General features: G+C 67.6%; 50 protein-coding genes, 1 tRNA gene and 4 pseudogenes (1 of these 55 cut by a window edge). 27 read left to right on the top strand and 28 right to left on the bottom strand.

Features of this window, described 5'->3' with window-relative positions; genetic code table 11:
* The 5 genes from sigM to Ssi02_RS36115 all read right to left on the bottom strand — a co-directional run.
* A protein-coding gene (sigM, locus tag Ssi02_RS36135; protein WP_204032597.1) for an RNA polymerase sigma factor SigM crosses the window boundary here: on the bottom strand, window positions 1-503 show its 5' portion. Its footprint begins 142 nt before the window's first position; the window shows 503 of its 645 coding nt (coding positions 1-503); the start codon lies at window positions 501-503; the stop codon falls past the left edge of the window.
* Window positions 504-517: 14 nt separating this feature from the next.
* Window positions 518-2,041 carry a protein kinase family protein gene (locus tag Ssi02_RS36130; RefSeq protein ID WP_204032595.1) on the bottom strand — a complete coding sequence of 508 codons (1,524 nt, stop codon included), beginning with the start codon at window positions 2,039-2,041 and terminating at the stop codon, window positions 518-520.
* A 211-nt stretch (window positions 2,042-2,252) separates the two neighbouring features.
* Window positions 2,253-3,872: a murein biosynthesis integral membrane protein MurJ gene (murJ, locus tag Ssi02_RS36125; RefSeq protein WP_204032593.1), complete on the bottom strand. Its 1,620-nt coding sequence runs from the start codon at window positions 3,870-3,872 to the stop codon at window positions 2,253-2,255.
* A gap of 127 nt (window positions 3,873-3,999) precedes the next feature.
* A complete protein-coding gene (locus Ssi02_RS36120; protein WP_204032590.1) occupies window positions 4,000-6,153 on the bottom strand; it encodes a DUF6049 family protein in 2,154 nt (717 codons plus the stop codon).
* A 66-nt stretch (window positions 6,154-6,219) separates the two neighbouring features.
* Window positions 6,220-6,747, bottom strand: coding sequence for an aminoacyl-tRNA deacylase (locus Ssi02_RS36115; RefSeq protein WP_204032588.1), 528 nt, complete (start codon window positions 6,745-6,747; stop codon window positions 6,220-6,222).
* Between the two features lie 250 nt (window positions 6,748-6,997).
* On the opposite strand from Ssi02_RS36115, the gene Ssi02_RS36110 reads away from it, so the two are divergent.
* Together Ssi02_RS36110 and Ssi02_RS36105 are read left to right on the top strand one after the other, a co-directional pair.
* Window positions 6,998-8,389, top strand: coding sequence for a CCA tRNA nucleotidyltransferase (locus Ssi02_RS36110; RefSeq protein WP_204032654.1), 1,392 nt, complete (start codon window positions 6,998-7,000; stop codon window positions 8,387-8,389).
* Window positions 8,390-8,659: 270 nt separating this feature from the next.
* The gene (locus Ssi02_RS36105; protein WP_204032586.1) at window positions 8,660-9,889 is read left to right on the top strand and encodes an adenosylmethionine--8-amino-7-oxononanoate transaminase; all 1,230 of its coding nucleotides are present in this window, start codon (window positions 8,660-8,662) and stop codon (window positions 9,887-9,889) included.
* Window positions 9,890-9,986: 97 nt separating this feature from the next.
* Here Ssi02_RS36105 and Ssi02_RS36100 read toward each other — a convergent pair whose 3' ends face one another.
* The 4 genes and pseudogenes from Ssi02_RS36100 to Ssi02_RS40070 all read right to left on the bottom strand — a co-directional run bounded on the left by Ssi02_RS36100 (window position 9,987) and on the right by Ssi02_RS40070 (window position 13,401).
* On the bottom strand, window positions 9,987-11,279 hold the full coding sequence (locus Ssi02_RS36100) for an MFS transporter (protein WP_204032584.1): 1,293 nt from the start codon (window positions 11,277-11,279) through the stop codon (window positions 9,987-9,989).
* 40 nt (window positions 11,280-11,319) lie between these two features.
* A pseudogene (locus Ssi02_RS36095) lies at window positions 11,320-11,991 on the bottom strand (transposase); the annotation flags it as partial.
* A gap of 140 nt (window positions 11,992-12,131) precedes the next feature.
* Complete coding sequence (locus Ssi02_RS36090) at window positions 12,132-13,112, bottom strand: hypothetical protein (RefSeq protein ID WP_204032581.1); 981 nt, start codon at window positions 13,110-13,112, stop codon at window positions 12,132-12,134.
* Between the two features lie 19 nt (window positions 13,113-13,131).
* The gene (locus Ssi02_RS40070; RefSeq protein WP_373870256.1) at window positions 13,132-13,401 is read right to left on the bottom strand and encodes a hypothetical protein; all 270 of its coding nucleotides are present in this window, start codon (window positions 13,399-13,401) and stop codon (window positions 13,132-13,134) included.
* Here Ssi02_RS40070 and Ssi02_RS39145 point away from each other — a divergent pair.
* Complete coding sequence (locus Ssi02_RS39145) at window positions 13,400-13,564, top strand: hypothetical protein (RefSeq protein WP_239130318.1); 165 nt, start codon at window positions 13,400-13,402, stop codon at window positions 13,562-13,564. The genes Ssi02_RS40070 and Ssi02_RS39145 overlap by 2 nt on opposite strands.
* A gap of 310 nt (window positions 13,565-13,874) precedes the next feature.
* On the opposite strand, the gene Ssi02_RS39140 is transcribed toward Ssi02_RS39145, so the two are convergent.
* The 3 genes and pseudogenes from Ssi02_RS39140 to Ssi02_RS36070 form a co-directional block, all read right to left on the bottom strand.
* Window positions 13,875-14,789, bottom strand: coding sequence for a transposase (locus tag Ssi02_RS39140; protein WP_275410795.1), 915 nt, complete (start codon window positions 14,787-14,789; stop codon window positions 13,875-13,877).
* Window positions 14,695-15,156 (bottom strand): annotated as a pseudogene (locus Ssi02_RS39530) (transposase); the annotation flags it as partial. The pseudogene Ssi02_RS39530 and the gene Ssi02_RS39140, both read right to left, overlap by 95 nt.
* A 419-nt stretch (window positions 15,157-15,575) precedes the next feature.
* Window positions 15,576-15,812, bottom strand: a pseudogene (locus Ssi02_RS36070) (IS110 family transposase); the annotation flags it as partial.
* 62 nt (window positions 15,813-15,874) lie between these two features.
* Between Ssi02_RS36070 and Ssi02_RS40065 the strand changes: the two are divergent.
* On the top strand, window positions 15,875-16,360 hold the full coding sequence (locus Ssi02_RS40065) for a helix-turn-helix domain-containing protein (RefSeq protein WP_373870255.1): 486 nt from the start codon (window positions 15,875-15,877) through the stop codon (window positions 16,358-16,360).
* A 67-nt stretch (window positions 16,361-16,427) separates the two neighbouring features.
* Here Ssi02_RS40065 and Ssi02_RS36060 read toward each other — a convergent pair whose 3' ends face one another.
* On the bottom strand, window positions 16,428-16,607 hold the full coding sequence (locus tag Ssi02_RS36060) for an IS110 family transposase (RefSeq protein ID WP_275410794.1): 180 nt from the start codon (window positions 16,605-16,607) through the stop codon (window positions 16,428-16,430).
* Window positions 16,608-16,851: 244 nt separating this feature from the next.
* On the opposite strand from Ssi02_RS36060, the gene idi reads away from it, so the two are divergent.
* The gene (gene idi / locus Ssi02_RS36055) at window positions 16,852-17,439 is read left to right on the top strand and encodes an isopentenyl-diphosphate Delta-isomerase (RefSeq protein WP_239130317.1); all 588 of its coding nucleotides are present in this window, start codon (window positions 16,852-16,854) and stop codon (window positions 17,437-17,439) included.
* Between the two features lie 161 nt (window positions 17,440-17,600).
* Here idi and Ssi02_RS36050 read toward each other — a convergent pair whose 3' ends face one another.
* From Ssi02_RS36050 to Ssi02_RS36040, 3 genes and pseudogenes are all read right to left on the bottom strand, one after another.
* Entirely contained in the window at window positions 17,601-18,680 is a 1,080-nt protein-coding gene (locus Ssi02_RS36050) for an inositol-3-phosphate synthase (RefSeq protein WP_204032571.1), read from the bottom strand.
* Window positions 18,681-19,031: 351 nt separating this feature from the next.
* Window positions 19,032-19,593, bottom strand: a pseudogene (locus Ssi02_RS36045) (PadR family transcriptional regulator); the annotation flags it as partial.
* Between the two features lie 512 nt (window positions 19,594-20,105).
* Window positions 20,106-20,360, bottom strand: coding sequence for a hypothetical protein (locus Ssi02_RS36040; protein WP_204032568.1), 255 nt, complete (start codon window positions 20,358-20,360; stop codon window positions 20,106-20,108).
* 99 nt (window positions 20,361-20,459) lie between these two features.
* Here Ssi02_RS36040 and Ssi02_RS36035 point away from each other — a divergent pair, with 99 nt between their 5' ends.
* The 4 genes from Ssi02_RS36035 to Ssi02_RS36020 are packed head-to-tail and all read left to right on the top strand — an operon-like array spanning window position 20,460 to window position 26,451.
* Entirely contained in the window at window positions 20,460-22,766 is a 2,307-nt protein-coding gene (locus Ssi02_RS36035; RefSeq protein ID WP_204032566.1) for a transglycosylase domain-containing protein, read from the top strand.
* Complete coding sequence (locus Ssi02_RS36030; RefSeq protein ID WP_204032564.1) at window positions 22,763-24,103, top strand: glycosyltransferase family 87 protein; 1,341 nt, start codon at window positions 22,763-22,765, stop codon at window positions 24,101-24,103. The genes Ssi02_RS36035 and Ssi02_RS36030 overlap by 4 nt, the downstream gene beginning before the upstream one ends.
* Before the next feature lie 13 nt (window positions 24,104-24,116).
* Complete coding sequence (locus Ssi02_RS36025) at window positions 24,117-25,301, top strand: glycosyltransferase family protein (RefSeq protein WP_204032561.1); 1,185 nt, start codon at window positions 24,117-24,119, stop codon at window positions 25,299-25,301.
* A gap of 19 nt (window positions 25,302-25,320) precedes the next feature.
* Window positions 25,321-26,451, top strand: a complete 1,131-nt coding sequence (locus Ssi02_RS36020; RefSeq protein WP_204032559.1) for a mannosyltransferase family protein — start codon at window positions 25,321-25,323, stop codon at window positions 26,449-26,451.
* Between the two features lie 294 nt (window positions 26,452-26,745).
* Here the strand turns inward: Ssi02_RS36020 and Ssi02_RS36015 are convergent, their stop codons facing one another.
* Window positions 26,746-27,501, bottom strand: a complete 756-nt coding sequence (locus Ssi02_RS36015; RefSeq protein WP_204032557.1) for a deoxyribonuclease IV — start codon at window positions 27,499-27,501, stop codon at window positions 26,746-26,748.
* Window positions 27,502-28,349: 848 nt separating this feature from the next.
* Entirely contained in the window at window positions 28,350-28,664 is a 315-nt protein-coding gene (locus Ssi02_RS36010; RefSeq protein ID WP_204032554.1) for a DUF7982 domain-containing protein, read from the bottom strand.
* Window positions 28,665-28,888: 224 nt separating this feature from the next.
* On the opposite strand from Ssi02_RS36010, the gene rpsF reads away from it, so the two are divergent.
* From rpsF to Ssi02_RS35975, 7 genes are all read left to right on the top strand, one after another.
* Window positions 28,889-29,179 carry a 30S ribosomal protein S6 gene (gene rpsF, locus Ssi02_RS36005; protein WP_204032552.1) on the top strand — a complete coding sequence of 97 codons (291 nt, stop codon included), beginning with the start codon at window positions 28,889-28,891 and terminating at the stop codon, window positions 29,177-29,179.
* 76 nt (window positions 29,180-29,255) lie between these two features.
* Complete coding sequence (locus tag Ssi02_RS36000; protein WP_204032550.1) at window positions 29,256-29,882, top strand: single-stranded DNA-binding protein; 627 nt, start codon at window positions 29,256-29,258, stop codon at window positions 29,880-29,882.
* A gap of 528 nt (window positions 29,883-30,410) precedes the next feature.
* Window positions 30,411-30,647, top strand: a complete 237-nt coding sequence (rpsR, locus tag Ssi02_RS35995; protein WP_061256131.1) for a 30S ribosomal protein S18 — start codon at window positions 30,411-30,413, stop codon at window positions 30,645-30,647.
* A 17-nt stretch (window positions 30,648-30,664) separates the two neighbouring features.
* Complete coding sequence (rplI, locus tag Ssi02_RS35990; RefSeq protein ID WP_204032547.1) at window positions 30,665-31,111, top strand: 50S ribosomal protein L9; 447 nt, start codon at window positions 30,665-30,667, stop codon at window positions 31,109-31,111.
* 740 nt (window positions 31,112-31,851) lie between these two features.
* Window positions 31,852-32,718, top strand: coding sequence for an ABC transporter substrate-binding protein (locus Ssi02_RS35985; RefSeq protein WP_204032545.1), 867 nt, complete (start codon window positions 31,852-31,854; stop codon window positions 32,716-32,718).
* Window positions 32,715-33,593, top strand: a complete 879-nt coding sequence (locus tag Ssi02_RS35980) for an amino acid ABC transporter permease (RefSeq protein WP_204032543.1) — start codon at window positions 32,715-32,717, stop codon at window positions 33,591-33,593. The genes Ssi02_RS35985 and Ssi02_RS35980 overlap by 4 nt, the downstream gene beginning before the upstream one ends.
* Entirely contained in the window at window positions 33,590-34,324 is a 735-nt protein-coding gene (locus tag Ssi02_RS35975) for an amino acid ABC transporter ATP-binding protein (RefSeq protein WP_275410793.1), read from the top strand. The genes Ssi02_RS35980 and Ssi02_RS35975 overlap by 4 nt, the downstream gene beginning before the upstream one ends.
* On the opposite strand, the gene Ssi02_RS35970 is transcribed toward Ssi02_RS35975, so the two are convergent.
* Together Ssi02_RS35970 and Ssi02_RS35965 are read right to left on the bottom strand one after the other, a co-directional pair.
* Entirely contained in the window at window positions 34,325-35,881 is a 1,557-nt protein-coding gene (locus Ssi02_RS35970) for an amino acid permease (protein ID WP_204032541.1), read from the bottom strand.
* A gap of 96 nt (window positions 35,882-35,977) precedes the next feature.
* Window positions 35,978-37,282, bottom strand: coding sequence for an MATE family efflux transporter (locus tag Ssi02_RS35965; RefSeq protein WP_204032539.1), 1,305 nt, complete (start codon window positions 37,280-37,282; stop codon window positions 35,978-35,980).
* Window positions 37,283-37,612: 330 nt separating this feature from the next.
* On the opposite strand from Ssi02_RS35965, the gene Ssi02_RS35960 reads away from it, so the two are divergent.
* The 4 genes from Ssi02_RS35960 to Ssi02_RS35945 all read left to right on the top strand — a co-directional run bounded on the left by Ssi02_RS35960 (window position 37,613) and on the right by Ssi02_RS35945 (window position 45,348).
* Window positions 37,613-41,272, top strand: coding sequence for a replicative DNA helicase (locus Ssi02_RS35960; RefSeq protein ID WP_445009414.1), 3,660 nt, complete (start codon window positions 37,613-37,615; stop codon window positions 41,270-41,272).
* 181 nt (window positions 41,273-41,453) lie between these two features.
* Window positions 41,454-42,191, top strand: coding sequence for a hypothetical protein (locus tag Ssi02_RS35955; RefSeq protein WP_204032536.1), 738 nt, complete (start codon window positions 41,454-41,456; stop codon window positions 42,189-42,191).
* A 1,073-nt stretch (window positions 42,192-43,264) separates the two neighbouring features.
* Window positions 43,265-44,224 carry an MvdC/MvdD family ATP grasp protein gene (locus Ssi02_RS35950; protein WP_204032533.1) on the top strand — a complete coding sequence of 320 codons (960 nt, stop codon included), beginning with the start codon at window positions 43,265-43,267 and terminating at the stop codon, window positions 44,222-44,224.
* Window positions 44,221-45,348 (top strand): methyltransferase domain-containing protein, encoded by a 1,128-nt coding sequence (locus tag Ssi02_RS35945; protein ID WP_204032530.1) that lies wholly within the window; start codon window positions 44,221-44,223, stop codon window positions 45,346-45,348. Before Ssi02_RS35950 ends, Ssi02_RS35945 begins: the two co-directional genes overlap by 4 nt.
* 47 nt (window positions 45,349-45,395) lie before the next feature.
* On the opposite strand, the gene Ssi02_RS35940 is transcribed toward Ssi02_RS35945, so the two are convergent.
* A complete protein-coding gene (locus Ssi02_RS35940) occupies window positions 45,396-46,130 on the bottom strand; it encodes an ABC transporter permease (protein WP_204032528.1) in 735 nt (244 codons plus the stop codon).
* On the bottom strand, window positions 46,127-47,047 hold the full coding sequence (locus Ssi02_RS35935; RefSeq protein ID WP_204032526.1) for an ABC transporter ATP-binding protein: 921 nt from the start codon (window positions 47,045-47,047) through the stop codon (window positions 46,127-46,129). The genes Ssi02_RS35940 and Ssi02_RS35935 overlap by 4 nt, the downstream gene beginning before the upstream one ends.
* Before the next feature lie 152 nt (window positions 47,048-47,199).
* On the opposite strand from Ssi02_RS35935, the gene Ssi02_RS35930 reads away from it, so the two are divergent.
* The 3 genes from Ssi02_RS35930 to dnaN all read left to right on the top strand — a co-directional run bounded on the left by Ssi02_RS35930 (window position 47,200) and on the right by dnaN (window position 50,723).
* Complete coding sequence (locus Ssi02_RS35930) at window positions 47,200-48,741, top strand: sensor histidine kinase (RefSeq protein ID WP_204032524.1); 1,542 nt, start codon at window positions 47,200-47,202, stop codon at window positions 48,739-48,741.
* A complete protein-coding gene (locus Ssi02_RS35925) occupies window positions 48,735-49,397 on the top strand; it encodes a LuxR C-terminal-related transcriptional regulator (protein WP_204032522.1) in 663 nt (220 codons plus the stop codon). Before Ssi02_RS35930 ends, Ssi02_RS35925 begins: the two co-directional genes overlap by 7 nt.
* 222 nt (window positions 49,398-49,619) lie before the next feature.
* The gene (gene dnaN, locus Ssi02_RS35920) at window positions 49,620-50,723 is read left to right on the top strand and encodes a DNA polymerase III subunit beta (RefSeq protein ID WP_204032519.1); all 1,104 of its coding nucleotides are present in this window, start codon (window positions 49,620-49,622) and stop codon (window positions 50,721-50,723) included.
* A gap of 274 nt (window positions 50,724-50,997) precedes the next feature.
* Here the strand turns inward: dnaN and Ssi02_RS35915 are convergent, their stop codons facing one another.
* From Ssi02_RS35915 to upp, 6 genes are all read right to left on the bottom strand, one after another.
* Entirely contained in the window at window positions 50,998-51,687 is a 690-nt protein-coding gene (locus Ssi02_RS35915; protein ID WP_204032517.1) for a FadR/GntR family transcriptional regulator, read from the bottom strand.
* A gap of 124 nt (window positions 51,688-51,811) precedes the next feature.
* Complete coding sequence (locus Ssi02_RS35910; RefSeq protein WP_204032515.1) at window positions 51,812-53,197, bottom strand: helix-turn-helix domain-containing protein; 1,386 nt, start codon at window positions 53,195-53,197, stop codon at window positions 51,812-51,814.
* A gap of 133 nt (window positions 53,198-53,330) precedes the next feature.
* Window positions 53,331-53,861 carry a PH domain-containing protein gene (locus tag Ssi02_RS35905; RefSeq protein ID WP_204032513.1) on the bottom strand — a complete coding sequence of 177 codons (531 nt, stop codon included), beginning with the start codon at window positions 53,859-53,861 and terminating at the stop codon, window positions 53,331-53,333.
* Window positions 53,858-54,016: a hypothetical protein gene (locus Ssi02_RS35900; protein ID WP_204032505.1), complete on the bottom strand. Its 159-nt coding sequence runs from the start codon at window positions 54,014-54,016 to the stop codon at window positions 53,858-53,860. Before Ssi02_RS35900 ends, Ssi02_RS35905 begins: the two co-directional genes overlap by 4 nt.
* A gap of 126 nt (window positions 54,017-54,142) precedes the next feature.
* Entirely contained in the window at window positions 54,143-54,367 is a 225-nt protein-coding gene (locus Ssi02_RS35895; protein ID WP_204032503.1) for a hypothetical protein, read from the bottom strand.
* Between the two features lie 219 nt (window positions 54,368-54,586).
* Window positions 54,587-55,225, bottom strand: a complete 639-nt coding sequence (gene upp / locus Ssi02_RS35890) for a uracil phosphoribosyltransferase (protein WP_204032501.1) — start codon at window positions 55,223-55,225, stop codon at window positions 54,587-54,589.
* Window positions 55,226-55,488: 263 nt separating this feature from the next.
* On the opposite strand from upp, the gene Ssi02_RS35885 reads away from it, so the two are divergent.
* The 4 genes from Ssi02_RS35885 (at window position 55,489) to Ssi02_RS35870 (ending at window position 57,096) form a co-directional block, all read left to right on the top strand.
* The gene (locus tag Ssi02_RS35885) at window positions 55,489-55,998 is read left to right on the top strand and encodes a tRNA adenosine deaminase-associated protein (protein WP_204032499.1); all 510 of its coding nucleotides are present in this window, start codon (window positions 55,489-55,491) and stop codon (window positions 55,996-55,998) included.
* Between the two features lie 17 nt (window positions 55,999-56,015).
* Complete coding sequence (locus tag Ssi02_RS35880) at window positions 56,016-56,504, top strand: tRNA adenosine deaminase-associated protein (RefSeq protein WP_204032497.1); 489 nt, start codon at window positions 56,016-56,018, stop codon at window positions 56,502-56,504.
* 13 nt (window positions 56,505-56,517) lie between these two features.
* Window positions 56,518-56,973 (top strand): tRNA adenosine(34) deaminase TadA, encoded by a 456-nt coding sequence (gene tadA / locus Ssi02_RS35875; protein WP_275410792.1) that lies wholly within the window; start codon window positions 56,518-56,520, stop codon window positions 56,971-56,973.
* Between the two features lie 33 nt (window positions 56,974-57,006).
* A tRNA-Ser gene (locus Ssi02_RS35870) sits at window positions 57,007-57,096 on the top strand.
* Window position 57,097 lies beyond the last annotated feature (1 nt).

Here is a 57,097-nt window from a genome sequence, read left to right as displayed (position 1 = left end):
ACGCCGGCGGCGTCCTCCACCGAGTAACCCATCATGTCGACCAGCACCAAGGCCGCCCGCTGGTCGGCGGGCAGCAGCTTGAGCGCTGCGGAGACTTCCAACGACACCTCGCGCTCACCCGTCTGGTCGGGTAGGTGCGAGTCCCGCTCGGCGGCCTCCATGAGCTCGTCGTCGGCCACGGGGCGTACGGACTTGCGGCGCATGCGGTCAAGGCACGCGTTGACGACGATGCGGTGCAGCCAGGTGGTGACGGCGGCCTCGCCGCGAAAGCTCTCGGCCTTGCGATAGGCGGAGACAAAAGCGTCTTGGACGGCGTCGGCCGCCTCGTCGGGGTCGCCGAGGGTTCGCAGGGCGACGGCCCACATGCGGTCGCGATGCCGCTTGACTATTTCACTGAACGCGTGCGGATCCCCGGTGATGTGCCGGGTCAGCAGATCGGCGTCGGTCAGCGTGGACCTCGCCGTCTGTTCCGCCGCAGGGGGGATCTCGGGTGGAGAGTTCACAAGGGGAATCCTGCTTACGCTGGTCCGGGAGAGTTGACCACTACCTCATAGATGGTGCCACGATAGCCTTGATCCATTGGAACGCGTGTGAACCACAACAAAACGTAGCGGCCGTTCACGGGCTTATCCGGTTTCAGAGTGACCTTGCCGCTGGCGTCCTTCTGCTTGGCCACGACCTTGAGCGACTTGAGCTCGGGTGAGTCGCCGACCTTGAGCTCAAGTGTCGCGCCCGGCGCCTTGGCCAGCGTGGCGTGCACGTCGTAGATCGACACAGACTTGCCCATGTCGAGGATGAGGCCCACGCCGTCCTTCAACCGGCCGAGTTCGTGGCTGTTGTAGTTCTGGGTGTGCCACTCCGTGCTCGGTTTCCCGTCGATCGCGAAGTGAGCCAGGTCCTGGTTCTCGTCGCCGTCGTCGCCGAGCGGGTCGAACTGGTTGGCCTTCTCCGGTTTGATCGCGACAGGCTTGACCTCTTTTTCAGGGGTCGGGGTGCCGCTGGCCTTGTTGTCGGTCGGGTCGGGGCCGGCGCTGAGGTTGCGCCCGAGGGTCCACGCGCCGACTCCGACGGCCACGATCACCAGCAGCACCACCACGGTCGCGAGCGCCCGGTTGACGACGTTCCCCTGGCGCTGCGGGGGCGCGCTCATCATCGTGGTCTTGTAACCGACCGGCTGATAGGTCTGCTGCTGCTGGTACGCCCGGTGCGGGGAGGTTGGCGGGCCGGAGGGATGGGCCACCACGGCCGGGGGGATGGCCGAGATCGGCACGGGGGCCGGACGCGGCACCGCGCTCAGCGCCTCGGCGACCTCCAGGGGAGTGGTCAGGGGAGGCTGGTTCCTGCGCAGGTCCGGCAGGACGATCCGGCAGGTGATCGTGTCGAGGTAGCCGGGCACCCCGGCGGTCACCTGCCTGGGCGAGCAGAAATGCCCGTCGGACAGGGGAGCGGGGGGCAGGTCGGTCTCGTCCTCGTAACCGGGCCAGTGGCCGGTCAGCCCGGCGTAGAGCAGGCGGCCGAGCCCTTCGGCGTCCTCCCGCGCCATGTCGTCGCTCGTCGCGTCCTCCAGCGCGGCGTCGACCGCGAGGCCGAGCACCTTGACGGTGCCGCCCTCGGTCCAGATGAGGCGGTCGGGCCGCAGCCGCAGGTGCGACAGCCCCGCCTCATGGGCGTGCGCGATCGCCTCGGCGGCCTCCGCGACCAGCGCGGCGGCACGCTCAGGGTCGAGCGGCCCTGCCGCCAGCATGTCGGTCAGCGACTCGCCGGTGACCCACTCGCTGACGACGTAGCAGTGGTCCTCCTCCTCGGCCGCGTCGAAGACCTGGGTCAGCCGGGGGTCGGACAACCTGCTCGCCGCACGGGCGGCGGTGACCACCTCGTGCATGCGGGGGAAGTCGGCGTCGAACGTCTGTACGGCTACGGGCCTCGCGAGCACCTCGTCGATGGCCTTCCACATGGTGGCGCCGCCGGACTCCGCCACCCGGTCCTCTAGTCGAAAACGGTCGGCCAGTTTGCTGCCGGGCTCTACCGCAGGGGCACTCATGGTTCCTCCACCCGGGACGCATGACTGCGCACGGAAGGCACAACTACATGCATCGCATGATGCCGGATGGATCCGCCCACGCCCCTCCTGCTTCCATTTGTCGCATGTAGGACACCATGCTAGTGCCGTGCCGTTACATCAATGTTCTCGGTAGTTGCGTCTGCAGGACACGAAATCATGTGCCTCCGCTGACGGGAAACGGTCCTTAGGCTTAACGGCCTACCCTTCCTGCGACCATTCCAACGATTGAATTGACCTCGGGGATGCGCATCCGATGCGCGATCACGAGGTATATCACCCCGCCGAGCCCACCACCGGCGGCCAGCACGACCGCGGAGCTCAGAGGCGTGATCCCGAAAAGCCGGTCCACCGCCCAGAGCACGGTCAGTGCGACCAGGGTGGCGGGCAGGGCCGCCACGAACATGCGCGACAGGCCCGCGGTCGCCTCACGCCCGCCGAGCCCGCCGATGCGGCGGCCCGCCACGACCCAGGCGACCCCGGCGGCCACGACATAGGTGATCGTGAACGCCAGGCCGAGGCCCATCACGATGAACCCCGGCGGCAGAGTGTAGAACGCCACCAGGCTCAGTCCCGCGTTGATCGCCACATTCATGGCCGCGAACATCGCCGGGGTGCGGGTGTCGCCGACGCTGTAGAAGACCCTCAGCAGCATTTGGAAGAGCGAGAACGGCACCATCGCCAGGGCGTAGACCTGCAGCACATTGCCGATGTAGATCGCGTCGGCCACGTCGTTGGCGCCGTGCCCGAACACCAGGACGGTCACCGACGGGCCGAGCACCATCAAAAGCAGCGACGCCGGCACGATCGCCGCACAAACCAGGCGCACACCCGACGAGAAGGCGTCCCGCGCCTCGGCGAACTGCCCATCGTGCACAAACCTGCTCATCTTCGGCAGCGTCGCGGTGATCACCGATACGGCGATAATTCCGTAAGGGAGCTGAAAAAGCTGATATGCGTAGTTATACGGTGTGTAGCCCGCTCCGTAGATCACACCCTCGTCGATCGCCCGTGACCCCGCACCGGTCGCGAGGTTGGTCGTCACGAGAAACCCGAGCTGGGTGATGGCCACATAGGCGAAACCCCAGCTACCGAGCCTGGCCATCTCGCCGAGCCCCGCGTCGCGCACCCCGAACCGCGGCCGGAACCTGAACCCCGACCTGCGCAGCGCCACCACGAGCACGATCGACTGGGCCACGATGCCGCCCGTCGTGCCGAGCCCGAGCAGCGCGAGCTCACCCGAGGTGACCTCCTCGATCTCGCTGTGCCCGGCCGTGAGCGTCAGATAGGCGATCCCGACCCCGATCACCACCACGTTGTTCAGCACCGGCGCCCACATCGGCGCGGCGAACCTGTCCCTGGTGTTGAGGATCGCCCCGGCGATCGCGCCGAGGCCGAAGAAGGCGATCTGCGGCAGGATCAGCTGCGCCAGCGTGGTGGTGACCTCAAGGCCGCGCGGGCTCATCTCGCTCGTGTAGAGCTCGATCAAGGGGCCCGCCAGCCACACGGCGGCGACCGTCACCACGAGCAGCGCGCTCGTGGCGAGCGTCAGCAGCCGCTGCTCGTAGGCCACGCCGCCGTCGGGGTCGTTCTTCTGGTGCCGCACGATCATCGGCACCACCACACTGCTCAACGCGCCGCCGATCAGCAGGTCGAACAGGATGAAGGGAATGGTGTAGGCGACGTTGTAGGCGTCGCCCAGCGTCGTGGTGCCGATGGCCGCCGCCAGCACAGCCGTGCGCAAGAAGCCGGTCAGGCGCGACACCATGGTCCCCGCGGCCATGATCGCGCCCGCCCGTAGCAACCGGCTCATCCCATCTCCTTCAACGGCAGCTCGCCCGTGCGCCGGGCGGGTGGTGAGAAGCATCCATGGTGCACGACAACGGCCCGTGCCGAGTCCACCGTCAGGACTGTCTTCATCAGGACTGTGCTCAGAGGTCTCAGGACCGTGCTCTGGCCTCGCTCCGCGCGTCTCCCCGCGTGCCGAGGCGGGCGAGCCGCTTCTGCGACCGCCGCCGCAGCACACGCAGCAGGACGGCGGCGAGCATGACGACGAGCCCGCCGCCCACGATCACCAGCGCGATGCCGGTGTATCCGGTCGTGCGGACAACGATCTCCACCGGCTCGCCGTAGGGCTCCCCGTCGATCGTGCGGAGCTGCACGATGACCGTGGCGTCGCCGTTGTCGCGTTTGGCCCGCATCGGCACCGAGACGATGCCGCTCTGGCCTTTGCCGATGGTCTGCCGGGCTTCGCCGTATGCCTCAATCGCGAGCAGGTCGGGGGTCTTGGACCTGACGTCGACGTCGAGCATCACCGTCTGCTCTGTCTCGTTGCGGATGCTTATGGGCACGACGCCGTTGTTGCCGGCGAGGGTGCGGCGCTGGTCCCTGCCGGTGACCTTGACCTTGCCGATGCGGCTGTCGACCGCCGCGTCGACCTGCTTGACCAGGGTGCCGGCGAGCGCCGTGCGACCGCGCCAGGCCGACGAGGTGAGGCGCAGCAGCGCCCGGTCGAACACCTGCTTGTCGTCGTCGGAGGTGACGACCGTGGTGAGGTTGGCCTGGTTGGTCACCTGGCGCACGGACTCGAGATATTTCTTACTGAGCTCGCCGCGCCGGTCCTGCTCGGAATAGGTCAGGTCGGCCCGGGGCACAGGCGAGGACTTGTCGACCTTGATGGAGTCGAGCTTGACCGGCGAGATCCAGGGCAGCGACGAGACCGTCTTCACGAGGTCGGTCACGAACGCCGGGTCGGGGTTGGCCCAGCGGCGCGCGGGCGCGGCGACCACCGCGCGGGACTTGTCGGCCTGCTCCTTGGTGATCATCGCGGTCTCGGCGATGAAACGCTGCCGGTTGAGCACCGTGGCGCCTGCCGCGCCCTCCTCGGGCTCCAGCAGCCCGCTCAGCGTCTTGTCCGTGACGATGCCCTTGACCGGCCCGAACACGCTGTTGAGACCGGTCGCGGCGTGCGGCGTCGCGGGCGTCGGCGACGGGGTGAACGTGGGTTGCGTATAGGGGACGTTGTCGGGGTTGAGCAGCACCGTGCTCACCTCGCCGCCCGCCAGCACGTCGAGCGTGTCGTGGTCGACCATGCCGCCGACCGGCCAGTTGACGCTCGTGCCGACCTCACGCCCGAGGATCTCGCTCGCCACCTCGCCGCCGAGCCGGAGCGCCGTGGCAGGGGCGCCGTCCAGGCCGTTGTGCGTGAGAGCGGCGATGTCGGGATCGGCGTACGGCGTCGCCATCACGGTGGCCTCGGCCAGCGCGGTGCGCATCCCGTCGAGCCAGGGTTTGGCCAGCGGCTCGGCCTGCCGGTCCTGCGTGCCCTTGGAGTTCTTCAACCGGTAGGGCTGGGACATCGCCCGCGCGTCGTCGAGCAGCGCCGGATCGACGAACCACGTCACACCCTTGGCGTCCCCGGTGTCCTGAGCGATCTTGAGCAGGTCGGCCAGCCGGCCCGAGCCGGTCATCGCCGGGCGCAGCCCCTCACTGGCGAAGTTGCCGTCGTCGGCGCGGCGCGGCTGGTCGATGACGGGAAGCACAAGCGCGAGCTTGGTGCGCTGCAGCGGGGTGTTCTCCGGCGCGTAAGGGAGATAGGTGCGCTGGATGGCGAGCTGCTGGCCGACCGCGTCGACCACCTCGACCGCCATCGGATAGACCCCGAACCCCCACAGGCGGAGGCCGGCGGGGGTCACCGTGAACTCGAAGCTGGACTTGCCCCCCGGCGAGATCTGCGGGAACTGCGTCATCGCGTTGACCGACGCACGGTCGAAGACGCCCTGCCCGATCTGGTAGTTCTCCATCTGGGTGCGGTCGGTGAATGCCTGCGGCGCATAACGCAGCCGCACCCGCACGTTGGAGAGCGCCGTCTGCGCGCCGTTGACGATCGTGCCCTTGATCTTGATCTCGTCCGTCTGGCGGCGCGGCACGTCGGGGGTGATGGACTCCACGATGAGCTGGGTGGTCTGCCGCGCCTGGGCGGAGGCGCCCAGGTGCGCCTGAGGACTCTTGGTGCCCACGGCTACCGCCGCCGCGGCCGGGGGGGCGAACATCGCGGCGGACAGCAGGGCGAGCGACGCGGTGAGTCGGATCACGCGTGAGCCCGGAGCGGAGTACGGCGCACGCCCGCAATCGTATGGCCTCTCGCGAGCCGGGCGCGGTCAGTGTGGCAGCGGGGCCGGATTCACAGCGTTCGCCGACGGGGCCGCGAGCGGCGTGAGATCCACCGGCTTGCCGGACACGAGCGCGAGGAGGTCGTCCGAGTGCAAGGCCAGTGCCGTACGCCTTTCGCCCGTGCACGTGTGCACGTCCCCGATCTCGCCCAGCCGGTCGTCCACGAGCACCGAGAGCTCCTCGGGCAGCAGTAGCGGGCACACCAGTCCCGCCGCGTAGTCCGTGGCCGCGTTGACTGTGAACGCCGAGGCGGGGCGCACCCGCCGCGCCCCGAGCAGCGAGCACACCGCCGCCGTCCGGGGCGGTGCCGCGACCGAGGCGACGACGGCGACCGAATCGTGGCGGGCGGCCCGCCAGGTAACGTCGAACACCGTGACTCCGACGCAGGAGTGTGGCGAAACCTGGAGCGTCTCGGGTAGTTCGTCCGCACACGTCAAGGGCCGGGGAAGGCGTACGATCTCATGGTGGACCTGGTGTGCGAGGAGCCAGCGGTGGATGGTGAGGGCGTCCTTCATGGGTGCTCTCCCCACCGCACGCGCAGCCCGATGGGTCCTCTCCCCGACCATAACCTGGTGATCGCGGGCGGTTCCGAGTAGACGTGCCATCTCTGGACCGCACTGAACCGCTGAGCTGGGGCTAGATCGACAGCCAAGTTCAGTCCATGCACTTCTTCCTCATAAATTGCCGCCGGGGAAAAGTGTTCCGTAACCGAAGGATCTACCCAGCTTGTCCGACTCGAATCTGACCGACAGCCAGCAGACCGCCATGCGTGACCTCTTCCGGAGGATCGCCCCCGTCGCCGATGAACTTGGCGAACTCTTTGCCGAAAAGGGTCACCAGCTCGCCCTCGTCGGGGGCTCGGTGCGCGACGTCTTCCTGCGGCGCATCGGCAACGACCTCGATCTGACCACCGACGCCAGACCCGAGCGGGTCCTTGACATCGTCCGCGACTGGGCCGACTCCGTCTGGACGATCGGCATCGACTTCGGCACCGTCGGCGTGCGCAAGGGCAACTGGCTCCTGGAGATCACGACCTACCGGAGCGAGTCCTACGACCCCAAGTCGCGCAAGCCCGAGGTCGACTACGGCGACACGCTCGAAGGCGACCTCGAACGCCGTGACTTCGCGGTCAACGCCATGGCGGTGACGTTGCCGAACCACGAGTTCGTCGACCCCTACGGCGGCCTCACGGACCTGTCCGCCAAGGTGCTCCGTACCCCCGGTCCGCCCGAGCGCTCCTTCGACGACGACCCGCTGCGCATGTTGCGCGCCGCCAGGTTCGCCAGCCAGCTCGGCTTCACCGTGGACCGCGAGGCGCGGCGCGCGATGAGCGAGATGGCCGACCGCATAGAGATCGTCTCCGCCGAGCGCATCCGCGACGAGCTGGACAAGCTGATCTGCGGCGCCTATCCGCGGGAGGGCCTCTCGCTGCTGGTCGACTGCGGGCTCGCCGCCCACGTGTTGCCCGAGCTGCCGAAGCTCCGGCTGGAGATCGACGAGCACCACCGCCACAAGGACGTCTACGAGCACACCCTGATCGTGCTGGAGCAGGCTATCGACCTGGAGGAGAGCGGCCCCGACCGCGTCCTGCGCTGGTCGGCCCTCCTGCACGACGTCGGCAAGCCCAAGACCCGCAGGCACGAGCCCGGCGGCCGGGTGTCGTTCCACCACCACGAGGTGGTCGGCGCGCAGATGGCCAAGAAGCGGCTCGCCGAACTGCGGTTCCCCAAGGACGTCGTGGCCGACGTGGCCCGCCTGGTCGAGCTGCACCTGCGGTTCCACGGATATGGCACAGGGGAGTGGACCGACAGCGCCGTGCGCCGCTATGTGCGCGACGGCGGCCACCTGCTCGACCGCCTGCACAAGCTGACCCGCGCCGACTGCACCACCCGCAACAAGCGCAAGGCGCAGGCGCTATCGCGCACCTACGACCAGCTTGAGGAGCGCATCGCGCGGCTCGCCGAGGAGGAGGAGCTCGCCAAGATCCGCCCCGAGCTGGACGGCAACGAGATCCAGCAGGTCCTAGGCATCGCCCCCGGACCCGCCGTCGGCCGGGCCTACAAGTTCCTCTACGACATGCGGCTCGACAAGGGCCTCATCGGCAAGGAGGCCGCCGCCGACGCCCTCCGCACCTGGGCGGCGGACCAAGAGCTCTGACCCGGCGCCCCGAGCCCGCCCGGAACCGGGCTCGGGGCCGCCTGGCGGTGTGTACGAAGCCGGGTTCGTCTGGCGGGGCCGCCGGGCGGTGTGTACGGCGGAGCCGGGCATCGTGGCCTCAGGCGTGGACGGGCCGCAGGGGGCCTGTGGCGCCGCACAGCGTGTGCTCCCGCGCTCGGGGGACCCGGTACGGCGAAGCCGGGCCAGGCGGCGTCAGACGCGGTACGGCCTGGCCCGGTCGTGCGCGGGGCGTGGAGCTAGGGTGGCCGCATGAGCCCGGAAGAGATCGCCGCCTTCGACCGTGAGCACATCTGGCACCCCTACACCGCCGTTCCCGCGACGGTGCCGCCGCATGTGGTCACCCGCACCGACGGGGTGCGGCTGACGCTCGCCGACGGGCGGGTGCTGGTCGACGGCATGTCCTCATGGTGGGCGGCCATCCACGGCTACAACCACCCCCGGCTCAACCAGGCGCTACGCGACCAGCTCGACTCCATGGCGCACGTGATGTTCGGCGGGTTCACCCACGAGCCCGCCGTGCGCCTCGCCCGCACACTCGCCGGCATGACCGGACTGCCCAAAGTGTTCTTCGCCGACTCGGGGTCGGTCGCCGTCGAGGTGGCCATCAAGATGGCGATGCAGTGCACCGGCAAGGGCCGCCTGATGACGGTGCGCGGCGGATATCACGGCGACACCTTCGGGGCCATGGCGGTGTGCGACCCGGTCAACGGCATGCACCACCTCTTCAAGGACGTGCTGCCGCAACATGTCTTCGCGAGCGAGCCCCCGGCGGAGCTGTCCGACGCCTACCTCGGCGAGTTGTCCGACACGGTCGCGCGCCACGCCCACGAACTGGCGGCCATCATCGTGGAGCCCGTGGTGCAGAACGCCGGCGGCATGCGCTTCTACCACCCGGCCTACCTGAAGCACCTGCGCGATCTGGCCGACGAGCACGGAGTGCTACTCATCGCCGACGAGATCGCGACCGGCTTCGGCCGCACAGGGGAGCTGTTCGGCTGCGACCACGCGGGGGTGCGGCCGGACATCATGTGCCTGGGCAAGGCCATGACCGGCGGATACATGACCATGGCGGCCACCTTGTGCACCGAGCGGGTGGCGTCGGCCATCGGCGTGCTCATGCACGGGCCGACCTATATGGCCAACCCCCTGGCCGCCGCAGTCGCGCAGGCGTCGCTGGAGCTCCTCATGGAACGCCCCTGGCGGGACGAGGTCGCCGCGATCGGGAAGGGCCTGGCGGACGGCCTGGCCGACGCCCGCGCACTCCCGGGGGTCGCGGACGTGCGGGTCAAGGGCGCCATCGGCGTCATCGAGACCCACGACCCGGTCGACGTCGGCCGCCTGTCGGCCGTCGCGATGGAGCACGGCGTCTGGCTCAGGCCCTTCGGGCGCCTGATTTACACGATGCCGCCTTATGTTGTCGACGCCGATGATCTCCACTTGATCACCCGCGCGATGGTCGCCGCTGCACGGGCTGTCTAACATGCGGTGGACTCCGATGATCTCCACCGGACTCACCCGCGCGATGGTCGCCGCCGCGCGGGCTGTCTGACCTGGCTGCGGCGTACGGCAGGGCGGGTCAGGCCTGTTGCGGGGTGGGTGTGCCGCTGCGCACGACCGCGCGGTAGCCGAGCCCGCCGACCACATATCCGAGGGCGATCAACGTGATCAGCAGGTAGGACCTGCCGTCGGCCGGCAGCAGAAAGGCCGCCACGGCCGCGGCGGCGACATAGACGCCGTTGAACAACATGTCGTAGATCGAGAACACCCGGCCGAGGTAGGCGTCCTCGATGTCGCGCTGCACCACCGTGTCCGCGCAGATCTTCACCGTCTGCCCGGCGAGTCCGAGCGCAAAGCCCGCGATCGGCATCAGCCACTGCTGGAACGGCATAGCCAGCCCGAACGCCAGCACACCCGCGCTGATCAGTGCGATGGGCACCCAGTTCGTCAAGCCGAACCGTTCGGTCGCGGGCGGGGTGATGAGGGCGGCCAGGAAATAGCCCACCCCGGACACCCCGAGCACCACCGTGACGCCGTCCACCGCGGCGTCGGCGTTCCCGGCCTCGAAGTAGTAGCGGTAGAGCATGATCATCATGGCCGTGCACATGCCGTACATGAACCGGTGTGTCGACATCGCCCCCAGAGCCGAGGCAGCGGCCCGATGCCTCATGATGTGGCGTGCGCCGTCGATCAGGCCGTGCACCACGTTGCGCAGCGCCTCACGCACCTGCGGGCGGTCCGGGTCGTAGGCGGGACCGAGCAGCGAGCGCTCCATGCGCGAGGCGATCAGCGCGGTGACCCCGAACACCACGCCCGAGACCACCATCATCACCGCGGTGCCCGTCGCGCCGCCCCCAAGCAACTGCCGCATTAGGAAACCGGCCCCGACCCCGACGAACGTGATGACCGTGCCCGAGGTCGGCGTCACCGCGTTGGCCACCATGAGACGGTCGTGCGGCACGACATGGGGGAGCGACGTGCCGAGCGCGGCCAGGAAGAACCGGTTGACGGCCAGCACGCCGAGCGCGGTGGCGTAGAAGAGCAACTCGGGCGCGCCCCACGCGAGCAGAGCGCCGGCGAGCAGCAGCAGCGCGCCGCGGATCAGCGGCGCGATCACGAGGATCTGCCGCCGCGACCACCGATCGATGAACACCCCTGCGAAGGGCCCCAAGATCGAGTACGGCAAGAGCAGCACGGCCAGCCCGATCGCCACATCGGTGGCCGAGGTCTTGGTCTCCGGGTTGAAGAACGCGATGCCCGCGACCCCGAACTGGAAGATCCCATCGGAGAACTGAGAGACCAGGCGAGTGGCGAACAGGCGCCGGAAATCCCGTCCACGCAGGATCACACGAAGGTCGGAGACATAGGACACGCGGCCAGCCTACGCGGCAGGGGGGTCCTTATGTGTTTGGTCAAGCTGCCAGAGGCTTTTGCGTGTCGTCCTTTCGGCGGGGCTGGTAGGGCCTGCGGTCGCGGAGCATGGCGTAGATCACGTTGGAGCGGCGGGCCAGGCAGATGAGGGCGGCGTTGTGCCTCTTGCCCTCGGCCCTCTTGCGGTCGTAGTACTCGCGGTTCTCCGGATCGGACAGGGAGGCGAACGCCGGCAGGAACATCGCCCGCTTGAGTGCCTTGTTGCCGCCTTTGGGCGGTGCTCGCCCTTGATCGAGGAACGGGAGCGGCGGGTGACCGGGGGGATTCCGGTGTAGGAGGCCAGGTGCCCCGGTGTGGCGAACGCGGAGACGTCGCCGATCTCGCGAAGGAGCCGTGCGCAGGTCCTGACCCCCACCCCGGGCATGGTGATCGTAACCCGGGCGAGAGGGTGCGCCTCCAGCGTCTCCTCCACCTCGGCGGCCACCCGCCGGCGCTGCTCCAGCACGCCGCGCAGGGATATGGCCAGGCGGGGCAGCACCCGGCCTGGCCGACGCGGTGCCCGCCACCACGACCGTCTGGGCCTCTAGTGCGCCCTGGACGTCGTCGACCAGTCGGCCGTCCCGGTGTGGAGCCGGTGGCTTGGCGACGGTCAGGAGCTGCTCGCGGCCGCCCTCGCGCAGCCCGTCGGGGCCGCCGAAGCGGACGAGCAGCTCCCAGCCGGGTGACCTGGCTCACCGACTCTCATCGGGGACGATCAAAAAGGTAGCGGGCGAGTCGCCATGTGCCCAGCGCATGCCATCTATAGACTGTGGCTGGTTATCTTACGGCGCCCCTCGGACCCCACTAGGGCTTTTCACAGTTTTCCTAGCACCTCGTTTGCGCGCACGAGCGCCGACGCATTCATCTTTCTGATGTCCGCCACCTCGGCGGCATACTTTTCGAGCGCCGCACGGAAGTGGCGATCCTCGATCTTTATCCGCTGCCTGGAATAGTCAGTTGCCTTGTCGCATTCGGCATCGGCTACGGCGAGAGAGATTTCCCGGTCGCGTGCTGCGGCAGAAGAGACGCCGAATTCTCTGTGCAGACTCAAAGCATTCTTTCGTGCGGCATCAGGGCTTTTGAGGTTCGCAAATCCCTTACCGCTAATACAGGCAGCCCAGGAAGCATTAATGCGTGCGATGTCGGTGTCGGCCGCTGCCTCCCATTTAGCCCACAGAGGAAGGTTGCCGCCCAGGAAGGTAAGTTTCGCATATTCACTTAGCGAGCCGTAAAGCTTCTTTTTCGCATCGGAGAGGCAGCCCTTGCTTGTTGTTCCCACCACTCCACCGCCCGGAATTTTCGCGCTCACCTCCGGGGCGTTTTCCGGACCGAAGAGTGCTTCGCCCCACTGTCGTTGCCGATCGGGCGAGAGCTTCGACACACCCGAACGGTCCACTTCACCCGGCGCATCACCGGCGTTCACCGCAGCGTTGTAGCCCACCTTCTCCGCCTGATCAACCGTGAGCCCGTAAGGGGCGAGTTCGAGGGTCGGTGCGATGTCCTCAGTCGGAGAGGGGTTTTTGACATAAGTGAAGCCATGTCTTTCCATACAGCGACGTACCAGTTCCTCTTGCGCTGCATGCCGTGCAGCTGACCCACTGAACAGGTTAAGCATCGCCTCTCGTACGTCTGGGTCGTGGTTCGCGAGGGGGCCGGGAGCGGTTGCGCCATCCTGCGAATTGCCGACTGCGTCGGCAGCGGTTGCAAAGTGCCCCCCGCCAGTCACTGCCACGAGCGCGATAGCGGCGATAGTAGCCCCGCCGAATACCACCCGTGCTGAATTCTTGCAGATCATTAGTCTCTCCATCCTTTCGTCAGCAGGTCTGGCTGGCACTACGGCCACGATGTGCGTTGCCTTGCACCGCCTGCATTGGTGAGGAAGGATAGGCAATGCTGTCTCCGGCGCTGATCCACACAGTGGGGCCGGACCAATTTGACATGTAGACACAAACCCATGCCAGGGTGGTGAATCGATTCTTGTACGAACGGTCGTTCCCTGTCATAAACGGCCAGTTCCCCGAACCCTGATGCCACTCGCTAACCGCAGTGGTACTGCGAGCCGCGAGTCCGTCGTATGAGGGCATGTCCCAGACACAGAAATACGAGCTCGAGCACGCGGGACTGGCGTATGCCGGCGGGGTGATGCTCATTGTTAAACTAGCTGCAGCGAACGCCGCCGCCGCAACGGACAGTTTTTTGAGATTCATCGCGATTAATCTGTCCCTTCTAGGTGTGATTGCCGAATAGCGTGTATTCGTGGTTGCGATCTGCCCAGAACAATTCTAATTCAAGCATAAATATAAAGTCGGTCAAGGGTTGATTTTGGCGATCTTGTGTGATAGCAAGTCTTGTCGGCGCGGTTGTCTGAATGCAATGGCTAGTCGAAGAATTGGATTCATGATTATGGTGAGGAGTCGTTCGTGTGCGTGCTGCGATCGCGTTACGGGAGGTGAGTCGAGCGGTTAACAGGGTGGCTAGCGGTAGTTTGTTGGATCAAGGTGGTCGGTAGAGATGTAGGCCGTGGCCTGCGCTAACGGCGTCGATCAAAGCTTGGAGCTCAGCAGGTGGAGGCACCGCGGACCACGCCCGCCACCAGCGTGCAAGCGCGGTCGCGGGGGTCAGCCAGCTGCGGACGCAGCGCAAGGTCTGAGGCCAGCTGGGTAATCGAGCCTGCGGAGGCTGAAGGGGTGCTCTGGCGGCGCCCCCTCTCTTGCGGTCCTGCCGCGGCGGGCGACTGCGGCAAGGCAGGCGGGGGCGGGTCAGACGGGGGCGGGTCAGTGAGCCAAGCCTGCCAGCAGAACGAGAACGCGCAGTTGACCAGCGTCTGATGGCGGCGGATGGCGATGTCGGAGCGGACCTGGAAATCGGCCCAGCCCAGTTCGTCCTTGACCTGCTTGTAGCCCTGCTCGACCCAGTGCCGCAGCCCGTAGAGCCGCACGAGCTCGGCCAGGTCGGCCGTCGGGTGGGAGCCGGCGGCCTCATACGGCCCGCCGGGTCGGGGCAGGTTGGTCGCCAGGTACCAGGTGGCCTTGTCGGGCAGGGCGATCGGGGGGTGCACCGGCTGCCAGGGCCCGGGCCGCTCGGGCCCCGCCCAGGGCAGCTCACCAGCCGCATCACGCGGGGTGCGCGCCTGGTCGCCGTAGGCCCAGGTGCCCCACCGGGGCCGTACGGCGACCACCCAGGCGACCCCGGCGGTACGCAGCGAGGCCCGCCAGTCGTCCAGGTCGCCGTAGGCGCAGTCGGCCACCACCGCGCGGAAGGCCACCCCCGCCCGGCCCGCCTGCTCGACCAGGGCCGCGGCCAGTTGGGGTTTGGTGCGGAAGCCCGGGTCGTTCTTTTTGCGGGGAAGTGGCGCGCGGGTAGGGCACTGCGTGCAGCGGATGGTAGAGGCGTTCGTCGGCCCACAGGGTGGTGACGGTGACGATGCCGTTGTCGGTCTTGCCGTACCGGCCCAGCCACTGGTGTCCGACATGGGCGGTTGCCGTTCCGTCCTTGCGGTCCCCGCTGTCGTCGACGACCAGGACACCGTTGGCGTGCGGCGCGCTCGCCGGATCGTCCGCCAGTAGTTCGAGCCGGCGTGCGTTGACCCGCACGGGATCCCACACCGACTCGGTGAGGAAGAACTGCAGGCGCTGCACCGCTGCGTGCTGTGCGCCGGCCACCGGCTCGGCCCCGGCCAGGGCGGTCAGCGTCTTGTTCCGCTCTCGCGGGGCCAGAAGGCCGGTCAGGTATTCGCGGAACCCTCGCCGCTGCGCCAGGTGCGAGAACAGGTCGTCGAACCGGGCCGCGTACTTCTCCAGCGGACCCGCCGCAGGTGGACACGGCTTGGGTTTGGTCACGGGCGGCTCCCTGCCCCCGTACAAGTGGATTACCCGCCGCCTTGATCCAACAAACTACCGACTAGGTATCACAGCCTCTATAGACGTCCATGCTGTGATGCCGCTCGATAGTGGGTGATTAGAGCCCGGGTGATGGCATTCAACCCCCTGGATGTCAACAGGTGAGGAACGGCTAAGGCGCAACCTTGTCGCCGTGGTCATAGTTGTATAGCTGTTACGGCAGACTCGGCTTGCGCACGTGGAGAAGGCAGGCGCATGGGAATTAAGGGCGCACAAGAGGTATTGACCCTGCGCGGCGATGGTCGAGGAGCTTTGGTGAGGCGGGTCGGCAACGGGTCGCCGAAATACGACCATCTGGCGGATGACGTCCTGCGGAAGGACAGCGATCTGTTCTCCACGGGGGGTCCTTATGTGTTTGGTCAAGCTGCCAGAGGCTTTTGCGTGTCGTCCTTTCGGCGGGGCTGGTAGGGCCTGCGGTCGCGGAGCATGGCGTAGATCACGTTGGAGCGGCGGGCCAGGCAGATGAGGGCGGCGTTGTGCCTCTTGCCCTCGGCCCTCTTGCGGTCGTAGTACTCGCGGTTCTCCGGATCGGACAGGGAGGCGAACGCCGGCAGGAACATCGCCCGCTTGAGTGCCTTGTTGCCGCCTTTGGGCGGTGCTCGCCCGGGGCCGGAGAAGGAGCTCCTGAGGCCCAGCAGGTGGCCGACAGGCTCCACCTGTGGCAGGATCTGGGCAGAGCGATAGAGAAGATTGTCATTGGTTGCCGCGTCACGCGAACCGGAACCGGAGTCCGTGCTGGAAGAGGCGGCACAGGCGGCACCAGTCCCGCACACGCAGCCGGGGTGAGCGGGCAGCCGAGGCGGTGATACCAGTGGACGGTGCTTTTGACGTGCTGGGACGCAAACGGCCTGCGGTAACCCGTCATCGGGAGCGGTACGCCGCCATCCACGTCCTGCTGGAGGAAGGCCACTCCAAGACCGAAATCGCTCGGCGACCGGGGATCGGCCGCGAAACCGTCGGCCGATTCACCCGCGCCCAAAGCATTGAGGAGGTCCTGTTCAAATCTACCCACCGCCTCAGCGCCCTGGACGGATCGCGGTCCAGGCCGGGCTCACCTGCCGTACCCATCAGGCGCGGTCGAGGACATCATTTGCAAGATCGAATTCTGGAAGGCTCGTGTTTGGCCGGGCCGACCTCGATTTGATCCGAAAGATCGCGCTGCTCAGCTGAACCACAGTCTGCTACCCATGGTGACCGCCCTCAGAGAGTGATCAAGAGCCCCCAAACCGTGATCGCTGACACTTGGGCTTGGTGTACAGGTCGCGCAGCCGCTGCTCGCCGTTGGGGAGGGGGTTGTCGTGGAGTTTCCCGCCCCGGGGGTCCAGGGCGCAGGCGTGGTGCCCGCCTTTGCCTATGTCCAGTCCGAGGAACACCGCGTAGTCGATGTTCATCCCGTCCCCCTTGTCGGGTGGGGGGGCTGGCCTGGTCGGAAGGGTGGGCGACGGTGGCCGGTCCCCCGGGTCAATGGAGCGACAGGTGCGAGCAGTCATGCCGGGCCAGGTGACCTGGTTCCCCGATTGTCATCGGGGACGATCAAAAAGGCAACGGGAGGTGTGGCGGTCGAGAACCTATACGGGAGGCATAACCGGTAACACGACGTATGTGAAAGGTGACACATCCCGTACCCTCTGTCGGGTGACCACTGACGAAGTCGTGGTGCTGGTCGACGGCGAGGGAAACGCGATCGGCACTGCTCCGAAGAAGTCGGTACATGGCCTGGACACCCCGCTACACCTGGCCTTCTCAAGCTATGTCTTCGACGACGCCGGCCGGGTGCTCCTCACCCGGCGGGCCGCCCACAAGCTCACCTGGCCCGGCGTATGGACCAACAGCTGCTGCGGCCACCCCCTCCCGGGCGAACCCCTGCACCTTGCCGTGGCCCGGCGGCTCTCCTACGAGCTGAATCTCACAGTCGGCGACATCGAGCTGATGCTGCCCGGCTTCTCCTATCGGGCCGTGATGGACAACGGCACGGTGGAGAACGAGATCTGCCCCGTCTACCGCGTGCGTACGGCAGGAGCCGCCGAGGCCAACCCCGACGAGGTCGACGAGGTCCGCTGGATGCCCTGGGAGAGGTTCGTCGACGACGTCACCTCCGGCGACCTCCCGATCTCCCCCTGGTGCGCCGAACAACTGCCCCTGCTCACCGCCCTCGGCCCCAACCCCCTGAGCTGGCCCGCCGCCGACCCCACCGGCCTTCCCGCGGCGGCCCGCACCGCCTGATCACCCTTCGGCGGGTCCCGTCCGATCGGGCCGGCCCCGGACGCGCAGCGGCCCCGACTCCACGAGGCCGGGAGCCGGGGCTTCGCCGTACGCGCGCCGTCTGCGGTGGGACGGCCGACGGCGCGTGAGAACGGCGGGGCGAGGGTCTGCGACCGCGATCGTCAGCGGTTGGAGTCGCCGCGGATGAACGCCTCCACGGCCTCGCGAGCCTCGTCGTCGGAGTATTGCACCGGAGGGGACTTCATGAAGTAGGACGAAGCCGACAGGATCGGCCCGCCGACTCCGCGGTCCATGGCGATCTTGGCGGCGCGGACGGCGTCGATGATGACACCGGCCGAGTTGGGCGAGTCCCACACCTCAAGCTTGTATTCCAGGTTGAGCGGCGTGTCGCCGAACGAGCGGCCCTCAAGGCGGACATAGGCCCACTTGCGGTCGTCGAGCCACGGCACGTGGTCCGACGGGCCGATGTGCACATCGGCCTTGCCCATTTCGTGCGGGATCTGCGAGGTGACCGACTGCGTCTTGGAGATCTTCTTCGACTGGAGGCGCTTGCGCTCCAGCATGTTCATGAAGTCCATGTTGCCGCCGAAGTTGAGCTGGTAAGTGCGCAGCAGCTCCACACCCCGGTCCTCAAACAGCTTGGCCATGACCCGGTGGGTGATGGTCGCGCCGACCTGCGACTTGATGTCGTCGCCCACGATCGGCACCCCGGCCTCGGTGAACTTCTCCGCCCACTCGGGGTCGGATGCAATGAACACCGGCAACGCGTTGACGAACGCCACCTTGGCGTCGATCGCGCACTGCGCGTAGAAACGGGCGGCCTGCTCCGAGCCCACCGGTAGGTAGGACACCAGGACGTCGGCGCCGCTGTCCTTAAGCACCTGGACGACGTCGACCGGGGTCTCGTCGGACTCCTCGATCATGTCCCGGTAGAACTCGCCAAGACCGTCATAGGTGTGGCCACGCTGCACGGTGACGCCCAGCGGCGGCACGTCGCAGATCTTGATCGTGTTGTTCTCCGAGGCGACGATCGCTTCGGACAGGTCGCGGCCGACCTTCTTGGCATCGACGTCGAAGGCCGCCACGAACTGGACGTCACCGACGTGATAATCGCCGAACCGCACGTGCATCAGACCCGGAATTCTTATATCCGGGTTGCTGTCCTTGTAGTAGTGCACGCCCTGGACCAGCGACGCCGCGCAATTGCCCACTCCGACAACGGCTACGCGCACCGAACCCATCGCACTCGCCCCTTACGTATTCGTTTCCATGGTCAACATCTGACCCTCATTCGTGTTCGCGGTGTGATCCGCGATCGCCGCGTCGCCCCATCACTCGGCGTCCCTGTCAGGCACGAGGCTCGCCGCTCCCCTCGGGGAGCAGCCGCTCGTCGCCCGCAGGTCCTGTGAAACCCGTCTTTCCCGCCTCTTGTGCCGTGTTGGTCTCTGCTCTGCCGGTGCTCTCGCCGAGCACACCTTCCGCGGGCACGCCGTCCCTGGGCACGGCCTGGCCGGCCGTGTCCGGACGGGGATGCGCCTCGCGGAAGACCTTCTCCTCACCTGGGGACTCCGGGCGAGGGTCGGGGCCCGCCGAGCTCGTGCCGCGCCGTTCCGTCGCGATGAGCTCGTTGAGCCACCTGACCTCCCGCTCCACCGATTCGAGGCCGTGGCGCTGCAGCTCGAGGGTGTAGCGGTCGAGCCGCTCCCGAGTGCGGGCCAGGGCGGTGCGGACGCCCTCCAGGCGCTCTTCGAGACGGCTGCGCCGCCCTTCGAGGATGCGCAGGCGCACCTCCGCCTCGGTGTGGCGGAAGAAGGCGAAGTGCACGCCGAAGCTCTCGTCCTCCCAGGAGGAGGGCCCCGCCTGGGTCAGGAGCTCCTGGAGGCGCTCCTTACCGTCGGCCGTGAGCCGGTAGACGATCTTGGATCGCCGGCCGGTGAGCGCGGCCACAGTCTCCGCGGGAGGCGGCTCCTCCTCGGTGATGAGGCCGCTCGTCAGCAACTGGCGTAGGCAGGGATAGAGCGAGCCATAAGAGAAGGCCCGAAACATGCCCAACAGGGCGTTGAGTCGTTTGCGCAGCTCATAGCCGTGCAGCGGGGTCTCATGCAGCGATCCGAGCACGGCCAGCTCAAGCACGTTGCCCTTCGTGCCAGTCACCGGAACCGCCCCCCTCTCGCTTCGATGTATCGAGCCGATACATCAGTAGGATACGTCGCCACGTCATATGCCCGCAATTAGCGAGATGTTCAAGAGGCAGGGAGCAATCGGTAAAAAGCCGTTAGTGTGGCGCGCATGTGGTCATACCGAGCCGTCGTCGTGGGAGCCCCCAGGATGGCTCATGATTGCGTGAATTCCGGGTCTCCGCGGCGGAGGTCTGCGATCGTTGTGCACGTCGCCTGCCCCCCACAGCATCCGATGACTGACGAGGAAACGTGAGTTACAGCAGCTTTGGCCCGGAGTCCGAGGGACGCCCCGAGCGCCCCGACGGAACGGCTCGCCCGGGAAGGCGCCGTCGCTCAACTCCGGGCAACACGCAGCGAGAGACGACAGGTCACCAGGGCCCGCAGGAGCACGCGGCTGACCCCGGGTGGGGAGGGCCGGAGGCGCAGCAGCCCGGCCGTCCCCCCGGCCCCGGGCAGGCACAGCCGGGCGCCGGGCGAGGTGCGCGCTCAGGCGGGCACATGCCGTACTCCTCCGATCACGCTCCGCAGGCGGGCGCGCCACGGCACGGCGGCCCTGAGGGCGGCGGCCGGCAGGGCGGCGGTCAGCACGGCGGACCCCAGCACGGAGCCACTCAGCACAGTGGCGCCCAGCCAGGGGGCGGCCAGCACAGTGGCGCCCAACACAACAGTGGCGCCCAACACAACAGCGGCGCGCCGTATGGCGGCGGGCGCCCCCCGCAGCACGAGGACGGCATCCGGCACGCGACCACCGACCCCCGGGGCCGTCGCTCCGGTGGCCAGACGGGTGGACAGCGGGGCGGCAGGCGGCCGGAGGCCGCCTTCGAGGACACGCAGGCGATGATGGCCGCGCAGGCCGGCGGGCCGAGCGGGGGCCGCAGGGGCAGGCGGCACGAGTCGCGCGAGATCCCGCCCCCGGACGGACCGGGAGGCCCGGGCGGGCCGCAGGGGCCGGATGACGGCGACGGCGAGGGCAAGCCCGAGCAGGCGGGGTGGAAGAGGTTCATCCCCAACTGGAAGATCGTCGTGGCGAGCGTCACCGTGATCATCGCCGGCGTCTTCGGCATGATTCTGGTGGGCTACCACAGCGTCACCATCCCCGTCGTCAAGCAGGAAGAGGTCGACGCTCAGGGCAGCGTCATCTACTACGGCGACAACAAGACCGTGCTCGCGCGTGTGGGCATGCGCCGCAAACTCGTCACCATCGACCAGATCCCCAAGCACGTGCAGGACGCCGTGGTGGGTGCGGAGAACCGCGACTTCTGGACCGACTCGGGCATCGACTTCAGCGGCATGGTGCGGTCGGTGTGGTACACCGCGACCGGTCAGCAGATCCAGGGCGCCTCGACCATCACCCAGCAGATGGCCCGCAACTATTACGCGGGGCTGAGCCAAGAGCGGTCGATGATGCGGAAGGTCCGCGAGATCTTCATCGCGGTCAAGCTCAACCAGCAGAAGTCCAAGCAGTGGATCCTTGAGCAATACCTCAACAACATCTTCTTCGGTCGCAACTCATATGGCATCCAGGCTGCGGCGCAGGCCTTCTTCGACAAGAACGTCGGGCAGTTGACCCCTCAGGAGGCGGCCTACCTCGCGGGGCGCATTCAGAACCCCGACACGTTCGACCGGATGGAGGCAAAGGGCAACATGGCCGCCACCGAGGAGCGTTACCGCTACGCCATCGGTGGTCTCGCGGCGGTCGACTCCGCGAAATACGGTGACCTCCCGGCGAAGTTCCCCAAGTCCCCCAAGCGCATCAAGCACGTGGTCAAGCAGGTGAACGCCGGCAAGAAGGGCTACATGGTCAAGGCCGTGCTCGACGAGCTTGAGGCGCGTGGAGTGCCGGAGGAGGAGGTGCAGACCGGCGGCTACAAGATCTACACCACCTTCGACAAGAACCTGATGGACGCTGCCGAGCGGGCCGTCAAGTCGCAGGGCAACTTCGGGAAATATGTCACCACCAGCCTCGCGGCGGTCGACCCGCGCAACGGGCGCGTGATCGCGTTCTACGGCGGCTCCGACTACCTGAAGGAGCAGTGGAACGAAGCCTTCATGTCGCAGAAGCAGGCCGCCTCGGCGTTCAAGCCGTATGTCCTGGCCGCCTGGCTCGACGCGGGCTACAGCCTCACCAGCTGGACGCCCACCGTGCTGGAGAAGAACCTCCCGGGCACCACGGAGATCACCAACGACCATCCGATGGGCACCGGCGGCGTCGACGTGATCAAGGCCACCGCCCAGTCGGTCAACACCGCCTTCGCGGCGATGGGGCAGAAGGTCACCCTTGAGAAGGTCGTCGACATCGCGGTCGAGGCGGGCCTCGACCGCAAGCGGCTGGAGAAGTCGCTCGAGGAGCACAAATACCTCATCACCATCGGCTCCAGCCCGGTGACCGCGCTTGAGCAGGCCGGCGGCTATTCGATCTTCGCCAACGCCGGAAAGCACTACGACACCCACGTCGTGACCAGGGCCGTCGACAGCAGCGGCACCACCGTGCTCAAGGAGAAGTCGACCTACAACCAGGTCATCTCGCCGGAGGCCGCCGCCGACGCCACGGTCGCCCTGCAAGAGGTCGTCAAGACCGGCACCGGTCGCAACTCCGCGCTGGCGGACCGCCCCACCGCCGGCAAGACCGGCACCAACAACAAGAACAAGGAAGCCTGGTACGTCGGCTTCACCCCGCAGCTCTCCACCGCCGTCGGCATGTACAAGGAAGTGCCGAAGAAGCTGAAGAACGGCAAGACCATCATGGTCGAGGCCCAGCTCAACGGCATCAGCGGCGGATCGGTGCCCGCGGCCATCTGGCGGACCTTCATGGCCGAGGCCATGAAGGGCCAGGAGGTCATGCAGTTCCCGCCCCGGGCCAACGTCGGCACGCCCGAGAACATCCAGCCGAGGCCCATCGTCAAGCGCACCCCGCCCCCCGAGAACAACTGGGGAGACGGCGACGGCGACAACGACTGGGGCGACAACGGCGGCTGGGACAACGGAAACCGAGGCAACGGCGACGTAGGCTGTTCGCCGTACGATTCGGACTGCGGGGGCGGCACGGACGACCTGCAGCTTCAGGGCGGGGGCGGCATGCGCGGCAACCTTCCGGCGGCCCCGGCCGCCACAGCGGCGGCCACGGCACCTTCACGGCGCGAGCGATGACATCCCCGGTGGAGGACACCGAGGAGAAGCGGCACGAGCGGCCCGCCGACGAGGCCGGAGGCCTCGCCGCCCGGGTCGCGCCGTACCTCCCCTTGGGCTTGTTCGCACTGCTCGGGGCCCTGCTGGCCTATCTGTGGAAATGGCCCTGCCGGTTCGGCGGGGCCTGGAACAACGGCACCGAGCAGTTCACGAACTTCTGCTACACCGACATCTATCCGCTGTGGTGGATGGAGAAGCTCAACGAGGGCAAGATCCCCTACTTCGACTATCCGGTCGAATACCCCGTGGGCATCGGCGCCATCATGGAGTTCTTCCGCAGGCTGGTGGGCGGCTCCGCCGACCCCGGGGTAGCCTTCTACGACCTGACCGTCGTGCTCATGGCCCTCTGCCTGATCGGCGGCGTGGTGCTGATGGCCGCGCTCGCCGGGCCCGAGCGGCGCTACGACGCGTTGTGGTATGCCGCGGCGCCCGCGGTGGTCCTCACGGCCTACATCAACTGGGACCTCGCGGCGGGTGCGCTCGCCCTGGCCGCGATGCTGGCCTGGGCTCGCGACCGGCATGTTCTGGCAGGTGTTCTGCTGGGGCTCGCCATCGCGACGAAGTTCTACCCGTTGATGTTCCTCGGCCCGCTTTTCCTGCTGACGTTGCGCACCGGCAAGTGGGTGCCGTTCCTCAAGACGGCAGGGGCCGCCGCCGCCACCTGGCTTGCGGTCAACGTGCCGATCATGCTGCTCGCCTTCGAGGGCTGGAAGCGCTTCTACGTCTTCAGCGACGAGCGCCCGGCCGACTGGGGCTCGGTGTGGTACTTCTTCCAGCAGCGCGGCTGGCCGGTGCTCGGCGACGCCGAGCTGCTCGACACCCTCGGCATCGTCTCGCTCGGCGTGCTCTGCCTCGGCATCGCCGTTCTCGCGATCTTCGCGCCGACCAGGCCGCGGCTGATGCAGCTCTGCTTCCTGGCGCTCGCCGCGTTCATGCTCACCAACAAGGTCTGGTCGCCGCAATATGTGCTGTGGCTCGTGCCGTTCGCGGTGCTGGCCCGGCCCAACTGGAAGCCGCTGGCGTTGTGGCAGATCGCCGAATGCTGGTACTTCTTTGCGATCTGGCTCTATCTCGTCAGCCTCCAGGAGGCCAACGCCCACCTGGGCATCGCGGACACCACCTACTTCACTGCGGTGTGGGGCCGCGCCCTCACCATCGTGATCATGATGGTGTTCGTCGTCCGCGACATCCTCCGCCCGGAGAAGGACTCACTCCGCCAGGACGGCGCGGACGACCTCTCGGGCGGCGTGTTCAACGGCGCGCCCGACAGGTTCCCGCTGGTCGCAGTCCGGAGCTGATAACTAACTCCCTGTGAACAACGGGGATCTCCGGGCGCTGGCCATCTGGGTCGCCTCCCGTCTCGGCATCCTGCTCACCGCCACGGTGGGCGCGGGGATCCTGGCGGCGGGAGGCGCCCTGCCCCCGCTGCTTGAGCGGCTCAACCACTGGGATGTCCGCAAACTCCAGCAGATCGCCGCACAGGGCTACGGAGCAGACCTCACCCTTCCGGCCTACTTCCCCGGCCAGCCGCTCATATTGCGTGCCGTGGGGCTCGTCCTCCCCGACCCGACCGTGGCCGGCATGGCGCTGTCGTTCGCCGCCGGGGCGGTCGCCGTCGTCGCCCTGTCCCGCCTCGCGGACCGCGAAGCCGGTGACGGCACCGGCCCCCTCGCGGTCCTCGCCCTTGTGCTCGCGCCGACCGCCGTGTTCCTGTTCGTCGGCTACAGCGAGGCGCTGTTCCTCGCCTTCGCTATCCCCGCGTGGCTCGCGGCCCGGCAGCGCAGGTGGATGTGGGCGGGTCTGCTGGGGGCCGGGGCGTCCTGCGTGCGCATCACCGGTCTGTTCCTCGCCGTCGCCCTGATCGTCGAATTCTGTACGGCGAAGCCGGCGCGGCCGATCGCCTCGGATACGCCGGGTGGCCGTGGAGCGGGGGCGACGGCCGAGGGAGGGGCGTCCGGGGTTTTGCAGCTCACGTGGGTGCATCAGGGGGACGGCACCGGGTCCGGGGAGCGGGCGGCCTGGCTGGCTCTGCCGTTCGTGCCGCTCGTGGCGTACACGCTCTTTCAGGGGCTTCGCACGGGTGACTGGCTGGCCTGGCAGCACGCGCAGGAGGCGGGGTGGCAGCGCCATCTGGTGTGGCCGTGGGAGTCGTTCGCGACGACCTGGCGGGCCGCCGTTCTGATGGACAACAGGTTCACGTGGTCGTTCCGGTTGGAGCTGGCGGCGGCGGCGATCGGGCTGGCGTTCGTGGTGTGGCTGCTCTATCGGCGGCGGTGGAGCGAGTTCGTCTACACCGGGGGGCAGTTGGGGGCACTTCTGGTATCCAGTTACTACCTGTCGATTCCGCGCACCTTGGTGCTGTGGTGGCCGTTGTGGATTTCTGTGGCTTACGCGTGTCGTAGGCGTCCGTGGATATTGTGGGGATATGTGTTGGTCGTGGGACCGCTCATGGTGGTGAACGTCGTGGCGTTCCTCCATGGCCTTTGGGCTGGCTAAGCCTGAACAATCACCCTTTATGATCACTTCCGCGCGTGAAGCGCTGGCCTTATGGTTCGGCACGCGGCTCGTCATGATCATGATTACCGTCGTCGGTGTCGGAGCGTGGGCGAAAGGGGAGGGGTTTGACTTCCTCGATCGCTGGCGGAGCTGGGACGCCGAGCTGTTCATCACGATCGCGCGGTTCGGCTACGACGGCGAACCGGGCAGACCACCGGACCCCGGGCTCCCCGCCTTCTTCCCGGGCATGCCGTTGATGTTGAGACTCGTCTCCTCGGTGGTGCCCGACTGGTCGCTCAGCGGACTGCTCATCTCCCTGGTGGCCGGCGCGGTGGCGATGGTCGCCCTGGCCAGGCTCGCCGAGTCCGAAGGACCGCCCGGTGCGGGGTGGCGCTCGGTGTTCGCCCTGCTGGTCTGCCCGACCGCCGTGTTCCTGTTCGCCGGCTACAGCGAGGCGCTGTTCCTCGCCTTCGCCGTCCCCGCGTGGCTCGCCGCCCGGCAGCGCAGGTGGATGTGGGCGGGTCTGCTGGGGGCCGGGGCGTCCTGTGTGCGCATCACCGGCTTGTTCCTGGCCCTCGCGTTGATCGTGGAGTTCTGCACCGGAGGTCGCGCCCACCCGGATCGCCCTGTACGGCAGGCGGCCTGGCTGGCCGTGCCGTTCGTCCCGCTCGTGGCCTACTCCGTCTACCAGTACACGCGGACGGGCGACTGGCTCGCCTGGAACCGCGCCCAGGAGGCCGGGTGGGGTCGCCACCTGGTGTGGCCGTGGGAGTCGTTCCTCACCACCTGGAACGCCGCCATGAGGGACGAGACGTTCGCCTGGGTGTTCCGGCTGGAGCTCGCCGCCGCGATCGTCGGGGTGGCCTTGGTGGTGTGGCTCCTCGCGAAACGCCGGTGGAGCGAACTCACCTACGTCGGCCTTCAGGTGGGGGCGCTTCTGGTTTCCAGCTACTACCTGTCGATCCCGCGCACCGCGCTGCTGTGGTGGCCGCTGTGGATCGCGGTCGGGCAGGCCTGCACCCGGCGGCCGGGCGATCCCGGCCGGCTCAACCGGCTGCGGCCGTGGTTGCTGGTGGGGTATGTGCTGCTGATCACGCCGCTATCGGTGCTCAACACCCTCGCCTTCCTCAAGGGGACCTGGGCGGGGTGAGCCTTCCTGAGCGGGGTGAGCCTTCCTGAGCGGGGTCGGACGGACATGCGGGATGCCCGCCGGGCCCGTGTCCAGGGCAGCCGCGCCGGTGCGACCTGCGCCGCCCGCCCCGGCTCGCGGCCAGGGCAGCCGCACCGGTGGCGACCTGCGCCGCCCGCGGCGAATGTCCCTCACCCTCGCCGTCGGCGACGTCTGCGTCGAGGGGATCGGCAGGCGAACCGTTACCCACTTCGGGCGATTCTTAATCCAGGGGAGTTATCCACAGGCTGTGGATTGCCGTCCCGAGCTCGGGGGCTAGAGGTGTTTGCGTAGGTAGGCGATGTCGTCGGCCTGTCCGTCCCACGGGGTCTCGACGACGATAGGGGCCGCCGCAGCCCGGCACACGCCGAGGATCAGCTCCGGGTCGATCTGCCCGTTGCCGAGATTGGCGTGCCGGTCGGCACCCGAGTCGAACGCGTCGCGCGAGTCGTTGCAGTGCACGAGGTCGATGCGGCCGGTGATCGCCTTCACCCGCTCGACCAGGCCGATCAGCTCCTCGCCGCCCGCGTGGGCGTGGCAGGTGTCGAGGCAGAATCCCACGTCGAACCCGTCGAGCGCGTCCCACAGCCGGGCGATGCGGTCAAGCTTGCGCGCCATGGCGTTGCCGCCACCCGCGGTGTTCTCGATCAGAACGGGGATGGGGCACTCCATCCGCTCGAACACCTTGCGCCAGTTGTCGAAGCCACCCTGCGGGTCGTCGCCGGCGTTGACGTGACCGCCGTGCACCACCAGGCCCTTGGCGCCGAGCTCGGCCGCCGCCTTCAGGTGCTGCGCCAGCAGCTTGCGGCTGGGGATGCGGATGCGGTTGTTGGCGGTCGCCACGTTGATCACGTAAGGGGCGTGGATGTAGACGTCCACATCGGACTCCCGCAGGCCGGCGGCCGCCTCCGGCACAGCCGGCCCCTTCCAGCCCTGCGGATCGCCGAGAAAGAACTGCACGATCTCGGCGCCGCGAGTCGCGGCGTGGGCCAGAGGGTCGTCCTGATCGACGTGAGCTCCGATACGCACCATGGCCGTGAGCCTAACCCGAACAGCAGCACCGATTCTCGCCTTGGGTCCGAATCACTGTTCCAGCCCCGAGGCCCACCTGCGGCCGGCGCCCAGGCAGCCGGGGTCCGTCACGGGGGCTGCGGAGCCTTCACGGATCCTTCGCGGATCCTTCGCGGATCCTTCGCGGATCCTTCGCGGGCTCCGAGAGGTCTCCGGAGTAGCTCTGGGGGAGCCGCGAGGCTGCCCGAGGATGGCCCGGGCGACATCCGCAGGCAGCCGATGGCGCCCGGGCGGCATGGGATCTCCCGCCCGAGTCTCCTGGGTTTCCGCGGGGCCTTCGGAGGGGTTCCGAAGGGGCTCTGGTGGGGCCGGGAGGTCCGCCTCTGGACAGCGCCCGGCCGAGCAGTTGCCGGGGGATCTCTGGGGTGGCTCTCCGGCGGCATGGCGTTTCAGCCGCGAGGCTCGCCTGTGGACGGCACTCGTGCGGCCGGGGGTCTCTGCGGGACCTGTGGAAGGTCTTTGGAGGGGCTCTCCGGGGCGCGGTGTTTCAGCTGCCAGGCTCGCCTGTGACGGCACCCGTGCGGCCAGGGGGGCCTCCGGGGTTGCCGGAGGGCCGTCGGGGTGGCTCTCCGGGGCGCGGTGTTTCAGCTGCCAGGCTCGCCTGTGGACGGCACTCGTGCGGCCGGGGGTCTCTGCGGGGCCTGCGGAAGGTCTTTGGAGGGGCTCTCCGGGGCGCGGCGTTTCAGCCGTGAGGCTCGCCTGTGGACAGCGCCTGGGCGGCAGGGGGTCTCCCCCCGGGGTCTCCTCGGACTCCGAGGGTCCTCCCACGGGCCTTCGCGAGTCCTCCGGGTGGCCTCCGGGGCAGGGCGTTACGGAATGAAGCCGCCGTGGTAGATCCCGGTGGCGACGCCCACGAAGGACGTGACGATACCCATGATGTTGAGCGAGCGCTCCGGTGTCGTGGCGGAGATGTACTGCGAGAGGAACCCGCCGAAGAAGCCCAGCAAGCCGAGCCAGGACGCGACCATATGAGCGGCGGGGAAGAAGATCCCCGTCACCAGCGCCACGATGCCGAAGGTCAAGGTGACGATCGCGGTGGCGTTCTCGATCGGGTGCCTGCGCCCGTCGGAGTTCAGCGTCACCCGGAAGGGCCGGCGCTCGACGGGCCTTAGGACGTGTGGCATGAATACCACCCCCTACATGGCCTTCTTCCTGGGATGTTCCCAGCCGCCGCGCCACACAATCGGCCTGAGGCTGGTAGCCTGGCCACGCTGCGTTGTGATGGGTGTGTTGTCACCCAGAGCCCGGGAGCGGCCGACAAGAGGTTCCGCTCCGCGGCAGACGTCGGCGTCCTCCTGTCACGACATGGTGTCGTGACCGCAAGAGTCCAGAGGAGGTTGTTGTTCGCATGCGTCGTTACGAAGTGATGGTCATCCTCGACCCGTCGCTCGATGAGCGCACCGTTTCCCCGTCGCTCGACCAGTTCCTGCAGGTCGTGCGCAACGACGGTGGCACCGTGGAGAAGGTCGACGTGTGGGGCCGCCGCAGGCTGTCCTACGACATCGCGAAGAAGCCCGAGGGCATCTACGCCGTCATCGACCTCACGGCCGAGCCCGCGACGGTCAAGGAGCTCGACCGTCAGCTCAACCTTAACGAGGGCATCCTCCGCACCAAGGTCCTCCGTCCCGACGTGCACTGAGGTCCGCTTTTCTGTCGGACCTCGGCCCTAGTCTGAAGCTCTCAACACAAGCCGTGCGGGAAGGTGAAAGCGAGCCATGGCAGCAGGCGACACCACGATCACTATCGTCGGCAACCTTGTCAGCGATCCGGAGCTGCGTTTCACCCCGTCGGGGCAGGCCGTGGCCCAATTCCGCGTCGCCTCCACTCCGCGGTTCCTGGACCGCCAGACCAACGAGTGGAAGGACGGCGAGGCCCTCTTCCTGACGTGCAGCATCTGGCGGCAGGCGGCGGAAAACGTCGCCGAGAGCCTCCAGCGCGGCATGCGGGTCATCGTGCAGGGGCGGCTTAAGCAGCGCTCTTACGAGACCAAGGAAGGCGAGAAGCGCACCGTCTACGAGGTCGACGTCGACGAGGTCGGCCCGTCCCTGCGCAACGCCACCGCCAAGGTCAACCGCACCGCCCGCCAGGGTGGCGGCGGCGGCTTCGGCGGACCCACCGAAGACCCGTGGGCGTCGGCCTCTCCGGCCCCGCAGTCCGGCGGTGGTTACGGTGGCGGCGGCGGCTTCGGCGGCGGCAACCAGCAGCAGGGTGGCTATGGCAACCAGCAAGGCGGCTATGGCAACCAGCAGCAGGGTGGCTTCGGCGGAGGCAACCAGGGTGGCGGCGGCAACCAGGGTGGCGGCTTCGGCGGCGGCGACTACAGCGACGAGCCCCCGTTCTAGGCCGAGGCCCTGCCACAGGCGGGGCTCGGCTGAGCCGAGGTCGCAAGACCAGGGCTAGCCGTTGAGACGAAGCCGAGGTCGCATGACCAAAGGCCGCCGTTGAGACGGAGCCGAGGTCGCATGACCAAAGGCCGCCGTTGAGACGGAGCCGAGGCCGCAAGGCCTGGGCCTGCCGTTGAGACGAAACCCGAGGCCGCAAGACCAGGCCTAGTCGTTAAGACGAAGCCGAGGTCGCAAGACCAGGGCCAGTCGTTAAGACGAAGCCGAGGTCGCATGACCAGAGGCCGCCGTTAAGACGGAGTCAAGGCGCACGACCTGGGGCCTCCCGTTAAGACAGAACCCGAGGTCGCAAGACCAGGGTTAGCCGTTGAGACGAAGCTCATGCCGCAAGACCTGGGCCTGCCGTTGAGGCGGAGCCGAGGGCGGGCCGCGTGTCCGTAAGGGCCGCGACCCACAGATTCACTGTTCATTCCAGTTTCCGATGCGACCATTCCCGCCCTACGGCGGGGCTCTGAAAGGAGCACCACGATGGCCAAGCCGGCACTGCGCAAGCCTAAGAAGAAGGTTTGCCTGTTCTGCCATGACAAGATCTCCTACGTCGACTACAAGGACACGGCGCTGCTGCGGAAGTTCATCTCCGACCGCGGCAAGATCCGTGCCCGCCGGGTGACGGGCAACTGCACCCAGCACCAGCGCGACGTGGCGACTGCTATCAAGAACGCCCGTGAGATGGCCCTGCTGCCTTACACCAGCACCGCTCGCTGAAAGGAGACGTCTCAATCATGAAGCTCATTCTCACGACTGAGGTCTCCGGCCTGGGCGCCCCCGGCGACATCGTCGAGGTCAAGGACGGCTACGGCCGCAACTACCTGATCCCGCGCGGCTTCGCGATCCGCTGGACCCGCGGCGGCGAGAAGCAGATCGTCTCGATCCGCAAGGCGCGCGACGCCCGCGAGATCCGTGACCTCGGCACCGCCAAGGAGATCGCCGGCCAGCTCGGCGGGCTCAAGGTCAAGCTCAAGACCCGCGCCGGCGAGTCCGGCCGCCTCTTCGGCTCGATCACCACGGGCGACATCGCCGAGGCCGTCAAGGCCGCCGGTGGCCCGCAGCTCGACCGCCGCCGCATCGAGATCGCCAACGCGATCAAGAGCCTGGGCTCCCACCGGGTCAGCGTCAAGCTGCACCCCGAGGTGTCCGCTGCGCTCGACGTCGAGGTTGTGTCTGCTTAAGGCATGGTCTGTCTGACATAGGCGACCGGTCTGGCGAAGACAACCTGTCCGTCGAGGGCACCTTGTCTGACAAGGGCGACCTATAGATCGGGGAGCCCTGTCCGACAGGGACACTCCATCGGACAAGGGCAATCAAAGGCGCTGTGGTCTGACTGATGCACACCCTGTGTGCATCGTCCAGATCCAGACCTCTGTACGGCATAGCCAGACCTAGTGACGCGGTCCCGCCCATCAAGCGTGTTTCACGCCGGGCGGGGCCGCGTTTCGCATGTCCGGGCCGGATGGGCGTCCTCCGGAGAAGTGGCCACCGAGGGCCGCATGTTCGCCCGGCTGCCGGGGCCAGCGGTTGTCGTCGGCGCGCATGGCTTGGGGGCCTGTCTGGGATGGCTGTGCTCTGCCGTGCCTGGCGCTTGTCGTCGGCGCTCATGGCTTGGGGGCCTGACTGGGTCGGCTCTGCTCTGCCGTACCTAACGGTTGTGTTGGCACGGATGGCTTGGGGGCTGCTGAGGTGGTTGTGCTCTGCCGTACCTAGCGGTTGTGTCGGCGCGCATGGCCTACCTGGCGGTTGTCGTCGGCGCGCAAGGCCCGCCGACCTGCCCGGGTCGATGGGCTTCTGCCGTTCGGATGGTTGCAATCGGACAAAGGGTGACAGGGATTACTCGCCGGGGCATGGGCGGCTGTTTGCCCGCCACGTAGAATTCACCCGTTACTCATGCTTGACCTGCACTTGGAGGCACCTCATGGCTCGTCCCGCGATGTTGTCGGCGCTCGGCGCGCTCGCTCTTGTGGCGGCGGCCTGTGCCCCGGCAGCCGAGACGACGGGGGCGTCCTCACCGAGCCCGGCGAGTTCGGCCGCCTGCACAAAGGACCAGCTCAAGCTGGTCACCGCGGGCAAGCTCACCGTGGGCACCGACAAGCCGGCCTATGAGCCGTGGTTCAAGGGTGACGATCCGAGCAGCGGGCAGGGGTTCGAGAGTGCTGTCGCCTACGCGGTGGCGGGTGAGCTCGGGTTCCAGCGGGACGAGGTGGCCTGGAGCGTCGTGAAGTTCGACACGGCGTTCGCCCCGGGGGCCAAGCAGTTCGACTTCGACGTCAACCAGGTCTCGATCACGCCGGACCGTGCCAAGGCGGTTGATTTCAGCAAGGGCTACTACGCCGTCAAGCAGGCCGTCGTCGCCGTCGAGGGCGGCAAGTACGCGGACGCCAAGGACCTCGCCTCGCTGAAGGACGCCAAGATCGGGGTGCAGGTCGGCACCACGGCGCTGCAGGCGATCAAGGACGTGATCAAGCCGTCCCAGGACCCCAACGTCTACAACGAGCAGATCGACGCCATCAACGCGTTGAAGAACAAGCAGGTCGAAGCGCTCGTGGTCGACCTGCCGACCGCGTTCTTCGTGACCGCCGCCCAGGTGGAAAACTCCAAGATCGTCGGCCAGTTCAACGCGACGGGCACGGCGGGCGAGGAGTTCGGCCTGGTCTTCCAGAAGGGCAACCCGCTGGTCGGCTGCGTCAACCAGGCGATCGACAAGCTCAAGGCCAACGGCGACCTGGCCAAGATTGAGAAAGAGTGGCTCGGCTCCGCCGCGGGCGCTCCCGAGCTTTCGTGAAGGATCTCGACCCGGCTACCAGGGACAACGAGAGAACGGGGGCCTGGGTCAAGAGTGAGCAGCAGGTCCGGCGTGAGGCGACACGCCGGAAACGCGCCCTCCGCTCGGGCTCGCTCGCCACGGCGTCCACCGTGGTCTTCCTCGTGCTCATCCTCTGGGGGGTCACCGCGTCGCCGGGGTGGCCCCGGGTGCAGGAGACGTTCTTCAACCCGGAGGCTTTTGTCCGGGCGTTACCCGACGTGCTCGACGGGTTCCTGCTCAACATCAAGATCTTCCTGATCGCTGAGCCGCTCATCCTCCTGGTCGGGCTGCTCGTCGCGATGGTCCGGAGCCTGAAGTCACCGATTTTCTTCCCGCTCCGGGCGTTGGCCATCGCTTACGTGGACATCTTCCGCGGCGTCCCGACCATCCTGGTCATCTACCTCGTCGGGTTCGGCCTGCCGGCACTGGAACTCCAGGGTGTGCCCACCGATCTCGCCACACTCGGCATCATCGCCCTGACCCTCTCCTACGGCGCATATGTCGCCGAGGTGTTCCGGGCCGGCATCGAGTCGGTGCACCCCAGCCAGCGGTCCGCGGCCCGTTCACTGGGCCTCACCCACGGCCAGTCCATGCGTTATGTGGTGCTTCCGCAGGCGGTGCGCAGAGTCGTGCCGCCGCTGCTGAACGACTTCGTCTCTCTCCAGAAGGACACCGCCCTCGTCGCCACGATCGGCCCGCTGGAAGCCCTCAGACAGGCCCAGATCCACGCCTCCGGCACTTTCAACTACACGCCCTATCTGGTGGCGGCTCTGCTCTTCATCCTGCTCACCATCCCGATGGCGCGCTTCACCGACTACCTGGCGATCAGGTCGCAGCGCAGGAGAGGCCAATGACCGATCCCCTGCTGCGCGTCGAAGGTGTCTGGAAGCATTACCACCGCCACAGTGTGCTGCGCGGCATCGACCTGGAAGTGCGCCCGCACGAGGTGGTGTGCCTGATCGGCGCCTCAGGATCGGGCAAGTCGACCCTGCTCCGCTGCGTCAACATGCTGGAGACGATCGACGACGGCAGCATCTTCCTCGACGGCCGCGAGATCACCGATCCCGACGTCGACGAGGACGAGGTGCGCCGGCGCATCGGCATCGTCTTCCAGGCGTTCAACCTGTTCCCGCACATGACGGTGCTCGACAACATCACCCTCGCCCCCCGCAAGGTGCACAAGGTCGGCCGGGCCCAGGCCGAGGAGCACGCCCGCGACCTGCTCGCGAGGTTCGGCCTGGCCGACAAGGCCGGCGCCTACCCCGACCGGCTCTCCGGCGGCCAGCAGCAGCGGGTGGCCATCATCCGGGCCCTCGCCACCCAGCCCAGGCTCATGCTTCTGGACGAGGTCACCTCCGCCCTCGACCCGGCCCTGGTCAAGGAGGTGCTCGGCATCGTCAGGGAGCTCAAGGAGGGCGAGATGACCATGATCCTCGCCACGCACGAGATGTCCTTCGCGCGCGAGATCGCCGACACGGTCTGCTTCCTCGACGGCGGCGTACTGCGTGAGCGCGGCACCGCCGAGCAGATCTTCACAGATCCCCGCGATCCGCGCACCCGCGACTTCCTGCGCAGCGTGCTCTGATCAGTCTTTGTACGGCACAGGCCCGACATGTCGGCGATGGCGCCCCCGCCCCGAGGTCCGCGGCGACGGGGCGGGGGCGAGTCCACTGTGGCTTCTGCCGTACAACAAGTAGACGACCAGCCCTACTCCCATCCACAGTGCGAAATAGATCCAGGTGAGCAACTGGAGGTTCACCAGCAGCCACAGGGACGCGGCGAGTGACAGGAGCGGCGTCAGCGGCGACATCGGGACACGGAACCCACGCGGGAGATCCGGCCTCGATCGCCGCATGACAATCACTCCCACTGCGACCAGGACAAAAGCAAACAACGTCCCGATCACCACGAGTTGCTCCAACGCCAGCACCGGCGCCACCTGGGACACGACGATGGTGACGACTCCGATGAGCCAGGTCAGGCGGGCGGGGCTGCGCCGGCGGCGGCTCAGCGTCGCGAGGCGGCGCGGGACCAGCCCGTCGCGGGCCATGGCGAACAACACGCGCGTCTGGCCGACGAGAACCACCAGGATGACCGTGGTGAGGCCGAGCACCGCGCCGACGTCCACCACCAGCACCATGTAATCCTCGCCGACCGCTCGAAACGCGCTCTGCAGCGGCGCTTCCGGGATGATCTGGTCGTAGCGCGCCATCCCCACCATCACCACCGCGACCGCGATGTACACGATCGTGGCGATCGCCAGGCCGCGGATCATGCCCCGGGGGATCGTGCGCGGCGCGTCGGCGGTCTCCTCACCCGCCGTGGTCACGATGTCGAACCCCATATAGGCGAAGGCGATGGCCGGGGCCGAGGCGGCTATGCCGTACCACCCGAACGTGTGCATGTCCCCAATGAGCAGGGCGAACAGAGATTTCTCCGCGATGCCGGTCTCGGTGGTGACGGGGAGGGGATCGACGGGGATGGCGGCGAGGTGGCTTTCCTCGAAGTTCATCGCGCCGACGACGATCACCGTGCCGATAGCCAGCATCTTCGCCATGACCATCACCCACAGGGCGCGCAGGCCGAGCCGGGTGCCACCCGCCACGACACCCACCATGAGGACCAGGATGATCAGGGTGAACAGGTCGAAACCCGTGGGCTGCCCGATCATGCCCGCGAGCGGCGGCGGCACGTTGATGCCGAGGTCGGCGAGGGTCTGGGCCGCGTGCAGCGACCACACACGGGCGACGACGGCGGCGGCGAGCTGCATCTCCAGCAGCAGCGCCCACCCGATGACCCAGGCCCATACCTCGCCGAAGATGGTGTAGGCGAACGTATACGCACCGCCCGAGGACGGCATCGTCGACGAGAGTTCCGCCCAGCACATCGCGGCGAGCAGGCTCGCGATGCCCGCGATCATGAAGGACAACACCACGCCGGGGCCGGCCGAGGTGGCGGCCTGGCGCCCCGCGATTGTGAAGATGCCCGCGCCGATCACCACGCCAAGGCAGAGGACCACGAGGTCGGCTGTGCCGTACACCTGAGGAAGGCGATGCCGTGCGCCCGTGCGCGGGCCGGAGAGGCCGCTCTGCGGCAGGCGCCGTGTGAGGGAGGACGAGCCTGTGTGGAGCGGATCGGTCACGGGGGTACCAATCGCTGGGCGGGTGGCGACGACGGGTCCCGCCAACAGTGCAACACCTTGCCCGGGAGGACAAGGGCCCCCTCCGGAGCTGTCCGATCAGGCCCCGGCCACGAGCCAGGCTCCGCCGTACGCGCGGCTGCCGAGTGTCAACAGGCGGGCCGCCATCCACACCCCCAGAGCCAGCCAAAGCGCCATGAGCCCCCCGGAAAGCAGCACCACCGCCCCGGCGGCGGGCAGGAAGGCCAGCGTCGCCCACAGGCTCGACCAGGCGAGATAACGCTGATCGCCGGCGCCGATCAGCACCCCGTCGAGCACGAACACCACCCCGGCGAGCGGTTGCATTAGCGCGACCGGCCACAACACCACGAGCAGCTCGGCCGTGACGCGGGCGTCCGCGGCGAAAAGACCGGGGATGTACGGCCGAGCCAGCATGACCAGCAGCGTGAGCACGACGCCGGACCAGATGCCCCACCACACCATTCGCCGGGTCACGGTACGGGTGCCCGCGATGTCCCCCGCGCCGAGGGAACGCCCGGTGATCGCCTGTCCTGCGATGGCGATGGCGTCCAGGATGAAGGCGAGCAATGTCCAGATCTGCATGGCCACCGAGTGCGCCGCGACATGCGCGTCCCCCATGCGCGTCGCGATCGCGGTGGCGACGAGCGCGACGACACGCATGCTCGCCGTCCGTATCACCAGGGCGAATCCCGCCGTACCTGCCTGCCGCACACCCCGCAGGTCCGGCCGCAGGGAGGCCTGCTCGCGCCGCGCCACCCGCACCACCACGACGAGGTAGGCGGCGGCGCCGAGCGTCTGCGCGAGTACGGTGCCCCAGGCCGACCCGGCGATCCCCCAGTCCAGGCCGAGCACGAACCAGGCGTTGAGCGCGGCGTTCAGGGCGAACGACCCGATGGCCACATAAAGCGGGGTGAGGGTGTCCTGGAAGCCGCGGAGCACGCCGGTGCCCGCCAGGATCAGCAACATCGGCGGAATGCCGATGAGGCTGATGCGGAAATAGGTCACGGCATGGTGGGTGAGTTCGGGGGATGCGCCGAACAGGGCAATGATGTCCGGGGCGAGCGGCCAGGCCACCACAATGATCGCCACGCCCAGGAAGACCGCCAGCCACAGGCCGTCGACACCCTGCCGCACGGCGTCCTTCACATGGCCGGCGCCGATCTTGCGGGCCACCGCCGCGGTCGTGCCGTATGCCAGGAACACGCACATGCCCACCAGCGTCGTCAGCGCCATGCCCGCCACACCGAGCGCGCCCAGCGGGGTGGTGCCCAACCGGCCCACGATCGCGTAGTCGGTGAGGAGAAAGAGGGGTTCGGCGACAAGCGCTCCGAAGGCGGGGACCGCGAGCCGGAGGATCTCGCGATCGACGCGCGTCATGGGCATTTTGCGATTTTACTGCTTACAGGTAGATCGTCATGGTTGGGGGGCCTGCCGCCGGACGATCGCCTTCGGCGTGTCGCGGCAAATTTCTTCTTTCCACAGGCGGTGGATAAAGTTCGCCCTGCTAGCGCGGAGGACCCACAGTGTGCACAGAGGTTATCCACAGGCTTGTCCCCAGGCCGCCCACACCCTGAGCCGAGAAACCCACAGCTTGTCCACAGGGTTATCGACAGGCCGTGTTGCCGCACGTGCGGGATCCGGGGAAACTGTCACACCGGTCGACTACAAGTGGGGGTGGTGCGACCGCCTGCGAAGGCGTTGAGGGGGTGCGCGGTGAGCATGGAGGAGTCGCCAGGCATCGGATCCGGTTTCGAGCGCACTCCGCCCAACAACATCGAGGCGGAGCAGTCGGTGCTCGGCGGCATGCTGCTGTCCAAAGACGCCATCGCCGACGTCGTCGAGGTCATCCGCGGCGACGACTTCTACCGTCCCGCCCACCAGATCATCTACGACGTCATCACCGATCTGTACGGCCGCGGCGAACCCGCCGACGCCGTCACCGTGATGGACGAGCTGCAAAAACGCGGCGAAGCCGGGCGAGTGGGCGGCGGCGCCTATATCCACACCCTCACCGCCATCGTCCCCACCGCCGCCAACGCCGGTTACTACGCCAAAATCGTGCGTGAGCAGGCCATCCTGCGCCGCCTCATCGAAGCCGGCACACGCATCGTCTCCTTCGGCTACGGCGGCCAGGCCGAAGAGGTCGACGAGCTCGTCGACCGCGCCCAGGCCGAGATCTACGCCGTCACCGAACGCCGCACCTCCGAGGACTACCTCCCCCTCGCCGAGATCATGCCCGGCGCCCTGGACGAGCTTGAGGCCATCGGCAGCCGCCACGGCCAGATGGTCGGCGTCCCCACCGGCTTCCAAGACCTCGACCAGCTCACCAACGGGCTCCACCCCGGCCAGATGATCGTCGTCGCCGCCCGCCCCGCCATCGGCAAGGCCCTCGCCCTCGGCACACCCCTCCCGACCCCCACCGGGTGGACCACCATGGGTGAGGTCCGCGTGGGCGACCACCTCATCGGGGCGGACGGCAGGCCCACCCGGGTGGTCGCGGCCACCGGGGTCATGCGGGGGCGGCCTTGCTATGAGGTCGAGTTCAGCGACGGCACGGTGATCGTGGCGGACGGGGGGCATCAGTGGCGCACGGTTTCACCGGAGGAGCGCGGCGCGCCGGTTCCCGCCGCCCGTTGTCCACAGGGGGGGACGCGTTGGCACACAGGCACGAGCGGGCATGGCGGGTCACGGCTGGAGACGCTCCGGTTGGCACCTTCGCGAGCGGGGGCAGCCGGCGCCTGTGCGAGCCAGGGCTACGACTTGGCCGCCTCTGCCGGCACCGTGCCGGTGTTGGCCCAGGTCAATCGCTCCCACATGTTTCCCACTGTTACGGGGGTTCCGTCCGGGCGGGTGGTGACCACTGAGGAGATCGCGGCCACCCTCCATCGCCCCGGCCCCGACCGCAGGCCCAATCACGCGGTCGCGACGGCTGCGCCGTTCGAGCTGGAAGAATGTGACTTGCCGCTGTCCCCCTATGCCCTGGGCGTAGGGCTCGCCCTCGGCCGGTCCACCGCCACGCAGGAATCCGCCTCGAACGCCCGCGATGCGATCCCCCAGATCTATCTCCGCGCCTCCGAGAAGCAGCGCCGGGCTCTCCTGACGGGGCTGTTGGACACCGCCGGTCAGGTGAGCCCCCAGGGCCGCATCCGGATCGCCGTGAGCAGTCTCGGACTGGCCGAGGACGTGTGCGAACTGGTGACGTCCCTGGGGATCCAGCCGATGTCCTACGCCGAGTCCGACTCCTCCCACGTGATCGAGTTCGCGGAGGAGCTCTTCCAGGGTGGCGACGAAGCCGCAGGGATGTTCATCGTGGATGTACGGCGCATCCCGTCCGTCCCCGTGCGCTGCGTAGAAGTCGACAACCCCGACCATATGTATCTGGCGAGCCGGGCGTGCATTCCCACCCACAACAGCACCCTGGGCCTCGACTTCGCCCGCTCGGCGGCGATCCGCCACGGCATGGCCACGGTCATCTTCTCGCTGGAAATGTCCCGCAATGAGATCACCATGCGTCTGCTGTCGGCCGAGGCACGCGTAGCCCTGCACACGATGAGATCCGGCTCCCTGACCGACGACGACTGGACCCGCCTGGCCCGCCGCATGAGCGAGGTGGCCGAAGCCCCCCTCTTCATCGACGACTCGCCCAACATGTCCATGATGGAGATCCGCGCCAAGTGCCGCCGCCTCAAACAGCGTCACGACCTGCGCTTCGTCGTGGTCGACTACCTCCAGCTCATGAGCTCCCCCAAGAAGACCGAAAGCCGCCAGCAGGAGGTCTCCGAGCTCTCCCGAGCCCTCAAACTCCTCGCCAAGGAGCTAGAGGTCCCCGTCATCGCCATCTCCCAGCTCAACCGAGGCCCCGAACAACGCACCGACAAACGCCCCCAAGTAAGCGACCTTCGCGAGTCCGGCTGCCTTACGGCTGACGCCAGGGTGTTGCGGGCCGACACCGGCGCGGAGGTGTCCTTCGCGGAGCTCCTGGAATCGGGAGAGCGCGACATTCCGGTGTGGTCGCTGGATGACGGGCTTCGCCTGGTTCCCCGGACGATGACCCATGTGTTCCCCAGTGGCACTAAAGAGGTTTTCCGGTTGCGGCTGAAGTCGGGGCGGGAGATCAAGGCGACGGCCAACCATCCGTTCTTGACCTACGACGGATGGAGGCCACTCGGTGATCTCCAGGTGAGCGGCAGGATCGCGGTCCCTCGTCACGTGTCCGCACCGAGACACCTCCACGAGATGCCGGACGACGAGGTCGTGCTTCTGGCCCACCTGATCGGGGACGGATCAGTCGTCAAGCGACAGCCGATCCGCTATGCCAGCAAGGACGAAGCATGCCTGGAGGCAGTGACCGAAGCGGCCAAACACTTCGGGATCACCGCGATCAGGGATGACTACGCGGCGGCCAGGGTCACAACCCTGCGTCTGCCCTCCCCGCATCGCCTGACCCACGGCAAGCGCAACCCCATCGCCGCCTGGATGGACACCATGGGGTTGTTTGGCCTAAGGAGCTATGAGAAGTTCGTCCCGCCGGAGGTCTTCGCCCTCTCCAAGTCCCAGATCGCGCTCTTCCTGAGGCACCTCTGGGCCACCGACGGGTGCGTCTGGTGGGACGAGACTCGCGCACAGGCTCGTATCTACTATGCCTCTACGAGTCGGCGCCTTGTCGACGACGTTGCCCGCCTGCTCCTGCGGTTCAATGTGACGGCCCGAGTCAAGGAAACCCGCAAGGGGACTCACCGGCCGTGCTATCAACTATTGATCTCCGGCTCCGAGCACCAGCTGCGCTTCCTGGACGAAATCGGCGTCCACGGCGAAAGAGCGGCCCAGGCCGACCGGTGTGTCGCGGCACTCCGTGAGGTGAAGACCAACACCAACATCGACACCGTGCCCCGCGAGGTCTGGGACCGTGTGCGTGGCGTGCTCGCCGAGAGCGGGATGACCCACAGGGAGTTCTCCGCCCGGCTCGGTGTCCAGCACAACGGCAGCGCCACGTGGAAGCGGGCCCCCAGCCGTGAGCGTCTGGGCAGAGTGGCCACGATCCTTGACGACGCCCAGCTCGAAATGCTCGCCACCAACGACGTCTTCTGGGACGAGGTCGCCTCCATCGAAAGCGAGGGCGAACAACTCGTTTACGACGCGACGGTGCTTGGCACACACAACTTCGTCGCCAACGGGATTGCCACGCACAACTCCATCGAGCAGGACGCGGACATGGTCATCCTTCTGCATCGTGAAGACGCATATGAGCGTGAGTCCCCCCGCGCCGGTGAAGCCGACCTCATCGTGGCCAAGCACCGTAACGGCCCCACCGCCACCGTGACCGTGGCCTTCCAGGGCCACTACAGCCGCTTCGTCGACATGGCCCAGCACTGACCTCAGGTCCTGCTCACCTGGTGGGCGGGTCACGCCGGTGGCACATCCCGGCTTCAAGTCACGCGTGGATTATGGCCTTCGCCGTACTTGGGATCGGTTCGCTGCATCACAAGCATGCCTGTATGGGCGCCGACACCGAGAACCGGTGGGTCAGGCGGGAAGGTGGGCTGTTGGGAGGTAGATGCTGTTCAGCCAGGTGAGGGCTGTCGACTGCGGCGTGCTCGATCAGCCGGCCGTCACCTCCGGCGGCCCGTCAGCCGTCGTGCAGAAATCAGGACGGCAGATCCTGCTCGCCGCGGCGACCGCCGCGGTGAACACCCCCGAGGAGTCCGGCACCTACTGGTATGTCAAGACCGTGTCCACCAGCAGCATGGCAGGGCGCGAGCTGGGCGAGTCGTCCGTGGAGACCTGGACTCGGCGCGACGGCAAATCGTGGTTCCGGGCGAGCGGGAAGAACGAGGTCACGGAAAACGGCGGCAAGAACGGGCACTGGTCTGACGGCTTCGATCTGGAGAACACTAGGCTGAGTTACGAGCAGATCCAGCGGCTTGCGACCGACCCGGATGAACTGGTGACGTGGCTCGTCCGGCACGCCGGGAAACCACTGCACGTGGAAACGGCCCGCGTCGTCCCGCTGCTCAAGGTGCTGTCCAGCATGCCCGCGCCGCCGGAGGTGCGCGCGGCCGCCTTCCGTGCGCTCGCCGCACAACCGAACGTCCGGAACCTCGGTGCGGTCGACGGCGGCGAGAGCCTCGCGATCGACTATCCGTTCGGTGAACTCAGGCTGGTAACGGATGTGGAGGCAGCACGGCTACGCACGTCGGTCTTCACCTCGGCTGCCGCCAAGCCCGGGAAGGACGGCACCACCCTTGTGGAGAAGGCCGAGTGGACGGACGACCTGCCCAAGGCGATCCGCTAGACGAGTGACGCGTCGCGGCACGGCAGGTCGTCTCAGGCCGGGTGGAGTTCGGCCGCCGTGCCCGGGGCAGCGTACTTCGCCCACCTCAAGCCCGTGCTCGGCGGCCGTCTCGGCGAGGGCGGCGGAAAGGCCGCCGGTGGACGCGAACTCGGGGTACAGGTGCGGGTCCGGCGGTGTCGGCACCGGCTCGGCCTGGCCTGCCGGCGTCTGCGTCACATTCCTTCAGTCTCCGCATGAAAGAACCTATTTTAGGGGAATTGACATTCCATTGTCATCGGCCGGAGGAAACGAGCCGGCGTGGTTTATGCATCTACGTTTACCTATTTCCCGGAGACGATATATGAGCTGGTCGGATCCGGGGAATCGGACGGTGAAATCGAAGCGATGCACAAGATGGAGGCGCGGCATCGTATCCCCCGGGGCGGTGCCGATCCGGGGCGGAGCGGCACGGACCGTAACCGGTTTCACAGGCAAGGGAAGCACCCGCACCGGTGGTTCAGAATATGTCTGCTCTCTCGCCGGTCAACGCTCCCGGACTCGGCATTGTGAGCGTGCGAACCACCCCCCTCGTCTCCCCCCGGGGAGATCGTTGACGCCCTCCCGTGCGTGCGGTCGGCAAAACAAGTGTACCCTGCCCGAAGGTGAAAACTTGCTCATCTTGAATACAAGCAGTGAACTATCGCGACCGCGCTCTTAGCCTGGATTGAGCCATCCTCAAGGCGACGGCGATATTTCTCGGCGGCACCCCTGGAGAAGCGGCAGGCGCCATGATTTCATAACTCCAGTGGGCCATCGAAACGGGAGCTTAATATGATCGACACCGCACCATTCACAAGGCCGGGCGACCGATTCCCCTTCGGCCCGCCGGGCCGTGCGATCCCGATCTCGCCCGAGTCTGCGACACAAGGGCGACCCTGGGGCATGGACTTCGCCGTGGTTCCGGTGGAGTGCCACATCTTGGAGTCAGGCAAACACGCCAAGCCCACCAAGACCAGGACCGAGACCAGGCCGACGCAGTTCAGCAGTGACGGAAAAGTCGAGTCCGACACACAGACGGTTACGGTAACTGACTAATGTCGGTCCTCATCCTTGCCGGCGATGAGGACGACGAAGCAGTCAGGGTCTCCTATGCCTTGACCCAAAAAGGGGTCCATGTGTGGTGGTTTGACACGTCATGGTTTCCTGCCCGTGCCAGCATCGAGGCGGAGATAACGGGGGATGGATGGCAAGGTGTCATCAACACTCCCGATGCGTCCATTGAGTTGAACGCGGTCTCCGCCGTCTATTATCGTCACTCCCAGCCTTTCAGCTTCCCCTCGAAGCTGAGTGAGCAGGAGCTCAGATTCGCCACCGTGGAGGCCCGCTTCGGCATCGGAGGGCTGCTTTCCTCCCTTCCTGCATATTGGGCTTCCCATCCGTCGGCGGTCGCCGACGCCGAATACCGCATTGTGCAAATGGCGTCCGCGGTCCGCGCCGGGTTACACGTCCCCGCCTCCCTGATCACCAACGATCCCGTCTCCGCACGGCGATTCGTGGATAACCAGGATCATGGGGCCGTCTATAAGGCGATCATGCACAAGATCGTCAGTGAGGAGGGAAGAATCAAACTGATCTACACATCAACCGTCGACGCCGTCACGGTGGATGACCGAGTCCGAGTCACTCCGCACCTGTTCCAGAGCAACGTGCCCAAGGTCTTCGACACCCGTGTCGTGGTGACCGGTCATGGTGTGTGCCTGGGAGTGGCGATTCGCACGGTCGATCCGGTGGCCCGCCAAGACTGGCGCACCCACTACGACCGTTTGACCTACGATGTCGTGGATGTCCCCCAGCATGTGGTGGACGGCTGCCTGCGGTGCCTGGCCGATCTCGGCGTCCAGATAGGCGTGTTCGACTTCTCCGTCGACCGGGCGGGCGACTGGTGGTTCCTGGAGGTCAATCCGAGCGGGGCGTGGGCGTGGCTCGCGGAGGCGACCGGCCTGCCGATCGCGGAGGCGGTCGCGGATCTGCTCGTGGCGGGTGGTGGCGGATGACGACGACGTGGCGGGACCTCGCGCGCGAGCTCGCCGACGCCCTCTCCGCGGCGGGCGCGCTCCCCCCGGCCTGGCGGCAGGCGTTCGTCACCGTGCCCCGCCACGTGTTCATACCGTCGTTCTACCTCCGGCCCGGCGACGAGGGCGACGACCCCCGCCGCGGCCGGCATTTCACCCCGGGGGTCCCCGACTACCTGCCGACCGTCTACTCCGACGACACCCTGGTCACGCAGCACATCGAGTGCGGCGGCTGGCCGTGGGCGACCAGCTCCAGCACCCGCCCCTCCCTCATGCTGCGCATCCTCGACGAGCTCGACGTCGTGGACGGCGTTTCCGTGCTGGAGATCGGCACAGGCACCGGCTACAACGCCGCGCTCCTCAGCGAGCGGCTCGGCGACCACCTCGTCACCTCCGTCGACATCGATCCTGATCTGGTGGAGCTCGCCGGTCTGCGCCTGAAGGAGCTGGGTTACCGCCCCGCGCTCGCCGTCCGTGACGGTCGCGAAGGCCATCCCAGGCGGGCGCCGTACGACCGGTTGGTCGCGACCGTCGCCTTCGAGCAGATTCCGGGGCAGTGGGTGCGCCAAGTCCGGATCGGCGGGGTGATCGTGGCCGATCTGCGTCCCGCCGGCGCGTCGTTCGCCGGCGCCCTCACCCGGCTGACCGTGACCGGTGAGGGTGTCGCCTCGGGACCCCTGCTGGCCTGCCCGTTCGGCTTCATGCCGGCGCGGAGCGAAGCGTCGCTGCCGGGTGTGCCCACGGGCGCGGCGATGGACAGGAGCGACGTGCGCCGCCGCGAGAGCGCCCTGCCCGGCGAGGCGTTGCTGGTGCCCGGTCTCGCGCTGGTCACATGGCAGCGGCTGCCGGGCCTCGTGGTCTATCCGGGAGCCGAGAGTGTCACCCTGGTCGCGGATGACTCCTCTTGGGCGGAGATGCCGCTGAAGAAGGCGACCGAGGTGACCCTGGGCGGTCCACGGGATGTGTGGGCGATCGTGGAGGACGCCCACACCTGGTGGGAGTCGCACGGCAGGCCGGACGTGGGGGAGTTCGGGCTGTCCGTTACCCCCGAGCGCCAGTGGTTGTGGCTGGAGACCCCCGACATCCCCCTGATCACGCCCCGATAGCCGTACGGCACACGCCCCCGTGGCGGCGTGCCGTACGCTCACCCTCCTTACTCCCAGCGGAAGAGTTTGGTGGCGAGCACTCCGCAGATCACCACTGCCGCGGCCATGATGGCCACGTTGTGGATCTGCGGTGCCTGCCCGAGCCAGGTGGTGTGCAGCGCCTCGGCGAAGGGGCCGACCACGAAGACATCGCCGATCACCTGCAGGGCGCCGGGCATGTTCTCGCGGGGCAGCCACATGCCGGCCACGAAGAGCATGGGGAACATCGCCACTCCGCCGAACGCCTGCGCCACCTTGCTGCTGTTGATGACGGCGGCGAGCACCAGGCCGATGCTGAGCATCGCACCGGTGCCGAGGGCGAACACCAGCAGGAAGCCCGGCAGATGCCTCGGCGGGGACGCATCGTGTACGAGCCCGCCGACCACGATCAGTATGACTGTCGCGGCCACGCAGATGGCGACGTTGATCATCAGGATCGCGTAGAGCAGGCGGGCAGGGGACGCCGGGGTGGTGGACATACGGCGCAGCACGCCTTGTTCCCGATAGGTCACGAGGGCCCCCGGCAGGATGGTGACGGCCATGGTGACGACGGCGAGGAAGACCATCATGGACGGCAGGTAGCCGTCCATGGCCCGTATGCCGCCGCGGTTGGGGTCCGGCTCGTTGATTCCCGGGATGATGCCGAGCCCTATCAGCAGCATCAGCGGCAGGAAGATCGGAAAGAACAGTGCCAGCGGCTCGCGCAGGTAAAGCCGGGCTTCGGTGACGAGGGTCTTGGTCATGACTGGGCTCCGTCGAAGGTGTGTCCGGTGAGGGCGAGGAAGGCGTCGTCGAGCGTGGCCTGCTCCACGCGGAGCGCTGCGGCGACGATGCCGTGGCCGGCAAGAGCGGTGGTGACGACATAGGGCAGGTTGCCCGTGCCGTACACCGTGATCGTGTCGCCGTCGCGCGCCACGGAGTTGACCTCGGGCAGCGCGGTGAGCAGGGCGTCGTCGGTGAGCGGGGTGGTGGGCCTGAAGGAGACGCGTTGCTCGCTCTGCACACCTGCGATCAGGCCGCTCGGGCTGTCGATCGCGATGGTCTTGCCCTTGTTGATCAGCGCGAGCCGGTCGCAGAGCCGCTCGGCCTCCTCCATGAAGTGCGTGACGAGCACGATCGTCACGCCCGAGCGCCTGATGTCCTCGATGAGCGACCACGTCTCCCGCCTGGCCTGTGGGTCGAGCCCGGTGGTCAGCTCGTCGAGTACGGCGACGCTGGGCCGGCCGACGAGGGCCAGAGCGATGGACAGGCGCTGCCGCTGGCCGCCGGAGAGTTTGCCGTAGGCGGTCTTCTGCTTGGCGGCGAGTCCGACGCGGTCGAGCAGTTCGACCCAGTCGGCGGGGTTCGGGTAGAAGGAGGCGTAAAGCTCCATAGCCTCGTGAACCCGGAGTTTGGCGGGGAGGCCGGCGCTTTGCAGCTGTACGCCGAGGATCTTGCGGAGCTGGTCCCTGTCTGTGCGCGGGTCGAAGCCCGCGACGTTGATGCGTCCCCCGTCGCGCGCCCGCAACCCGGCCAGGCATTCGACCGAGGTCGTCTTGCCTGCCCCGTTGGGGCCGAGCACGCCGAAGATCTCGCCCTCCTCGATGGTGAACGAGACGTCCTCCACGGCCACGACGTCGCGGTACTTCTTATGGAGGTTCTCCACCTCGATGATCGGCACGATCGACTCCTCTCTTGTGTCGCCTTCGACGGTAGAAAAACGTTGATTTCCGGAGAATCCAGACAGGTGTCGCGTGGGGGTGCACTTATCTCCACCCCTCACGTGGAGGTCGTGGCACTGTGGAATTTGGCACCGTGGCGCAAACTGGGCCTATGCGGACAGTCGTAGCTATTCGCCGGTTGGTCGTGCTCGCGGCCGGGGCGGCCACGCACCTCGTCGTGGTGCCGTTCATGCTGTTCGGGCTTCTGCTGAGCTTCGGCCTCGGCATGGTGTTCCTCTTCAACCCGATCGCCCTGCAGGCACGACGCCTGACCGAGCACGTCAGGCGCAGGACCACCCTGTGGTCGGGCGTCGAGCTGGCCGCGCCGTACCACCCCGCCCCGCCGCCCCCGGTCCCCGAATACAACGGCTGGTACCGCGTGGACCGCACCCTCTACAAGACCCCGCGCTACCCCGCCTGGAACATGCGCTGGAAGTGGCTGATCAACGACCCCGCGACCTGGCGCGATTTCCTGTGGATCACCCTCAACCCGCTTATCACCTTCTCCCTGCTCGCCCTGCCGCTGCTGGCCGTGGGCTACGGCCTGACCTCCGCCTGGTGGCTGGCCCCCTGGACGGCCCCCTTCGGCATCGCCGCCGCGGTGGCCGGCCTCATCGCCGTCCCATGGGTGCTGCTCCTGCACGACCGGTGGACCCGCATACTGCTTTCCGCCACACGACGCTCCGAACTCCAAGCGCGCGTGCAGAGCCTCACCCGGGCCCGGGTCAACGCGGCCGACTCACAGGCGGCCGAACTGCGCAGGATCGAACGCGACCTGCACGACGGCGCCCAGGCGCGCCTCGTCGCGATGGGCATGACACTCGGCGCGGCCGAGGAGCTGATCGAGCGCGACCCGCAGGCCGCCAAGGCGCTGCTGGTCAAGGCACGGGAGGCGTCGGCGGCCGCGTTGTCCGAACTCCGGCAGCTCGTCCGCGGTATACACCCTCCCGTGCTGGCCGAACGCGGGCTCGGCGACGCCGTACGCGCCATGGCTCTCGACACCCCGCTCAACGTCACCGTCACGGTCGACCTGCCGGAGCGCCTAGACCAGCCGGTCGAGTCGGCCGCCTACTTCGCGGTGAGCGAGCTGCTGACCAACGCCACCAAACACGGCGAAGCCCGGAACGTCACCATCGACATCAGCAAAAGCGGTGCCGCACTCCAGATCACCGTTGCCGACGACGGCAACGGCGGGGCGGACCCCTCGCGGGGCAGCGGGTTGCGGGGCATCGAGCGCCGGCTTGAACCCTTTGACGGGGTACTGGCGGTGAACAGCCCGCCCGGGGGACCCACGCTGCTCGCCATCGACCTGCCGCACGCCTTCGCCGACGCCGTGCCCGCCAAGAAGCCCATGCCCAAGTGGATGATCGCGGTGGTGACCCTCTGCTATGCGCTGGCCTGGCTCCCGCTCTTCCCTCAGGGGATTGTGGCCGCGGTCTTCAAGATCGGGCAGTTCGTCGAGAGCGACGGGGAGATCATGCGTGCCTGGTGCCTCGCTCTCTATCTGCCTGAGTTCTGGCAGTGGCCGTTTATCGCGTTCATGATCGCGCTTGGCACGATCATGTATGTGGCGGCTACTGTGCTGCCGATCTGGCATTCGAAGGAGCGATGGATGAAGGAAGCCACCGCGGGCCGGCCCCGGTTGGGATGCTGAAGCCTCGGGTGGTCATCGGAGAGGACCTCTACCTCCTCCGCGACGGCCTCGTCCACCTGCTCACCGCTCACGACTTCGACGTCGTGGCCGCCGTCGAAAGCGGCCCCGAGCTGCTCAAAGCCCTCGTGACCGAGCGGCCGGACGTGGCGGTCGTCGATGTACGGCTACCGCCCACGTTCACCGACGAGGGCCTCCAGGCCGCGCTCGCCGCCCGCCGGGCCGTGCCGGGGCTGCCGGTGCTTGTGCTCTCCCAGCATGTCGAACAGCTCTATGCCCGCGAACTCCTCGCCGACGGCACCGGGGCGATCGGTTATCTGCTCAAGGACCGGGTGTTCAACGCCGACCAGTTCATCGACGCCGTGCGGCGGGTGGCCTCCGGCGGCACCGCCATGGACCCCGAGGTCATCGCCAAGCTGCTGGCCAGCAACGCCAGGCACGAGCCCCTCGGGCGGCTCACCCCGCGCGAACGCGAGGTGCTTGAACTCATGGCCGAGGGGCGGTCCAACGCGGCCATCTCGGCACGGCTCTTCCTCAGCGACAGCGCGGTGGCCAAACACACGGCCAGCATCTTCGCCAAACTCGACCTCGCTCCGGACAACGACGACAACCGGCGCGTTCTGGCGGTGCTGGCTTATTTGAACGCCGCCCGTTCGTGAGGCGGCTCTTTCTTCACTGTCTTCCTGGAGGTCCTGCTCTTCCGATTCGTACGGCGCAGCCATCGTGTTGGCGCCGGGGCGGGGAGCTTGTGAGGGTTCGCGGCCTCCTGCTCGTTGCTCGGCCTCCTCACTCACCCCGATCCCCGGCGCGAGAGGCGATCTGTCGGTGCCACAGGTTACGGTGGCCAAGGGCCGCAGGGACGGACGAAGGGTGGGGTCCAGGTGAAGATCAGGGTGAGTCGCGAGGCGATCGCCGACGCTGTGACGTGGACCGCCAGGGTGCTTCCCAACCGGCCGGCCGCCCCCGTGCTCTCCGGCCTGCTGGTCACCGCGAGCGGTGAGTCCGACCTTTCGTTGTCCGCCTTCGACTACGACGTCTCCGCACGGGCCAGGATCGAGGCCGTCGTCGACGAGCCCGGCCAGGTGCTCATCCCCGGCCGCGTCCTCGCCGAGATCACCCGCAACCTCCCCGACGACGCCGTGGAGATCGCGACGAGCGGCAACGAGGCCCTGCTGACCTGCGCCAGCGCCGAGTTCGCCCTGCTCACCATGCCGGCGGAGGACTTCCCGACCTTGCCCGCGATGCCGAGCCGGGTCGGCACGGCGGACGGCTCCGCCTTCGCCGCTGCGGTCGGCGCGGTGGCCCCCGCCGCGAGCCGTGACGACACGCTGCCCATGCTCACCGGCATCAGGGTCGACGTCGACGGCGAGCAGATGACCATGGCGGCCACCGACCGCTATCGCATCGCCGCCAAGGATCTCCAATGGCGTCCCGCCGAAGCCGGGTTCCAGGTCGGCACCATGGTGCCCGCGCGGGTCCTGGTCGAGGTGGCCCGCTCCCTGCGCGGCGGCGAGGTCGCGCTCTCCCTCGGCGACGGTGTCGCCGGGTTCGAGAGCGGAGGCAGGGCGACGACCGTGCGCCTGCTCGACGAGCAGTTCATCGACTACCGGTCGCGGTTGTCCGGGTCGTGGTCGATCCGGGCGGATGTGCGTGTCACACCGTTCATCGAGGCGGTCAAGCGAGTGGCCCTCGTGGCCGAGCGCAACACCGCGGTCCGGCTGAGCTTCACCGCGGGGCAGGTGCTCATCCAGGCGGGTGGCGGCGACATCGGGCGCGGGGCCGAGGTGATACCGGCTGAGTTGACCGGGGACGAGATCCAGGTGGCCTTTCAGCCGCACTATCTGCTCGACGGCCTTAGCGGGGTTGACTCTGAGTTTGTGCGGCTCAACATGGAGTCACCCACGCGCCCGGTTCTGATCAGCGAGGTTCCGGGCGATGGGGCTCCGGCTTATCGCTATCTGGTCATGACGTTGCGCCTGGGTTAGGGAGTCGGCGGCTGGTGTGTCCGGCCTGGACCTCGGCCGAGTGCGCCGGATCGGGGTCAACCATGCTCTGCCGTACAGGAAGGCTGTGCCGTGTAGGAACGCTCTGCTGTACAAGAACTCTGCTGTACAAGAACGCTGTGCCATACAAGAACGGGGGCAGCGCGGCATAAGGGCTGGTGCGGGGGCTGGTGCTCGGAGCGGGGTGTCCGCTGTGGTGAGCAGCGTGGCCTTGTGGGCGGTTGGGGCTTGTCGTGCAGTCTGCCGGAGAAGCGGGTTAGACGGCCAGTTCCTGGGACTCGGTCAGGGCGATCAGGATGTGCTCCATGCAGGCGTGCCCGGCGCGTTCGGCGGCGGCGGCGTCACCTGCGGCGATGGCCCGGAAAATGGCGTCGTGAGGGATGTAGCTCTTGTTGAGCGAGGTGCCGGCGGCGGTGATGCTGGCCCGCAAGGCAGCGGAAAAGTCGTCATAAAGGTCGATCAGCACAAGGTTGTGCGTCGCGTGCACCACGGCCATGTGAAAGGCCAGGTCCGCCTCGACGAAGGCGTTGGGCTCGCCGACCTCCCAGGCGCGCTCGCGCTCGGCCAGCGCCGCCTCGATGGACCGCACATCCTCGTCGGTGCGTCTGGCCGCGGCCAGACGGGCGGCCTCGACCTCAAGGGCACGCCGCACCTCGAGGATCTCGAGCTGCTCGGCCTGGCGCAGGCGGCGCAACATCGCGCCCGACAACTCGCTGGTCGCCCTCACGTAGGTGCCGTCGCCCTGCCGGCACTCCAGGAGGCCGGCGTGCGTCAGGGCTCGCACGGCCTCGCGGACGGTGTTGCGGCCCACACCCAGTCGCTCGGCGAGCACGGTCTCCGTGGGGATCTTGGCGTTCATCTGCCAGGAGCCCGAGGTGATCTGCTCTTTGAGTTGGTCGATAACCTGGTCGACGAGGGACGCGCGCTGCGTGGTACGCAGACTCACAGTCCGCCTCCTCCGGGGAAACCAATCATCCTATGATTCAATGACTGGTAGACCCTAATTATTCCAGATCCACAACACAAATCTGGAGACCCCCGGAGGGCGGTCTGCGATCAGATTTCACAGGTCAGCGCGACACCGTGGAATCGACGGTGGTCCCCACAATGGCGGACCGCACTCCGGCCGCTTCGAGAGCCCTACGATACGCCCCTGTCTGCTTGTCGTGCGCACCGACCTGCCCGTAGAGGTCGCCCAGTTCGCGCCAGGCGCGCCCCATGCGGCGGTCGGGGTGGTGTGCTCCGGTGCCCTGGAGCGATTCAAGCAGTCGGTGAGCGGAGTTCAGGTTTGCCAGCGGGTCACCCTCGGACCTCGCGATCGACACCTGAGCGAGCACAAGGTGCGCCGCGGCGGCGACCGTGCTCGCCCCCTCGCCCGCCAGCAGGTCGAGGGCCGATCCGGCGAGACCGGCCGCAGCCTCGGGCTGCCCGCTCCGCACCTTGATGTGCGCCAGCACCACCATGCTGTCGGCCTGCTCGCGCCGTGCCTCGGGCAGCAGGGCGAACGCGTCCTTGGCGGAGTTCGCGTGCCGCTGCGCCTCGTTCAGGTGCCCGGCGGCACCGGTCTCGGCGGCGTCGGCGGCGCCGACTGCCAGGCGGGACCATTCGAGAGCGATGCGTCCCATCTTGAAGGCCATGCGGCTCGGTCTGCCGGTCGCGATCGCGTCCTCGGCGAGCTGTACGGCGAGAGCCGAGTCGTCGCCCTGTGCCGCGGCCATGCTTGACCGCCACAACGAGCGGACCTCGGCCGCGCGGTCCGGCGCCGGGTGCACGCCGTTGACGTCGAGTACCTGTCGTACGAAGGTCAGCCCCTCGGAGCCGGGGCCGCTCGCGGCCTCGGACTCGATGAGGGCGGCGGCGAGCTCGATCGCGAGTTCACCCTGAGTCAGGCCGAGTCGAGTGACGGCCTTTCTGGCGTGTGTGCCGAGGTCCTTGGCGCGCAAGGTGTCCCCGGCCCGGTGGTAGCAGCGGCAGAGGGCGATGGCCAGCGGCAGGTCCGCCACGCGCTCGGGGTGCGCGGCGGCCTCACGGCGGAGTCGTTCGAACGCTTCGACGGCGGCCCCCACCCGTCCCTGCGCCTCAAGCGCGCGTGCGCGGCCCAGCCGGGCCTGCGCCGCCAGCATGACGTTCTCCTCGCCGATGGCCTTGATGATCTCGCCGAAGCGGTCCACGGCCATGGCGGGGTCACCGTGGTGGAGCTCCAGTTCGGCGTGCCGGAGGCCCAGTTCGGTGTCGATACGCTGACGCGGCTCGATCCCGTGAAGAAGGAATTCGGTCGTACATCCGAGTCGTTCGGCCAGTAGTCGCGCGACTACCGGCGTAGGCGTACGCTTGCCCGACTCGATTAGAGAGACATAACTGTCTGACAGGTCGGGCCCGGCCAACTGCGCCTGGGACATCCGCCTGCTCAGCCGCAATCCGCGGACACGGTCACCGATGGTTCCCTGACTCGGCATCTGATCTCTCAGGGCGGGGAGTGGTCAATAGGTCTCGCCATGATTGCATATGCTGCCGAATCGGGTAACCCCACATGAAGAATCTCAGGGCGTGAACTGCCGTTCACGCCCCAAGAAACGAGGACATATCGGATCAATCATCCGAGTCGTCCCCGCCAGGGAAGAGCATCTGGCAGACCTCTAGGTACAAAGTCTCCGGGTAGGGGATGTAAGGGACAGTGGACAGAGCCTGATCTTGACCGGCGGACTCCAGCACGAACTCGCCGTAGCCCAGCAGGCGGCCCAGCAGCGAACGCTGGAAGCTCATGTCGGTCACCTTGCCGAGCGGCATCATCGCGACTTTGCGCGTGATCAGCCCGGTGGTGAGCAGCATCCGCTTAGACGTGACGACGAAGTAGTCAACCGACCACTCCGCCACCTTCCAGACAAAACGGATGAGTAGTAGTAGCCAGGCCCACCACACAATCACTAGGGCCTGGCCGCCGTTGTTGTCTCCGAACCACGTACTGAGCAGCCCGGCGATGATCAAGCCGCCGAGAACCTCGCCAACCGGGCGTAGAAGCACGGCGGGGTGCCGCCGTACCATGATCACCTGATGTTCGTGGGGGAGCAGGTAGCGGTTTACCGAGGCCGGGGCCGAATCCCCGTGGGTCACAAGTCTCATGTCAACCTTGCAAAGAAAGAAGCCAGCGAATCAGCGGCAGTCACTACTTGATCCACAGCGCCTCTGATCACCTCCGCAGCGTCGGTGGGTCGAGTGAGCAGGTAGAACGCCGTGAAGGCGATTCCCGCGTAGATGGCTACCTTCTTGACCTGCACAGCTGCCTCCCATGGCAACTCACCCACTAGTAATCATTACCCAAGCCCACGGCCCGGTAAAGCGCGTTGGAAGCGCGTAGCTCTAGTGGTTGTGATGACCTGCTGAACGTCCTGACGTGATGTGCCTCACCCGCGTTCGCTCGCGACGAGGGCGAGGACATGAAGGTGCTTACGTGCTATCCGTTCGACGAGGTCGGGATGGGCGGAGCCCGTGACCTCCAGTGCGCCGTAATGCGCCGCTTCGACACAGCGAGTCACGGTCGTAGCGGAGTGCACTCCGGCGAACTCCTCTTGGAGCCGAGCCTCGACCTCCGCATATGGGCTCGTGCCGGAACCCGCGGCCCGGCTCACACCGTGCCCCGGCTGCCGGGTCGATCAATTAGCACGCACATGGTTCTCCCTGGTGTGTGCCCGCGGCCGGCGACGACCCGGGACACAGAAGAGATGCCTTCCGTCACGCCACGTACCCATTCAACTGCGCAGAGTAACGATTGGTGGCGTTTCCTGGGAGAGAGAAGAGAAAGGTCAAACGATGGGAGGCTTCAGCGGTCGTGCCGCAACCGGCTGAGGTCAGGCCACGCCGTACAGTCTGTCGCCCGCGTCGCCGAGGCCGGGCACGATGTAGCCCGCGTCGTTCAGCCGCTCGTCGAGCGACGCCGTCACCACGCGCAGCGGCCTTCCGGTGCCGTCGAAGACCCGCTCCATGTGCGCGATGCCCTCCGGCGCGGCGAGCAGGCACAACGCCGTGACGTCCTCGGCGCCCCGCTCGAACAGCAGGCTCACCGCCGCGGCGAGCGTGCCGCCCGTCGCCAGCATCGGGTCGAGGACGTAGCACTGCCGCCCGGAAAGGTCCTCGGGCAGGCGGGTGGCGTAGGTCTCCGCTTTAAGAGTGCCCTCGTCGCGGATCATCCCGAGAAATCCCACCTCGGCCGTCGGGAGCAGCCGCATCATGCCGTCGAGCATGCCGAGCCCGGCGCGTAGGATCGGCACCACCAGCGGAGCCGGGCGCGACAGGCGCACACCCTCGGCGGAGGTCACCGGCGTCTCCACCGTCACCGGCGAGACCCGTACGTCGCGCGTCGCCTCATAGGCGAGCAGCGTCACGAGCTCGTCGGCGAGGCGGCGGAAGGTCGGTGAGTCCGTACGCACATCGCGCAGAGTGGTCAGTTTGTGCGCGACGAGCGGGTGGTCCACGACGAGGGTCTGCATAAGGTTCTCCACCTGGTTCCAACGATCGGTAAAACAGTACGCGACCTGGACAAACTGCTTGTAGCGATGTGTGGTCCCAATGCCTCGGCGCGATGTGGAACTTGACACAGTGGACAGAGGTTTCGGGGTGGGAATCTGGTGATGTGCCAGGTACGCGCGTCGGGACGTACTCGGATTTGATCACAATTTGGTGGGTGCTGCCTCACTCCGCGTGTGACGTCTGGGACCATTGAAGACCGTGGAGGTCAGGTCGGTGGGGTGAAATGACAGACGAAGATGGGCTCGACTTCGCCATCGTGGTCTACCGGGAGGACGACCACTGGGAAGCCGACATGCTCCCGACCGCGCTCACGACCGACTTCGAGGGCCTTGTGCACGCCCTCCGCCAGCAGCCGAGCATGAGTGGCGCGATTGGCCTGGTCGCCGTGGGGGATGAGTTCTTCGTGGCGTTGCGAGTGCGTGGTGAGAGAGTGAGCGTGTTTCTCTCCGACATCGCCGCGTCGTGGGACTGGCCGCTTGCCCAGCAGGTGCTCGAATACCTCGATGTGCCGATCCCCGACGAGGACGAACTCCTGGAGATCCTCGGAGACGAGGACACCCCGCTGCCCGCGGGCGACCTGTCGATCTTCGCCGACCTCGGGCTCGACGAGATGGAACTCGGCTTCCTCTCCGGTGACGTCGAGCTCCACCCGGAGGACGTGCTGTCCAGCATCGCCGCGCGGCTCGGCTTCTCCGAGCCATTCGAACGTGCCATCGACTCGCTCTTCGGCTGACCCGAGGGAGTCCGCCCATGCCATCCCGACCCGCGACCAGCGTGTTCTCCGCCGCCTTCGTCCGCACCGCGGAGGGGTGGGCCGGCGCGGAGGTCGACCTCAGCGAGGTTGAGATCGCCGACGATCTCGGCGACGCCGTACAAGAGCATTTGGGCCTCGACGGCGACGAGCTCGCCATCCTCTGCGTCGAAGCCGAAGACGAGTGGTTCGCGATCGTGAGATACGACGGCGACGAGGAACCCCGCGCCTTCCTCTCCGACGCCCAGGCCGGCCGCGGCGACGCCCTCGCCGAGCTCTTCACCGAACTCGCCGGCGCCGCCCTCAACAACGACGGCGTCGACGTCGGGGTGCACCCCGTCGGCGACTTGGACCTCCTCACCGACCTCGGCCTTAGCGCGGACGAACTCCTCGAACTCAGCATGGAAGAGGGCGTCCTGCCCGCCGACACCCTCTCCGTGATCGCCGAACGCCTCGCCTTCGCCGATCAACTCGACCGCCTACGCTGACCCCAGACCCACAGTGACCCTCGACCACACCGCAGCGATGCGCCGCGCCCTCACCGAGGCCGCCCGCGCCGCCGATCGCGGCGAGATCCCCGTCGGCGCCGTCGTCCTCAGCCCCCAAGGCGACCTCCTCGCCGCCGCCGGCAACGACCGCGAATCCACCGCCGACCCCACCGCCCACGCCGAAATCCTCGCCCTCCGCGCCGCCGCCGCCACCCTGGGCCAGTGGCGCCTCACCGGCTGCACCCTGGTCGTCACCCTCGAACCCTGCACCATGTGCGCCGGCGCCGCCGTCCTCGCCCGCGTGGCCCGCATCGTGTACGGCGCAGCCGACGAGAAGGGCGGCGCCGCAGGCTCCCTCTGGGACGTAGTCCGCGACCGCCGCCTCAACCACCGCCCCGAAGTCCTCCCCGGCCTCCTCGCCGCCGACTCGGCCGCCCTCCTCCGCACATTCTTCGCCCAACGCCGGTAACGGCCACCTCCCGGATCCGGTAGGCTCATTCGCGGTGGAGTCGCCTAGTGGCCGAGGGCGCACGCCTCGAAAGCGTGTGATGGGGCAACTCATCCGTGGGTTCAAATCCCACCTCCACCGCCAG

The organism is Sinosporangium siamense (genome assembly GCF_016863435.1).
GTDB lineage: Bacteria > Actinomycetota > Actinomycetes > Streptosporangiales > Streptosporangiaceae > Sinosporangium > Sinosporangium siamense.
The sequence above is the reverse complement of the archived record's forward strand: the minus strand, read 5'-3'. Positions and strand labels throughout refer to the sequence as shown.

Bases quoted from the DNA above. Each gene is read 5' to 3' on its own strand.
- Ssi02_RS36015 (WP_204032557.1), bottom strand. From the start codon at position 27,501: ATGGTGCGTATCGGAGCTCACGTCGATCAGGACGACCCTCTGGCCCAC.
- Ssi02_RS36090 (WP_204032581.1), bottom strand. From the start codon at position 13,112: ATGATCTGCAAGAATTCAGCACGGGTGGTATTCGGCGGGGCTACTATC.
- rpsR (WP_061256131.1), top strand. From the start codon at position 30,411: ATGGCCAAGCCGGCACTGCGCAAGCCTAAGAAGAAGGTTTGCCTGTTC.
- rpsF (WP_204032552.1), top strand. From the start codon at position 28,889: ATGCGTCGTTACGAAGTGATGGTCATCCTCGACCCGTCGCTCGATGAG.
- Ssi02_RS35925 (WP_204032522.1), top strand. From the start codon at position 48,735: ATGCTGAAGCCTCGGGTGGTCATCGGAGAGGACCTCTACCTCCTCCGC.
- Ssi02_RS35910 (WP_204032515.1), bottom strand. From the start codon at position 53,197: ATGCCGAGTCAGGGAACCATCGGTGACCGTGTCCGCGGATTGCGGCTG.
- Ssi02_RS35955 (WP_204032536.1), top strand. From the start codon at position 41,454: ATGCTGTTCAGCCAGGTGAGGGCTGTCGACTGCGGCGTGCTCGATCAG.
- Ssi02_RS39145 (WP_239130318.1), top strand. From the start codon at position 13,400: ATGTCCCAGACACAGAAATACGAGCTCGAGCACGCGGGACTGGCGTAT.
- rplI (WP_204032547.1), top strand. From the start codon at position 30,665: ATGAAGCTCATTCTCACGACTGAGGTCTCCGGCCTGGGCGCCCCCGGC.
- Ssi02_RS40070 (WP_373870256.1), bottom strand. From the start codon at position 13,401: ATGCCCTCATACGACGGACTCGCGGCTCGCAGTACCACTGCGGTTAGC.
- Ssi02_RS35945 (WP_204032530.1), top strand. From the start codon at position 44,221: ATGACGACGACGTGGCGGGACCTCGCGCGCGAGCTCGCCGACGCCCTC.
- Ssi02_RS35905 (WP_204032513.1), bottom strand. From the start codon at position 53,861: ATGAGACTTGTGACCCACGGGGATTCGGCCCCGGCCTCGGTAAACCGC.
- Ssi02_RS36030 (WP_204032564.1), top strand. From the start codon at position 22,763: ATGACATCCCCGGTGGAGGACACCGAGGAGAAGCGGCACGAGCGGCCC.
- upp (WP_204032501.1), bottom strand. From the start codon at position 55,225: ATGCAGACCCTCGTCGTGGACCACCCGCTCGTCGCGCACAAACTGACC.
- Ssi02_RS36000 (WP_204032550.1), top strand. From the start codon at position 29,256: ATGGCAGCAGGCGACACCACGATCACTATCGTCGGCAACCTTGTCAGC.
- Ssi02_RS36010 (WP_204032554.1), bottom strand. From the start codon at position 28,664: ATGCCACACGTCCTAAGGCCCGTCGAGCGCCGGCCCTTCCGGGTGACG.
- Ssi02_RS36050 (WP_204032571.1), bottom strand. From the start codon at position 18,680: ATGGGTTCGGTGCGCGTAGCCGTTGTCGGAGTGGGCAATTGCGCGGCG.
- Ssi02_RS36020 (WP_204032559.1), top strand. From the start codon at position 25,321: ATGATCACTTCCGCGCGTGAAGCGCTGGCCTTATGGTTCGGCACGCGG.
- Ssi02_RS36035 (WP_204032566.1), top strand. From the start codon at position 20,460: ATGGCCGCGCAGGCCGGCGGGCCGAGCGGGGGCCGCAGGGGCAGGCGG.
- Ssi02_RS35950 (WP_204032533.1), top strand. From the start codon at position 43,265: ATGTCGGTCCTCATCCTTGCCGGCGATGAGGACGACGAAGCAGTCAGG.
- Ssi02_RS35975 (WP_275410793.1), top strand. From the start codon at position 33,590: ATGACCGATCCCCTGCTGCGCGTCGAAGGTGTCTGGAAGCATTACCAC.
- Ssi02_RS35930 (WP_204032524.1), top strand. From the start codon at position 47,200: ATGCGGACAGTCGTAGCTATTCGCCGGTTGGTCGTGCTCGCGGCCGGG.
- Ssi02_RS35940 (WP_204032528.1), bottom strand. From the start codon at position 46,130: ATGACCAAGACCCTCGTCACCGAAGCCCGGCTTTACCTGCGCGAGCCG.
- Ssi02_RS36110 (WP_204032654.1), top strand. From the start codon at position 6,998: ATGCGTGACCTCTTCCGGAGGATCGCCCCCGTCGCCGATGAACTTGGC.
- Ssi02_RS35985 (WP_204032545.1), top strand. From the start codon at position 31,852: ATGGCTCGTCCCGCGATGTTGTCGGCGCTCGGCGCGCTCGCTCTTGTG.
- Ssi02_RS39140 (WP_275410795.1), bottom strand. From the start codon at position 14,789: ATGTCGGACACCAGTGGCTGGGCCGGTACGGCAAGACCGACAACGGCA.
- murJ (WP_204032593.1), bottom strand. From the start codon at position 3,872: ATGAGCCGGTTGCTACGGGCGGGCGCGATCATGGCCGCGGGGACCATG.
- Ssi02_RS36105 (WP_204032586.1), top strand. From the start codon at position 8,660: ATGAGCCCGGAAGAGATCGCCGCCTTCGACCGTGAGCACATCTGGCAC.
- Ssi02_RS35885 (WP_204032499.1), top strand. From the start codon at position 55,489: ATGACAGACGAAGATGGGCTCGACTTCGCCATCGTGGTCTACCGGGAG.
- Ssi02_RS36115 (WP_204032588.1), bottom strand. From the start codon at position 6,747: ATGAAGGACGCCCTCACCATCCACCGCTGGCTCCTCGCACACCAGGTC.
- Ssi02_RS36130 (WP_204032595.1), bottom strand. From the start codon at position 2,041: ATGAGTGCCCCTGCGGTAGAGCCCGGCAGCAAACTGGCCGACCGTTTT.
- Ssi02_RS35880 (WP_204032497.1), top strand. From the start codon at position 56,016: ATGCCATCCCGACCCGCGACCAGCGTGTTCTCCGCCGCCTTCGTCCGC.
- Ssi02_RS36060 (WP_275410794.1), bottom strand. From the start codon at position 16,607: ATGAACATCGACTACGCGGTGTTCCTCGGACTGGACATAGGCAAAGGC.
- Ssi02_RS35965 (WP_204032539.1), bottom strand. From the start codon at position 37,282: ATGCCCATGACGCGCGTCGATCGCGAGATCCTCCGGCTCGCGGTCCCC.